The 56707-nt window shown below is 71.4% G+C and carries 48 protein-coding genes, 6 tRNA genes and 1 pseudogene (1 of these 55 cut by a window edge); 18 read left to right on the forward strand and 37 right to left on the reverse strand.

The window, feature by feature from the left end; all coding sequences use genetic code 11:
* Positions 1-1522 (reverse strand): alpha-galactosidase (locus tag Q4C85_RS06200; RefSeq protein ID WP_303140651.1); only part of this gene is annotated, 1522 nt, incomplete at its 3' end.
* Positions 1523-1708: 186 nt separating this feature from the next.
* Here Q4C85_RS06200 and Q4C85_RS06205 point away from each other — a divergent pair.
* Complete coding sequence (locus tag Q4C85_RS06205) at positions 1709-2812, forward strand: ROK family protein (RefSeq protein ID WP_368501422.1); 1104 nt, start codon at positions 1709-1711, stop codon at positions 2810-2812.
* Between the two features lie 27 nt (positions 2813-2839).
* On the opposite strand, the gene Q4C85_RS06210 is transcribed toward Q4C85_RS06205, so the two are convergent.
* Both Q4C85_RS06210 and Q4C85_RS06215 read right to left on the reverse strand, forming a co-directional pair.
* Positions 2840-4360, reverse strand: coding sequence for an NAD(P)/FAD-dependent oxidoreductase (locus Q4C85_RS06210; RefSeq protein WP_303140655.1), 1521 nt, complete (start codon positions 4358-4360; stop codon positions 2840-2842).
* 80 nt (positions 4361-4440) lie between these two features.
* Positions 4441-4821: a formate--tetrahydrofolate ligase gene (locus Q4C85_RS06215; RefSeq protein WP_303140656.1), complete on the reverse strand. Its 381-nt coding sequence runs from the start codon at positions 4819-4821 to the stop codon at positions 4441-4443.
* Positions 4822-4940: 119 nt separating this feature from the next.
* Between Q4C85_RS06215 and Q4C85_RS06220 the strand changes: the two genes are divergently transcribed.
* Positions 4941-6212, forward strand: coding sequence for a hypothetical protein (locus Q4C85_RS06220; protein ID WP_303140657.1), 1272 nt, complete (start codon positions 4941-4943; stop codon positions 6210-6212).
* A 52-nt stretch (positions 6213-6264) separates the two neighbouring features.
* Here Q4C85_RS06220 and Q4C85_RS06225 read toward each other — a convergent pair whose 3' ends face one another.
* From Q4C85_RS06225 to pgsA, 6 genes are all read right to left on the reverse strand, one after another.
* A complete protein-coding gene (locus tag Q4C85_RS06225) occupies positions 6265-6759 on the reverse strand; it encodes a regulatory protein RecX (protein WP_303140658.1) in 495 nt (164 codons plus the stop codon).
* Positions 6759-7979 (reverse strand): recombinase RecA, encoded by a 1221-nt coding sequence (recA, locus tag Q4C85_RS06230; RefSeq protein WP_303140660.1) that lies wholly within the window; start codon positions 7977-7979, stop codon positions 6759-6761. Before recA ends, Q4C85_RS06225 begins: the two co-directional genes overlap by 1 nt.
* Positions 7980-8226: 247 nt before the next feature.
* On the reverse strand, positions 8227-8475 hold the full coding sequence (locus Q4C85_RS06235; protein WP_303140661.1) for a DUF3046 domain-containing protein: 249 nt from the start codon (positions 8473-8475) through the stop codon (positions 8227-8229).
* A 78-nt stretch (positions 8476-8553) separates the two neighbouring features.
* Positions 8554-8973, reverse strand: a complete 420-nt coding sequence (locus Q4C85_RS06240) for a helix-turn-helix domain-containing protein (protein ID WP_368501421.1) — start codon at positions 8971-8973, stop codon at positions 8554-8556.
* A 112-nt stretch (positions 8974-9085) separates the two neighbouring features.
* Positions 9086-9676: a CinA family protein gene (locus tag Q4C85_RS06245; RefSeq protein ID WP_303140662.1), complete on the reverse strand. Its 591-nt coding sequence runs from the start codon at positions 9674-9676 to the stop codon at positions 9086-9088.
* Positions 9673-10287 carry a CDP-diacylglycerol--glycerol-3-phosphate 3-phosphatidyltransferase gene (gene pgsA / locus Q4C85_RS06250; protein ID WP_303140663.1) on the reverse strand — a complete coding sequence of 205 codons (615 nt, stop codon included), beginning with the start codon at positions 10285-10287 and terminating at the stop codon, positions 9673-9675. The genes Q4C85_RS06245 and pgsA overlap by 4 nt, the downstream gene beginning before the upstream one ends.
* A 181-nt stretch (positions 10288-10468) precedes the next feature.
* Here pgsA and Q4C85_RS06255 point away from each other — a divergent pair, with 181 nt between their 5' ends.
* Together Q4C85_RS06255 and Q4C85_RS06260 are read left to right on the forward strand one after the other, a co-directional pair.
* A complete protein-coding gene (locus Q4C85_RS06255; protein WP_303140665.1) occupies positions 10469-11776 on the forward strand; it encodes a hypothetical protein in 1308 nt (435 codons plus the stop codon).
* Positions 11777-11874: 98 nt separating this feature from the next.
* The gene (locus tag Q4C85_RS06260) at positions 11875-13182 is read left to right on the forward strand and encodes a CapA family protein (RefSeq protein WP_303140667.1); all 1308 of its coding nucleotides are present in this window, start codon (positions 11875-11877) and stop codon (positions 13180-13182) included.
* 25 nt (positions 13183-13207) lie between these two features.
* Here the strand turns inward: Q4C85_RS06260 and Q4C85_RS06265 are convergent, their stop codons facing one another.
* The 6 genes from Q4C85_RS06265 to Q4C85_RS06290 all read right to left on the reverse strand — a co-directional run bounded on the left by Q4C85_RS06265 (position 13208) and on the right by Q4C85_RS06290 (position 19078).
* Positions 13208-15949: a DNA translocase FtsK gene (locus tag Q4C85_RS06265; protein WP_303140668.1), complete on the reverse strand. Its 2742-nt coding sequence runs from the start codon at positions 15947-15949 to the stop codon at positions 13208-13210.
* 80 nt (positions 15950-16029) lie between these two features.
* Positions 16030-16959, reverse strand: a complete 930-nt coding sequence (locus Q4C85_RS06270; protein ID WP_303140669.1) for a PfkB family carbohydrate kinase — start codon at positions 16957-16959, stop codon at positions 16030-16032.
* Between the two features lie 19 nt (positions 16960-16978).
* Entirely contained in the window at positions 16979-18613 is a 1635-nt protein-coding gene (locus Q4C85_RS06275) for a ribonuclease J (RefSeq protein ID WP_303140731.1), read from the reverse strand.
* A gap of 145 nt (positions 18614-18758) precedes the next feature.
* Positions 18759-18834: transfer RNA gene (locus tag Q4C85_RS06280), tRNA-Glu, on the reverse strand.
* 33 nt (positions 18835-18867) lie between these two features.
* A tRNA-Glu gene (locus Q4C85_RS06285) sits at positions 18868-18940 on the reverse strand.
* A 66-nt stretch (positions 18941-19006) separates the two neighbouring features.
* Positions 19007-19078, reverse strand: a tRNA-Gln gene (locus Q4C85_RS06290).
* Between the two features lie 395 nt (positions 19079-19473).
* Here Q4C85_RS06290 and Q4C85_RS06295 point away from each other — a divergent pair.
* Entirely contained in the window at positions 19474-20103 is a 630-nt protein-coding gene (locus tag Q4C85_RS06295; protein ID WP_303140671.1) for a hypothetical protein, read from the forward strand.
* Positions 20104-20173: 70 nt separating this feature from the next.
* Here the strand turns inward: Q4C85_RS06295 and gltX are convergent, their stop codons facing one another.
* Entirely contained in the window at positions 20174-21781 is a 1608-nt protein-coding gene (gene gltX / locus Q4C85_RS06300; protein ID WP_303140672.1) for a glutamate--tRNA ligase, read from the reverse strand.
* Between the two features lie 378 nt (positions 21782-22159).
* Here gltX and Q4C85_RS06305 point away from each other — a divergent pair, with 378 nt between their 5' ends.
* Both Q4C85_RS06305 and Q4C85_RS06310 read left to right on the forward strand, forming a co-directional pair.
* Entirely contained in the window at positions 22160-22876 is a 717-nt protein-coding gene (locus tag Q4C85_RS06305; RefSeq protein WP_303140674.1) for a hypothetical protein, read from the forward strand.
* A 167-nt stretch (positions 22877-23043) separates the two neighbouring features.
* Positions 23044-24258, forward strand: coding sequence for a MalY/PatB family protein (locus tag Q4C85_RS06310; protein ID WP_303140675.1), 1215 nt, complete (start codon positions 23044-23046; stop codon positions 24256-24258).
* 33 nt (positions 24259-24291) lie between these two features.
* Here Q4C85_RS06310 and Q4C85_RS06315 read toward each other — a convergent pair whose 3' ends face one another.
* The 5 genes from Q4C85_RS06315 to Q4C85_RS06335 all read right to left on the reverse strand — a co-directional run bounded on the left by Q4C85_RS06315 (position 24292) and on the right by Q4C85_RS06335 (position 32009).
* Positions 24292-25116, reverse strand: a complete 825-nt coding sequence (locus Q4C85_RS06315; RefSeq protein ID WP_303140677.1) for a fumarylacetoacetate hydrolase family protein — start codon at positions 25114-25116, stop codon at positions 24292-24294.
* 587 nt (positions 25117-25703) lie between these two features.
* Positions 25704-27275 carry a sodium:alanine symporter family protein gene (locus Q4C85_RS06320; protein WP_303140678.1) on the reverse strand — a complete coding sequence of 524 codons (1572 nt, stop codon included), beginning with the start codon at positions 27273-27275 and terminating at the stop codon, positions 25704-25706.
* 153 nt (positions 27276-27428) lie between these two features.
* Positions 27429-28895: a sodium:alanine symporter family protein gene (locus Q4C85_RS06325; RefSeq protein WP_303140679.1), complete on the reverse strand. Its 1467-nt coding sequence runs from the start codon at positions 28893-28895 to the stop codon at positions 27429-27431.
* Entirely contained in the window at positions 28892-30394 is a 1503-nt protein-coding gene (locus Q4C85_RS06330; protein WP_303140732.1) for a sodium:alanine symporter family protein, read from the reverse strand. The genes Q4C85_RS06325 and Q4C85_RS06330 overlap by 4 nt, the downstream gene beginning before the upstream one ends.
* Before the next feature lie 70 nt (positions 30395-30464).
* Positions 30465-32009 carry a sodium:alanine symporter family protein gene (locus tag Q4C85_RS06335; protein WP_303140681.1) on the reverse strand — a complete coding sequence of 515 codons (1545 nt, stop codon included), beginning with the start codon at positions 32007-32009 and terminating at the stop codon, positions 30465-30467.
* 219 nt (positions 32010-32228) lie between these two features.
* Here Q4C85_RS06335 and Q4C85_RS06340 point away from each other — a divergent pair, with 219 nt between their 5' ends.
* Both Q4C85_RS06340 and Q4C85_RS06345 read left to right on the forward strand, forming a co-directional pair.
* Positions 32229-34937 carry an RNA helicase gene (locus Q4C85_RS06340; RefSeq protein ID WP_303140683.1) on the forward strand — a complete coding sequence of 903 codons (2709 nt, stop codon included), beginning with the start codon at positions 32229-32231 and terminating at the stop codon, positions 34935-34937.
* A 13-nt stretch (positions 34938-34950) separates the two neighbouring features.
* Positions 34951-35811 (forward strand): sulfite exporter TauE/SafE family protein, encoded by an 861-nt coding sequence (locus Q4C85_RS06345; protein ID WP_303140684.1) that lies wholly within the window; start codon positions 34951-34953, stop codon positions 35809-35811.
* A gap of 27 nt (positions 35812-35838) precedes the next feature.
* Here the strand turns inward: Q4C85_RS06345 and mmuM are convergent, their stop codons facing one another.
* The 3 genes from mmuM to Q4C85_RS06360 form a co-directional block, all read right to left on the reverse strand.
* Positions 35839-36798 carry a homocysteine S-methyltransferase gene (gene mmuM / locus Q4C85_RS06350; RefSeq protein ID WP_303140686.1) on the reverse strand — a complete coding sequence of 320 codons (960 nt, stop codon included), beginning with the start codon at positions 36796-36798 and terminating at the stop codon, positions 35839-35841.
* A gap of 80 nt (positions 36799-36878) precedes the next feature.
* The gene (locus Q4C85_RS06355; protein WP_303140688.1) at positions 36879-37262 is read right to left on the reverse strand and encodes a YccF domain-containing protein; all 384 of its coding nucleotides are present in this window, start codon (positions 37260-37262) and stop codon (positions 36879-36881) included.
* Positions 37263-37364: 102 nt separating this feature from the next.
* Positions 37365-38285 (reverse strand): RimK family alpha-L-glutamate ligase, encoded by a 921-nt coding sequence (locus tag Q4C85_RS06360; protein ID WP_303140689.1) that lies wholly within the window; start codon positions 38283-38285, stop codon positions 37365-37367.
* Positions 38286-38509: 224 nt separating this feature from the next.
* Between Q4C85_RS06360 and Q4C85_RS06365 the strand changes: the two genes are divergently transcribed.
* The 4 genes from Q4C85_RS06365 (at position 38510) to bcp (ending at position 39825) form a co-directional block, all read left to right on the forward strand.
* Positions 38510-38583, forward strand: a tRNA-Lys gene (locus tag Q4C85_RS06365).
* Positions 38584-38640: 57 nt separating this feature from the next.
* Positions 38641-38716, forward strand: a tRNA-Lys gene (locus tag Q4C85_RS06370).
* Positions 38717-39051: 335 nt separating this feature from the next.
* Positions 39052-39249 (forward strand): hypothetical protein, encoded by a 198-nt coding sequence (locus Q4C85_RS06375; RefSeq protein ID WP_303140690.1) that lies wholly within the window; start codon positions 39052-39054, stop codon positions 39247-39249.
* A gap of 99 nt (positions 39250-39348) precedes the next feature.
* Positions 39349-39825, forward strand: a complete 477-nt coding sequence (bcp, locus tag Q4C85_RS06380) for a thioredoxin-dependent thiol peroxidase (RefSeq protein ID WP_303140691.1) — start codon at positions 39349-39351, stop codon at positions 39823-39825.
* A gap of 45 nt (positions 39826-39870) precedes the next feature.
* On the opposite strand, the gene Q4C85_RS06385 is transcribed toward bcp, so the two are convergent.
* Entirely contained in the window at positions 39871-41004 is a 1134-nt protein-coding gene (locus tag Q4C85_RS06385; protein ID WP_303140692.1) for a Gfo/Idh/MocA family protein, read from the reverse strand.
* A gap of 60 nt (positions 41005-41064) precedes the next feature.
* Here Q4C85_RS06385 and Q4C85_RS06390 point away from each other — a divergent pair.
* A tRNA-Leu gene (locus tag Q4C85_RS06390) sits at positions 41065-41146 on the forward strand.
* Between the two features lie 415 nt (positions 41147-41561).
* Here Q4C85_RS06390 and Q4C85_RS06395 read toward each other — a convergent pair.
* Positions 41562-43016: a HEPN domain-containing protein gene (locus Q4C85_RS06395; protein WP_303140693.1), complete on the reverse strand. Its 1455-nt coding sequence runs from the start codon at positions 43014-43016 to the stop codon at positions 41562-41564.
* An 89-nt stretch (positions 43017-43105) separates the two neighbouring features.
* A pseudogene (locus Q4C85_RS06400) lies at positions 43106-43902 on the reverse strand (transposase family protein); the annotation flags it as partial.
* A gap of 64 nt (positions 43903-43966) precedes the next feature.
* On the opposite strand from Q4C85_RS06400, the gene Q4C85_RS06405 reads away from it, so the two are divergent.
* Positions 43967-45175 carry a GNAT family N-acetyltransferase gene (locus Q4C85_RS06405; protein WP_303140694.1) on the forward strand — a complete coding sequence of 403 codons (1209 nt, stop codon included), beginning with the start codon at positions 43967-43969 and terminating at the stop codon, positions 45173-45175.
* Positions 45176-45243: 68 nt separating this feature from the next.
* Here the strand turns inward: Q4C85_RS06405 and Q4C85_RS06410 are convergent, their stop codons facing one another.
* Positions 45244-45540 (reverse strand): antibiotic biosynthesis monooxygenase, encoded by a 297-nt coding sequence (locus Q4C85_RS06410; protein WP_303140696.1) that lies wholly within the window; start codon positions 45538-45540, stop codon positions 45244-45246.
* 176 nt (positions 45541-45716) lie between these two features.
* On the opposite strand from Q4C85_RS06410, the gene rph reads away from it, so the two are divergent.
* Both rph and rdgB read left to right on the forward strand, forming a co-directional pair.
* Positions 45717-46517 carry a ribonuclease PH gene (gene rph, locus Q4C85_RS06415; protein WP_303140697.1) on the forward strand — a complete coding sequence of 267 codons (801 nt, stop codon included), beginning with the start codon at positions 45717-45719 and terminating at the stop codon, positions 46515-46517.
* Entirely contained in the window at positions 46514-47179 is a 666-nt protein-coding gene (gene rdgB / locus Q4C85_RS06420; RefSeq protein WP_303140698.1) for an RdgB/HAM1 family non-canonical purine NTP pyrophosphatase, read from the forward strand. Before rph ends, rdgB begins: the two co-directional genes overlap by 4 nt.
* A 23-nt stretch (positions 47180-47202) precedes the next feature.
* Here the strand turns inward: rdgB and Q4C85_RS06425 are convergent, their stop codons facing one another.
* Genes Q4C85_RS06425 through clpS form a run of 5 tightly spaced genes read right to left on the reverse strand, consistent with a single transcriptional unit; the run spans position 47203 to position 50516 of the window.
* Entirely contained in the window at positions 47203-47739 is a 537-nt protein-coding gene (locus tag Q4C85_RS06425) for a DUF3054 family protein (protein ID WP_303140699.1), read from the reverse strand.
* Position 47740: 1 nt separating this feature from the next.
* Complete coding sequence (locus Q4C85_RS06430) at positions 47741-48553, reverse strand: MBL fold metallo-hydrolase (protein WP_303140701.1); 813 nt, start codon at positions 48551-48553, stop codon at positions 47741-47743.
* 22 nt (positions 48554-48575) lie between these two features.
* Positions 48576-49478, reverse strand: coding sequence for a glutamate racemase (gene murI, locus Q4C85_RS06435; RefSeq protein ID WP_303140733.1), 903 nt, complete (start codon positions 49476-49478; stop codon positions 48576-48578).
* Between the two features lie 31 nt (positions 49479-49509).
* Positions 49510-50196 (reverse strand): DUF2017 family protein, encoded by a 687-nt coding sequence (locus Q4C85_RS06440; RefSeq protein ID WP_303140702.1) that lies wholly within the window; start codon positions 50194-50196, stop codon positions 49510-49512.
* On the reverse strand, positions 50196-50516 hold the full coding sequence (clpS, locus tag Q4C85_RS06445) for an ATP-dependent Clp protease adapter ClpS (protein ID WP_303140703.1): 321 nt from the start codon (positions 50514-50516) through the stop codon (positions 50196-50198). The genes Q4C85_RS06440 and clpS overlap by 1 nt, the downstream gene beginning before the upstream one ends.
* Before the next feature lie 151 nt (positions 50517-50667).
* On the opposite strand from clpS, the gene Q4C85_RS06450 reads away from it, so the two are divergent.
* Positions 50668-52062 (forward strand): nicotinate phosphoribosyltransferase, encoded by a 1395-nt coding sequence (locus Q4C85_RS06450; RefSeq protein WP_303140704.1) that lies wholly within the window; start codon positions 50668-50670, stop codon positions 52060-52062.
* Between the two features lie 18 nt (positions 52063-52080).
* Here the strand turns inward: Q4C85_RS06450 and Q4C85_RS06455 are convergent, their stop codons facing one another.
* From Q4C85_RS06455 to Q4C85_RS06470, 4 genes are all read right to left on the reverse strand, one after another.
* On the reverse strand, positions 52081-53901 hold the full coding sequence (locus Q4C85_RS06455; protein WP_303140705.1) for a DEAD/DEAH box helicase: 1821 nt from the start codon (positions 53899-53901) through the stop codon (positions 52081-52083).
* Entirely contained in the window at positions 53898-54257 is a 360-nt protein-coding gene (locus Q4C85_RS06460) for a DUF3039 domain-containing protein (protein WP_303140706.1), read from the reverse strand. Before Q4C85_RS06460 ends, Q4C85_RS06455 begins: the two co-directional genes overlap by 4 nt.
* A gap of 101 nt (positions 54258-54358) precedes the next feature.
* A complete protein-coding gene (gene nagB, locus Q4C85_RS06465; RefSeq protein ID WP_303140707.1) occupies positions 54359-55093 on the reverse strand; it encodes a glucosamine-6-phosphate deaminase in 735 nt (244 codons plus the stop codon).
* 112 nt (positions 55094-55205) lie between these two features.
* A protein-coding gene (locus tag Q4C85_RS06470; RefSeq protein WP_303140709.1) for a transporter crosses the window boundary here: on the reverse strand, positions 55206-56707 show its 3' portion. Its footprint extends 208 nt past the window's final position; only the last 1502 of its 1710 coding nucleotides appear in the window; the start codon falls outside the window, past its right edge; it ends in the stop codon at positions 55206-55208.

The raw sequence follows: 56707 nt of genomic DNA on the forward strand, positions 1-56707 counted from the left end.
CGGCGCAGGACTCGATCTCCAGGGCGGGGAAGCGCTCGTGCAGGGCGTCCAGGAGGCGGTAGAGGGCCAGGGTCTGGTCGTGGACGGCGCCGGCCCCGGGGCGGCCGGCCACCGGCGCCTCGGTCATGTGGCCGGTGGCCAGGAGCGGGGAGTTGTGGTCCCACTTGAGGTAGGCGATGTCGTGGGCCGCCACGAGGGAGGAGATGGCCTCGAGCAGGTAGTCCCACGCTCCGGGGGCGGTCAGGTCGAGGACCCGTTGAGAGCGGTGCTCGGGGGCGCCCCCCGCGGCGTCGGACAGGACCCAGTCGGGGTGGGCGCGGGCGAGCTCGGAGTCGAGGTTGATCATCTCGGGCTCGAACCACAGGCCGAACTCCATGCCCAGGGAGTGGACGTGGTCGACGATCGGGCCCAGGCCCTGCGGCCACACCTCGGAGGAGACCTGCCAGTCGCCCAGGCCGGAGGTGTCGTCCCGGCGGGACCCGAACCAGCCGTCGTCGAGCACGAAGCGCTCGATGCCGACCTCGGCGGCGGCGTCGGCCAGCGCCTTGAGGGTCTCGAGGTCGTGGTTGAAGTAGACCGCCTCCCAGGTGTTGAGCAGCACCGGTCGGGGACGGGAGGGGTGGGAGGGCAGGGAGCGCAGCCACGCGTGACTGCGGTGGGCCAGGGCGTCCAGGCCATCGCCCCAGGAGAAGACGGCCCACGGCGAGGTGTAGGTCTGGCCGGCGGCGAGCACGACCTCCCCGGGCAGGAGCAGCTCGCCTGCCCCCAGGAGCTTGCGCCCCGAGGCGGTGTTGAGGGCCAGGTGGCGAGTGTTGCCCGACCAGGCCGGGTGGACGGCGTGGACGATGCCGCTGCGCCAGCCGAAGCCGCGGGCGCCGGCGGCCAGCCAGGTGGCGGCGTCGTGGCCGGGCCTGCCCTCCCAGGACTCGCGCAGGCGGGTGCCGGGGGTGAAGGCCGTGCGGTGGAGCCGGCGCTCCAGGCAGTGGTGCCCGCTCATGTCGACCAGCTCCTCGGCGGCCTCGGGCACGGGCAGCACGGGGGTGATCTCGCCGACGACGATGTCGGCCCCGCCCTGGCCCTGCGGGCGGTCGTCGCGCACCCAGGCGCGCAGCCGCACCAGCCCCGAGGGCTCCAGGCGCAGCTCGGTGCCCAGGGTGAGGCGGTTGGCGGCGTCCGTGCCGGTCGAGCGCACAATGTGGGCGGTGCCGCCCGGCCCCTGCTCGACCTCGGTGACGTGCTCGACCCGGCCCGGGTGCGGGGAGAAGGCCGTGGAGTCGGTGCGGGCGAGCTGGACCGCGGGGCGGGCGAGCCACCCCAGGTGGGCCAGGGGCAGCAGGGGCAGGTCGTTGGTGATCCAGTGGGCGTTCGTGCCCAGGCTCGTGGTCGCCGCGCGCCGGATGTCGGCCAGTGCCTGCCCGTCGACCTCGCCGAGGTCGGGCCCCCAGTGCCGCACGACGGGGAACCGGTCGGGCAGGAGGTCGACGACGACGGAGGTGTCCGCGGTGCGCAGGTGGGTGGTCATCATTGTCCTTCCAGGGGAGATCAGGCGGGCGCCTTTTCTTGTAAGATGAAAATAACCGAGGGATGGCACCTATGCAAGGCTTTTCCCGCAATCGGTCGGGCGCCCCGCAACGCGCCCGGCCCCAACGACGACAGCGGAAGGGGGTGGGCGCCTGTGCCGGGCAGCAGGCGGAGCCCGGGCTCCCAGGTGCTGGTCGCGCTCGTGGCGGCCGGACCGATGAGTCGTGCCGAGCTCGGGCAGAGGCTGGGGATGTCCCCGCCGACAGTCACCCGGGTCGTGCGACCGCTGCTCAAGGCCGGCGCCGTGGCCGAGCGCCCGCCCCAGGAGCGCACAGGGCCGGGCAGGCCGACGCGGACCCTGGCCATCGTCACCCGGCGGGCGGCCTTCCTGGGGGTCAAGCTGACCGAGGACCGCCTCTACGCGGTCCTGGCCGACCCCCTCGGCACAGTGCTCGCCCAGGAGAGCCCGCCGCTGATGCGCACCGACGTCGAGGCGGTGGTCGCGCTCATTGGCGCGGTCATGGGGCGTCTATCGGGGCAGGCGCGCCGCGGTGTCGACGGGATCGGGATCTCCCTGGGCGGGGCCGTGGTCAGCCACCGGCTGGTCAAGGTGGCCGCCTTCCTGGGATGGCGGGACGTGGCACTGGCCGATCTCGTCTCGGCCACCACCGGCGTGCCGTGCACGGTGGCCAACGACGTGCGCGCCTTCGCCTACGCCGAGGCCCTGTTCGGGGCGGGCCGGGACAAGGACCCCTTCGCCCTGGTCACCCTGGGCGCCGGCATCGGCTGCGGGATCGTCGTGGGCGGCGAGGTCGTCTCCGGGGCGCGCGGCGCCGCCGGAAGCGTGGGGCACCTGCCGGTCGCCACGGACGGGCCGGCCTGCGAGGCCGGGCACGTCGGCTGCGCCAGGGCGGTGGCCTCGACCTCGGGGATATCGGCCGCCCTCGCCCAGCGCCTGGGCCGCGAGGTGGACCTGGCCGAGGCCCTGGGGCCCGCGCTGGGCGCCCTGCCCGAGGTCAGGGACGTGCTGCGACGGGCGGCGGGCGCCACCGGGGTCCTGGTGGGCACGCTCATCGCCTTCCTCGAGCCCGAGCTGACGATCGTCTCCGGAGAGGGGGTGGCCGTGGTCGAGGCCCACCGCGACGCCTTCGACGAGCAGGTCGCCAGGCTCCGGCACTGGGCGGCCCGCCCCGCCCCCGTCGTCCTGCGCCCCTTCGAGTTCGACGAGTGGGCGCGTGGCGCCGCGGCCCTGGCCGTCACGCGGTGGACCGAGACTGTCGGCGAGCACTGAGCACGGCGCCACGGGGCGCCGCCCCGCTCAGCGCTGCCGGCGGCGCGAGGCGATACGGGCGTCGTTCTGCGCGGCACGGGCGAAGGCGGCGCCCGGCTGGGCCACGGAGCCGAAGGTCGCCAGGTCGCGGCGGAAGACGACGGCGGCGAACCAGTCCATCATGATCCGCACCTTGCGGTTGACGGTGGGCATTGCGTAGACGTGGTAGCCGCGGTGGGCGGTCCAGGCGGCGAAGCCGCGCAGGTTGTGCCCCATGATCCGCGCCACCCCCTTGCCGATGCCCAGGGAGGCCACCGTCCCCAGGTTCTCGTGCTCGTAGGAGCGCAGCTCCTCCCCCGGGATCGCGCCCGAGCCGGTGGCGGCGGTCAGGACGGTCACGAGGTTGTCGGCCAGGACCCGGGCCTGGCGGACCGCGTGCTGGGCGGTGGGCGCGCAGGTGGCGCCCGGGTCGGGGCTGGTCAGGTCGGGAACGGCCGCGCAGTCCCCGGCGGCCCAGGCGCCCTCGACGACGACGCCGTCGCGGGCGACCTGGAGGGTGGCCAGCGTCGTGACGCGCCCGCGCTCCTCGACCGGCAGGTCCGACTCGGCCAGGACCGGGGCCGCCTTGACGCCGGCGGTCCACACGATCGTGTCGGCATCGAGCTCGCTGCCGTCGGACAGCACGACGTGGCCGTCGACGCAGGAGGTGAGGAAGGTGTTGAGACGCACCTCGATGCCGCGCTCACGCAACTGCTCGAGGCCGTAGCCGGACAACTCCTCGGTCAGCTCGGGCAGGATCCGCCGCGAGCCCTCCACCAGGATGAAGCGCAGGTCATCCTGCTCGATGCTGGGAATGGGGGCCACGGCGGCGCGCGCCATGTCCTCGAGCTCGGCGATGGCCTCGACCCCGGCGAAGCCGCCGCCGACGAACACGAAGGTGAGCAGGCGCGTGCGGAGCTGGGCGTCCCAGGTCGAGGCGGCGTCCTCGATGCGCGACAGGACGCGGTTGTGCAGGGCCAGGGCCTCCTCCACCTGCTTAAAGCCCATGGCCTGCTCGGCCAGGCCGGGAATCGGCAGGGTGCGGGCCTCGGCGCCCAGGGCCAGGACGAGGTGGTCGTAGGTCAGTTCGTAGGGCTCGGCGGCCTCGCGGGTCGACTCCGGCACCGGCGGCGCGACGGTGACGGTGCGGTGGGCGTGGTCGATCGCCTGAATCGAGCCGGTCAGGATGGTCACGCCCCCCAGTGAGCGCCGGTGGGAGGCGATGACGTGACGGGGCTGGATGGATCCGGCCGCGACCTCGGGCAGAAAGGGCTGATAGGTCATGTAGGGCCGGGGGTCGACGACGGCGATCTCGACCTGGTCGGTGTCCAGGCGGGCCCGCAGCGCCCGTGCCGCGCAGAACCCGACGTACCCGCCTCCGGCGATGATGACGCGGGGCGGACGGCTCCGCCCGGCCTCGGCGCCCACCCGGGGCACGTCGCGACGAGGCCTGCGGGAGGCCAGGAGCAGTGCGGTGCCGACGGCCAGCAGTCCAGCGGTCGGCAGGGCGATGGCGGGCGAAGGTCTCATGCGCTCAATCTAAGGGCGACCTCACCTCGACAGGACCCGGGACGTAGGGCCCAGGCCATGGTTCGCGTCACAGGCCGGGCTCAGCGCAGTCCGGTGATCTCGCCGGTGGTGGGGTCGACGTCGATGCGCTCGGCCGCCGGGCGGCTCGGCAGGCCCGGCATAGTCGACACCGAACCGCAGATGGCGTAGACGTAGCCCGCGCCGGCGGCCAGGCGTACCTCGCGCACGGGCAGGCGCCACCCCGTCGGGGAGCCGGTCAGCGCCGGGTCGTGGGACAGCGACAGGGGCGTCTTGGCCACAACGACGGCCAGGTGGCCGAAGCCGGCGCGCGCGGCCAGCGCGGCGAGGTCGACCTCCGCGCTCCCCGGCCCGGTGGCCGTTGTGGCCGTTGTGGTCGGGGCGGCCGGGGTGATCGGGTTGGTCGGGGTCGGTCCTGCGGCCACGTGCGGGGCATCGGTCATGGGGGCGAGCCCACCGGGAGGGTGCCGGAGGCTGCGTCGGCCAGCCCGGACACTGTGCCTAGAATGCCGGTTGCGAGCGCGTGGCGCCCCGATTCCCCTTCCCTTCAAGGAGGACCACCGTGTCCCACATCCTTCGCAGTCGTGCCGCGTTGGCCATGGCGGCGGCCCTGGTGCTGACGGCCTGCTCCTCGGACACCAGCTCCGGCGCGGCAACGGCCTCGGCGACGGCGGAGCGCGACCTGTTCGGCACCGTGACCCCCATCGCCAACAACACGAGCATGGAGCAGGCCGGCCTGACCATGGCGACGATGAGCATCGAGGCCGAGCACCATGCCGTCGTCTTCGATGAGGAGGGCGTGACCTACGTCGAACCGCGCCGTTCCTGGGGGGCCGACCTCGTCGTGCACCGCATCCTGTGGGACGGCACCGAGGCGTGGACGGCCACGGTCCCCGTGGAGGTCGACACCACCGGTCTGTCCCTCGAGCTGAGCCAGGACCCGGGTCTGGGCGTCGTGGCCCTGTGGTTCTCCGCCCCCGACCCGGACACGCCGGGCTCGACGATCATCCTGCGTCCGACCAGCCTCATGGCCAGTGGACTGACCTGGTTCGACCTGGCCACCGGGGAGCAGGGCGCCCAGGACGTCAGGTCGGAGGCGATCGCGCTCCAGGCGACTGCCTCGCGCTCCCAGGGCCACCTCATCGGCGCCATGCACACCGACGCCCAGGGCGACTCGCCGGGACTGACCTACCTCAGCTCCGAGCGGACGATGGTGACGGTCTCCTGGCCGGAGCTGACCCCGGTGGCGGCGGACCCCCGGGAGGTCGGCCAGTGGGCGGGCTCACCCCTGTTCACCGTCAATGCCGCCGACGGCACCTCCTCGCTCCACCTGGGTGCCACCGAGGTCGTCTCCGGAATGACGTCGAACAGTCCCCAGACCGCCCTGGGCCCGGACCGGATCGCGGTCACCGACGCCACCAGGCTGTGGCTCGTGGACCGGCAGGGGGTGTCCACCGAGCTCGACGCGGGCGGGTGCAGCCTGGACAACACGTTGGCCGGAGCACCCCGGGCCGGGGCGACGGAGGCCTACCTGGGCCTGTCCCGGGTCAGTCTCCAGGACGGGACCGTCGAGTGCCTCGAGGCGCTGGCGCCCTCACCGAGCGCCAGCATCATGGGCGGGTTCTCCGATGGCAGCCTCCTGCTCCACGCCGCGCCCGAGGATGGTCCGGAGGTGGCCTGGCTCGTGCCCGCCGACCGCTCCGAGGCGCGCCCGCTGGGACGCTTCAAGCAGGTCCGGGTCCTATCCGACCGCATCATCGACACCACCTTGACCCAGGCCGGCACAACCGTCGTCAACGCCTTCGACTACCGCGACCTGCTCCCCCAGGACTGACCCGGGTCTCACCGGCCCGACCCATGCCCCGCTGACGGCGACTCACAGGGGCTCACGGCTCCTCGGCCAGGGCACGGTCGAAGGCCTGGGCCGCGACCTGCGCGTCGTAGCCCTTGCGGCCGAGGTGGGCCAGCGTCCGGCGGCGCCTGACCTCGAGGTCCATCCCCCGTGTCGCGGCGAGCCTCCGGCGCGCCAGGGCGAGGGCGGCATCCTGCTCGCCCGCGCCATCGATCTGGTCCAGGGCGGCGGTGATGTGCTCCTCCCCCACGCCCTTGAGCCGCAGCTCGGCGGCGATGGCCCGGCGGGCCGAGCCCTTGAGGGTGAAGCGGGTGCGTGCCAGGGCCGCCGCGTAGGAGGCGTCGTCGATGATGCCCACGGCCTCCAGCCGGTCAAGGACCTCCTGGGCGATCCGGGGGTCGACCTCCCGGCGCTCGAGGAGCTCGGCCAGGGCGGCCCGTGGCGCCGGGCAGCGGTCGAGGCGGCGCAGCACGATCTCACGGGCCGCCTCGACCTGCTCGGCGTGGGCGTCGGGGGTGAGCCAGGGCATCAGAAGCCGCCGGCGTCCTCGCCGAAGATGTCCTCGACGGGAGCCGTCTTCTTGGCCCGGCCCTTGGCCGACTTGACGGCGCCGGAGGCCGCCGCGTCGGTCCGGCTCCTGGCCGCCTTGCCCGACTTCGGCGCCGGAGTCTCCTGCGCGGCCCGGGCAGCGGCCTCCTGGGCGGCGGCCGCTTCCTGGGCCTCCTGCCTGGCCCGGCGTCCCGGCTCACCGATGCCCAGTGCGGCCAGGATCTTGTTCTCGATCTCGTCGGCCAGCTCGGGGTTGTCCTTGAGGAACTGACGGGCGTTCTCCTTGCCCTGCCCGAGCTGGTCCGAGCCGTAGGTGTACCAGGCCCCGGACTTGCGGATGACGTCGTTGTCGACACCGAGGTCGAGCAGGCCCCCCTCGCGGGAGATTCCCTGTCCGTAGAGGATGTCGAACTCGGCCTGCTTGAAGGGCGGGGCCATCTTGTTCTTGACGACCTTGGCCTTGGTCCGGTTGCCGACGGGCTGGTCACCGTCCTTGAGGGTCTGGATGCGGCGCACATCGATGCGCACCGAGGCGTAGAACTTCAGGGCCTTGCCGCCGGTGGTGGTCTCCGGGCTGCCGAAGAACACGCCGATCTTCTCACGCAGCTGGTTGATGAAGATGGCGGTCGTGCCGGTGGCCGACAGGGCTCCGGTGATCTTGCGCAGGGCCTGGCTCATGAGGCGGGCCTGGAGGCCGACATGGGAGTCGCCCATCTCCCCCTCGATCTCGGCCTTGGGCACGAGGGCGGCCACCGAGTCGATAACGATGATGTCCAGCCCTCCGGACCGGATGAGCATGTCCGCGATCTCGAGGGCCTGCTCGCCGGTGTCGGGCTGGGAGACGAGGAGGTTGTCGATGTCGACGCCCAGCGCCTTGGCGTAGACCGGGTCCAGGGCGTGCTCGGCGTCGATGAAGGCGGCGTTCCCGCCGGCCTTCTGGGCGTTGGCCACGGCGTGGAGCGCAACGGTGGTCTTGCCCGAGGACTCGGGGCCGTAGACCTCGACGATCCGGCCGCGGGGCAGGCCTCCGATACCCAGGGCGACGTCGAGGGCGGTCGAGCCGGTGGGGATGACCTCGACCGGCGGGCGGGTGTCATCTCCCAGGCGCATGACCGAGCCCTTGCCGAAGGACTTGTCGATCTGGGCGAGGGCGGTGGCCAGGGCCTTGGAACGGTCCTGGGTCTGGGTGGCGGCGGGCATCGTCTACCTCGTTTCTCGGGCGGCTCTCGGCCGCGGCGGGCATGGCTGGTCCTCGGGGGCGAGGTCCCCTCACCGGGGCTCGCAGACGACGCTATGCCTGACCACTGACACGTATCGCGGCACCGTGTCGAGCCCTGTGGGCGCGGGGTGCGCGAGCGTCGCCTGTGGAGCACAGTAGACGAACATGTGTTCGAAGAACAGTCGGGGGCGCGGCGTGTCGACCGGCCGCGCTGCGCGACCCGGGCGCTCACAACCCTGCGTCCCGCGCCCGCCGCGCCGGCCCGCGGCCGTCTGCGCGATGGACCCAACGGTCGGCGTCACCGACCTCGGTCTCATCGCACAGGGCGTGCCAGACCTCGCCGGGCGCCACCCCTGCCTCGAGCGCCTCGACGCATGTGGAGCCCAGAGCGGGCAGCACGAGGTCCTGTGTCAGGGAGCGCCCGTAGGCGGGGCCGAAGACCTCGTCGACGGCGTGCCAGAACTCCGAGTGCCTCATGGGGCAACTGTGGCACACGAAGGCCCCGGGCCCGCGACGGGGCCCAGGGCCTTTCGATTCGATGGTTGCGTCCGGGCCTCAGCGCAGCGCGGCTCCCTGCTGACGGATCAGCTCGTCGGGAACGGTGTCTGGGACGACGACGCCCTCGGTCAGGGCGATGCGGTCCGAGACCTCGCGCAGCACGGCCGACAGGGGCGCGTCCAGCGCCTGGCAGATCGAGGCCAGCAGCTCGGAGGAGGCCTCCTTCTGCCCGCGCTCGACCTCGGAGAGGTATCCAAGGGACACGCGGGCCTGGCTGGAGACCTCCCGCAGGGTCCGGCCCTGGTGCTGACGCACCGAGCGCAGGACCTCACCGATCTCACGGCGCAGAAGAACGGTCTCGTGCTTGCTGGTGGTTTCCACTGCGGCACCGGACCCTGCGACCGAGGCCGCACGCATGGGCGCCCGGCCGGCCGGGCGGGAGGAGCGGGTGGGGCGGGGGTGAGTCGCGTTGTTCATCGTGTGGCACAACCATTCACTGCTGAGTTTCATTCCCGCGACGGCACTCACCGCCGCGGCGTGGATCGATCCTGAACGCCGATCCTGAAAGAAGGCTGAGAGGGCAGTCAGTCTAGCCCAAGGACTGGCCCAAGGGTCCACCCTCGTCCTGCACGGGGTCTCCGCCGGCGGCGTCGATGAGGGCGACCGCCAGGGCCAGCACCGCCACCGTCGCCCCTCGGCGGACCTGCTCGCGGTCCCCGGGCAGGTGGAGCTCACGACCGATCATGCCCCACGGGGAGAAGACCGCGATATGCGCCGTCCCCGGCTTGTGCCCGTCGGCCGCGCCGGGACCCGCGACACCGGTGGTGGCCAAGCCGATGTCGGCCCCCATCAGGTGGGCGACGCCGCGCGCCATCTGGGAGGCGACCTCGGCGTCGACCGGCCCAACGGTCTCGAGCCGCTCGGGGTCGACTCCCAACAGCTCGCCCTTGATCCGGGTGGCGTAGGCGACCACGGCGCCGACCACGACGGCCGAGGCGCCGGGCACGCCGACAAGGGTCGATGCGACCTGACCGCCGGTCAGAGACTCGGCCACCGCGATGGTCAGCCCTCGCTCCTGAGCCGTTGACAGCAGGAAGCGCGCGGCCTGGGCCTGGGTGCCGACGCCGTCGTCCTGCCCGGCCCGCCCGTCCCGGGCGGCGCCCGTGCCCGCGGCGCTCATCGGGCCTCCTGCCCGTCGGCGCCCCGCCGGGAGATCAACAGCGCCTGGCGGACGTAATCGACCCCGGTGACCACGGTGACGACAAGGGCCGCCCCGACGGCCGCGTAGGCCAGGGCCGTCAGAGCGTCGCCCAGGACCCGGGGCAGAACCGTCGTCCAGGGCATGAGCAGGCCGATGAGTCCCGCCATCTGCAGGACGGTCTTGAGCTTGCCGCCGCGGGAGGCCGCCATGACCGCACGGCGCAACATGAAGAAGCGCATGACCGTGATCCCGAGCTCGCGCACGAGGATGACCACCGTCACCCACCACCACAGGCGCCCATCGGCGGAGAGCATGATGAATGCCGACAGGGTCAGCGCCTTGTCGGCGATCGGGTCGGCGATCTTGCCGAAGTCGGTGACCAGGTTGCGCGACCGGGCGAGCTGCCCATCGAGCCGGTCCGTCAGCGCGGCGAGCACGAAGACCGCGGTCGCCGCCAGCCGCGCGGGGTCCCCGGGCAGCACCATGAGCCAGATGAACACCGGCACGAGCACGAGCCGAAGCACGGTCAGGACGTTGGCAATGTTGAGCAACGGGGCCTGAGCCGGCGCATCGGGAGGAGAGTCGTTCATCGGGCCCAGCCTAGATGATGGACTCCCCGGGACGGGCCGGCGCAGCTCGGCCGGGCTCAACGACCTGGCCTCGCGCCACCGGAGCCTGTACCCGATCGCCTCGCGCTGCGGGGTCTTCGCCAAGTCCGACCTCCAGCCGCTCATCAACCAGGGGGCCGAGCCGGCCGACCTGGCGGCCTCCGTGCTCCAGGCGGTGGTCACCCAGACCATCGCCGGCCTGGCCTGTGGCCGCCCGATCCGCGGGCACGTCATGTTCCTGGGCGGCCCGCTGCACTTCCTGCCCGAGCTGCGGGCGGCCTTCGAACGCAGCCTGGCCGATCAGGTCGAGGCCTTCAGCTGCCCGTCCGACGCCCAGCTCTACGTGGCCATCGGGGCCGCCCTGCTGGCCACGGGTGACAGCGTGACCCTCGATGAGCTGGGCACCCGGTTGGCCACCCGCAAGTCCTTGGAGCTGGGCACCTCGCGGATGCGCCCCCTGTTCGCCGACGACGCCGAGCGCCGGGCCTTCACCGAGCGCCACGCGCGGGCCGCGGTCGCGCGCGCCCCGTGGCCAACGGCCCCCGAGGAGCGTCAGGACGAGGCCCAGGAGGGCGCGGCCGCCGCCCTGTACGAGCGGTGGAACGCCATCACCTGCGAGTTCTTCGAGCACGGCGGGCACTCGGCCACCTGGGGCGGGCGGATCGGTTACCGCAGGCTCGTGCGCGAGATGGTCCGCGAGTTCGACGCCCTGCCCCTGAGCGACGCTCCCCGCCGGCCCCGGGTCGGCGTGGTCGGCGAGATCCTCGTGAAGTTCCAGCCCGAGGCCAACAACCACGTCATCGACCTCACCGAGGCCGAGGGCTGTGAGGCCGCCGTCCCGGGTCTGACCGCCTTCCTGCTCAATGGCCTGGTCACCGCGCAGTGGAACCTCGAGACCTACGGGGTGGGCGCGCGCAGCGTGCGCATGAAGAAGGCGGCGGTCTGGCTCATCGAGCAGGTCCAGGCACCCGCGCTGGCGGCGCTGGCGGCCTGCGGCGGCAAGTTCGACGTCGAGTCCCCCATTGATGTCATGGCCGACAAGGCCTCCCAGGTCGTGTCCCTGGGCAACCAGGCCGGCGAGGGGTGGCTGCTCACCGCCGAGATGATCGAGCTGATCGAGCACGGGGTGCCCAACATCGTGTACTGCCAGCCCTTCGCCTGCCTGCCCCACCACGTGGTCGGCAAGGGCATGTTCCGCGAGATGCGCCGTCGATACCCGCAGGCCAACATCGTGGCGGTCGACTACGAGCCGGGCGCCAGCGAGGTCAACCAACTCAACCGCATCAAGCTGATGGTCTCCACCGCGCTCATGGCTCACGGGCACACGGAGGGCTCCGGGCCCGGGTCGGCCACCTTCGCCGAGCTGCTGGCCGACCTCGGCCCCGCCCCGGACGGCACACCGACCTCCCCCGACGGGGCGGCGGCCCCGCACGAGGCGCTTGCGGCCCTCGCCCTGCGCGGCCGGAGCTGAGGGCCCGGCCGACGGCGCGCCGTCGGCACCATGGGGATGGGCAGGACTCACCCCGGCAGGCGCGAGACGCCGGTGCCCTCGGCACCTAGCCTGAGCCCATGCACGCTCGCCACTGGCCACGGCACGGCCACGGACCGCACCACCGCCGGCCCGCGGGACGCACCCGGGCCATTGCCGTGGGGGCGGCGGCGATGGCCGTCGTCTGCGTGGTCGCCCTCGGACTGACCCTGGCCGACTCCCGACAGGCTGCGAGCCCCGCGCCCTCGCCGGGGAGCACCGCCTCGGCCGCCCAGCCGCAGCCCTCCCCGACCCAGGCCGCCGACATTCACCTGACCATCGGCTACGCCGGCGACGTGCTCATGCACATGCCCGTCATGGAGGACACCGCAGGCGGGCAGGGGGACATCGGCCCGCTCATCACCGGCGCACAGCCGTGGTTCTCCGGTGCGGACCTGGCCCTGTGCGGTATGGAGGTGCCCGTGTCCCCCGACGGCGTCGCCTCCGGCTACCCGGTCTTCGGCACCCTCCCGGGAGTCGTGACCGCGCTGGCCGCCACCGGCTGGGACGGGTGCGCCACGGCCTCCAACCACGCCTGGGACCAGGGGCTCGACGGGGTCCTCACGACCGCCGATACCCTGGAGGCCAACGGCCTGGGCTTCGCCGGCACCAGCCGCGATGAGCGGGAGGCGGCCACGCCCTACCAACTCTATGAGCTGACCCGCCAGGGGCGCACGGTGACGGTGGCCCAGCTCTCGACGACCTACAGCCTCAACGGCTTCGTCGACCACACCGGGTGGGCGGTCGCCCACAACGACGTCGCCTGGGTGGCCGAGCAGGCCCGGGCCGCCCGGGACGCAGGGGCGGACATCGTCGTGCTGCACTCCCAGCTGGGCCCGGAGTACTCCGTCGAGCCCGCGGCCGAGCAGCGCCAGTACGCCGCCGAGATCGCTGCCACCGGGGAGGTCGACGTGCTCTTCGGGGCCCACCCGCACGTGCCCCAGCCCAACGAGCTCGTCCCGGGCGGCCCCGGGGGCCGGGGCATGTGGGTGTCGTACTCGGCGGGCAACTTCATCTCCAACCAGTCGGCCGAGCAGGGCGCTGTCATGGCCGGGATCGGCACCTTCGTGTGGGTGGATGTGACCGTCTCGGACTCCCCCGACGGCACGCGGTCCGTCAGCGTCGACGCCCTGCACTGGCACCCCTTCACCATGGACCTCGACGGCGGGCACCAGGTCCTGGACCTGGCCGCCCTGGCCCGCGGCGAGGTGCCCGAGGGCGTGACGCTGTCCGCCGAGGAGATCGCCCTGCGCTGGGAGACGGTCACCGCGGCACTGCCGACCGAGACCTACTCCGAGCTGCCCCCGGTGCCCACCGGTGAGCCTCCGGTGGTCAGGCCGCGCCGCTGAGCGCCGCCCAACGCCCCGGCCGCTCTCACCAGGACTCGCCGCGGCCCGTCAGGCTCCAGGCGTCCTCGGAGTCGGGGCCCGCCGAGTCGTCCTCCCACGGGGCGGACGGTTCTGCGGAGGTGCGCACCGGGTCCTCGCTGTAGCGGTCGGCGGGCAGGACCGAGGTGGCCGTCACGCCGTCCGGGTCCTGGCCGTCGTCCTCGGGGGCCTCGTCGGCCGAGCCCGGGGCCGCCCCGTCCCCGCGGATCCAGGCCAGGGTCTCCTCGAGCTGCTCGGGGGCGACCAGGACATCGCGCGCCTTGGAGCCCTCGGAGGGGCCGACCACCTCGCGCGACTCCAGCAGGTCCATGAGGCGCCCGGCCTTGGCGAAGCCGACGCGCAGCTTGCGCTGGAGCATCGAGGTCGAGCCGAACTGGCTGGTGATGATGAGCTCGGCGGCCTGCAGGAGCAGGTCCATGTCGTCGCCGATCTCCTCATCGATCTGCTTCTTGACCTCCGGGACGACGACGTCCTCACGGTACTCCGGGGTCAGCTGGGCCTTGACGTGCGCGACGACGGCACGGATCTCGCTCTCGGTCACCCAGGAGCCCTGGACGCGCACCGGTGTCGAGGCGCCAGGCCCCAGGTAGAGGGCGTCTCCCTGGCCGGTGAGGGTCTCGGCCCCGTTCTGGTCGAGGATGACGCGCGAGTCGAGCTGGGAGGCGGTGGCGAAGGCCAGACGGGAGGGCACGTTGGACTTGATGAGCCCGGTGACGACCTGGGCAACCGGCCGCTGGGTGGCCAGGACGAGGTGGATGCCCGCGGCGCGGGCCAGCTGGGTGATCCGCTGGATCGAGGCCTCGACGTCCTTGGGGGCGGTCATCATGAGGTCGGCGAGCTCGTCGACGACGACCAGCAGGTAGGGGTAGGGCGCGATGACCCGCTGGGAGCCCGGCAGCGGCTCGACCGCACCCGCCCGCACCGCGGCGTTGAAGTCGTCGATGTGCTTGTAGCCGAAGGAGGCCAGGTCGTCGTAGCGGGCGTCCATCTCCCGCACGACCCACTCGAGTGCCTCGGCGGCCTTCTTGGGGCTGGTGATGATGGGGGTGATGAGGTGGGGGATGCCCTCGTAGATCGTCAGCTCGACCCGCTTGGGGTCGATGAGCACCATGCGAACGTCCTCGGGGGTGGCGCGCATCATGATCGAGGCGATCATCGAGTTGACGAAGGAGGACTTGCCGGAGCCGGTCTGACCGGCCACGAGCATGTGGGGGGTCTTGGCCAGGTTGGTCACGACGTAGTCGCCCTCGACGTTCTTGCCCAGTCCCACGACCAGGGGGTGCGCCTGCTTCTTGGCGGCCTGGGAGCGCAGGACGTCGCCGAGCTTGACCATCTCCCTGTCGGCGTTGGGGATCTCGACTCCGATGGCGCTCTTGCCGGGGATGGGGGTCAGGAGGCGGATCTCGTCGCTGCCCACCGCGTAGGCGATGTTCTTCTCCTGGCTGGTGACCCGTGAGACGTTGACGCCGCGTCCCAGGTGGACCTCGTAGCGGGTGACCTGCGGCCCCCGGGTGTAGCCGGTGACCGTGGCCTCGACGTTGAAGTCGGCGAAGACCCGCTGGAGGGTGGAGACGATCGTGTCATTGGCCTCCGTGCGGGTGGCGTGCCCCGGCCCGGGCTCGAGGAGGGAGTCCTCCGGCAGGGAGTAGGTCGTGCCGTCGGGCAGCGACATCGCCGACATGGCGATCTGGTCGGCCAGGTCGGGCTCGTCGAGCGAGGGCGTCTCCTCGGTGACCGCGTCGGGCTCGGTGGGCGGAACGGGCCGTGAGGCCGGCGGCCGCCCACCGCCCGGTCGCGGGCGCACGGAGGGGGGATCGTCCCGCTCGGGATCGACCGGCACCGACGCTACGGGGTCGGGTAGCACGGAGGTCTCCGAGACGTCGTCGCCCAGGGGCGCCGCGTCGTCCTGGACGGGCATGACCGAGGTGTCCGGCTTGGCCGTGCGACGGCGCCGGCCACTGCCGCGCGGTCGGCTCTCGGTGGCCAGGGCCGAGCGGAAGGGCTCGTCGCCGTCGTAGCCCTCCAGGACCGAGGTGTCGGTGACGTCCTCCTCCTGGCGTCCCCCCAGGCCCCGGCGCACCCGTGACAGGGTGCGCGTGGCCAGGGAGTCGCCCTCCCCGGCCTGCCCGTCCTGGTCGCCGCCACGGCGCTCGGCCAGCAGGTCGCGGATGTCGGTGACCGTCTTGCCCGAGATCACGAGGGAGGAGAAGGCGATGAGCAGGAGGAACAGGATGACGGCTGCCACGGGGCCGAACAGGACCGCCAGCGGGTACCCAACTACCCAGCCCAGCAGGCCGCCGGCCGCCTCGAGCGGGGCGATGCCGTAGGACAGGGAGGGGTTGCCGGAGGTGACCTGGATGATGCCGGTCACCCCGGTGAGCACCCCGAGGACCCCCACCGAGATCCGGGCGTGGATCCGCCCCAGGGAGCGCACCCGCAGCATCGCCACGCCCAGAGCCCCCAGGAGCAGGGGGACGACGAGCCCGAGCACCCCGACGGGCCCGGCGGCGATGTGGTGGAGGAAGCCGCCGGCGGCGCCGGAGACCCCGAACCACTCGCGCAGCCCGGTGACCACTGCGAGGGCGAGGATGACGAAGGCCCAGCCGGTGCGCCGGTAGCGACTTCCCGCGGCAGCGGGCTGGGCGGGCCGCTGCTGGGTCCTGGGCGCGCCGGATCGGCCTGCGCCGCGGGCGGAGGGTCCGGATGTCGAAGAGCTGGATCTGGCCATGGTGCTCACGACGCTAGCCGCAGGGGGCGTCGCGCCGCCACTGCCACGCCGCCGCCGGGGTGCGGTCGTGCGTCACGTCGTCACTGCGTCGCGTCGTGCTGGGCGATGAGCGCGTCGATCTCGTCGCGGCGCGGGGAACGGGCCGGACCGATCCGGGCCACCGCCTCACCGGCCGCCGCGTTGGCGCGCCTGGCCGCCGCGACGACGTCGAGCCCGTCCATGAGACCGGAGACGAGCACGCCGGTGTGGGTGTCCCCCGCACCCGTGGTGTCGACGACCTCGCGGGCGAAGCCCGGGACCTCGATCCGCTCGGAGCCGACCGGCCACAGCTCGCAGCCGTGGACGCCGGTGCGGCGCACGATGAGCGCGCGCGGACAGGCCTGGCGCAGTGCCCCGGGACTGCCCAGGCGCGCGACGAGCCGGGTCATTTCGAGATGGTTGCCGGTCAGCAGCGTCGTACGGGCCAGCAGGGGCACAAGGACCTCATCGGGAAGGTCGGGCTCGACGGGCCCCAGGTCGATGACGAGGCCCACGCCCTCAGGCAGCTCGAGCAGCCAGGACAGGAGCACCGCCGAGCTGGTCGGGTGGACCAGGTCGTAGCCGGTGGCGTAGACCCAGTCCCCCTCCTGCAGCTCGAGGCGGTTGAGGTCCTCGAGCTGCGGCTCGGCCTCGACGCCCTCGGTGGTGATGAAGGTGCGCCGTCCGCCGGTCTCGATCAGCGTCGTGCAGGTGCCGATGTCGCCGACGAGCTCCTCGACGAGCAGCTCGACGCCGTCGTGCATCATCGCGGCGCGCACGAGCGCCGAGTTGGGCCCGGTCCCCAGGGTAGCGGCCAGCGCCGCCGGCAGGCCCTGACGGGCGACGGCCGACACGACCGTGAAGCCGCCCCCGACGGCCGGGCCGGTGGAGGTGGCCGTCACCGCCCTGCCCGAGTGCGGCACGTGGCTGACGTGCAGGGGCAGGTCGATGAGGACCGAGCCGGTGGAGATGAAGCACGCTGGTCTGCGCATGACGGGACCCGGGGTGACCTCAGGCCTCGATGACCACGGGGACGATCATCGGGCGGCGGCGCAGCCTGCGCCCGATCCACCGGCCCACGGTGCGGCGCATGACCTGCTGGAGGGAGTGGGCGTCGGCCTTGCCGGTCGACATCGCCTCGGACAGCGCGGTGGTCACCTCAGGCAGGATCTCGTCGAAGACGGAGTCGTCCTCGGCCACTCCCCGGGCCTGGATGTCGGGGCCCGCCAGGATGGTCTCGGTCTTGGTCTCGACCACCGCGTAGATGGACACGAAGCCCTCCTCGGCCAAGATGCGCCGGTCCTTGAGCTCGGCCTCGTCGATCTCCCCGACCGAGGAGCCGTCGACGTAGACGTAGCCGCAGGGCACCGAGCCGGCGATGGAGGCCAGCCCGTCAAGGAGGTCGACGACGACGCCGTCCTCACACAGCACGACGCGCTTGGGGGCGATGCCGGTCTTGACCGCCAGGGCCCCGTTGGCCACGAGGTGCCGGATCTCGCCGTGGATGGGCATGACATTGGCCGGCTGGACGATGTTGTAGACGTGGAGGAGCTCCTCGGAGGAGGCGTGCCCCGAGACGTGGACCTTGGCGTTGCCCTGGTGGACCACGCGCGCGCCCAGGCGCATGAGCTGGTTGATGACGCGGAAGACGGAGTTCTCGTTGCCGGGGATGAGGGAGGAGGCGAAGATGACCGTGTCCCCCGGCTCGACGGTGACCGAGCGGTGCTCCCCGTGCGCCATGCGCGACAGGGCCGCCATCGGCTCGCCCTGGGAGCCGGTGACCATGAGGACGCGCTCGTCGACGGGCAGGGAGGTGATGTCCCGGGCGTCGATGAGGACGCCGTCGGGCACCTTGAGGTAGCCGCGCTCGGCCGCGATGCCCATGTTGCGCACCATCGACCGACCGATGAGGGCCACCCGTCGGCCATGGTAGGAGGCCGCGTCGAGGACCTGCTGGACACGGTGGACGTGGCTGGCGAAGGAGGCGACGATGATCTGCTGGTCGGACTCGGCGAAGACGGTGTCGAGGACCTGACCGATCTCGTTCTCGTGGCCCACCATCCCCGGGACCTCGGCGTTGGTGGAGTCCACGCAGAACAGGTCGACGCCCTCCTCCCCGAAGCGGGCGAAGGATCGCAGGTCGGTGATCCGCCCGTCGATGGGCAGGGAGTCCATCTTGAAGTCGCCGGTGGCCAAGACGTTGCCCGCCTGCGTGCGGACGAACACCGCCATGGCGTCGGGGATCGAGTGGTTGACGGCGACGAACTCCAGCTCGAAGGGGCCGTAGGCGACCTCCTCGTGCTCGGTCACGACCCGCAGGACCGGTCGGATCCGGTGCTCCTTGAGCTTGGCGTCGACGAAGGCCAGGGTCAGCTCGGAGCCCACGAGTGGGATGTCGGGCCGCAGACGCAGCAGGTAGGGCACGCCACCGATGTGGTCCTCATGGCCGTGGGTCAGGACCATGGCGACGACGTCGTCGAGCCGGTCCTCGATGTAGCTGAAGTCGGGCAGGATGAGGTCGACGCCGGGCTGGTCCTCCTCGGGGAACAGCACGCCGCAGTCGATGATGAGCAGCTTGCCGTCGACCTCGTAGACGGTCATGTTGCGACCGACCTCGCCCAGGCCGCCCAGCGGGACGATGCGCATCGCGCCGTCGGGGATCGGTCCGGGGGCCTTGAGCATGGGGAAGTTCGTCACGCCGATATTCTACCCAGCCTGTGCGGCTCACCGGTGGCGCGCCCGACCGGTGGCATGACAAGGGCCCGGTCGATCGACCGGGCCCGTGGCGCCGTGGTACCCCGTACCGGATTTGAACCGGTGCTGCCGCCGTGAGAGGGCGGTGTCCTGGGCCGCTAGACGAACGGGGCCCGTGAGCCAGGACCCGAGCAGGTCCTGATTCGTACCCCGTACCGGATTTGAACCGGTGCTGCCGCCGTGAGAGGGCGGTGTCCTGGGCCGCTAGACGAACGGGGCGAGTAATCCAGTTGTGGTCAAGGACCGCGGAACGCTCCCTATCGGACACACTTCCGCTGCTCCTCGCTGGGGTACCAGGACTCGAACCTAGAATGGATGAACCAGAATCACCTGTGTTGCCAATTACACCATACCCCAAATGCATGGCGGCTCCGGACGCTGGCGTCCGGGGCAGCGGGAGACAATCTACACGCGGCCCTACGGGCTGCCAACTCCGGTACGCGTGAGTGCAGCCACAGTACCAGCCACAGTGCCCAGGGAAGCTCGCGCGCCCCACCGCCCCCGGCGACCTGCGGCGCCCAGTAGACTTCCCGACAATCCCCGAGCAACCCGCCCTGGGCCCCCGGCGACCTGCGGAGGCGACGATGACTCCTGTCCCACCACGCACACCCCGGTCCCATGCACGCCGCCGCACCGCACGCGCACTGGCGGCCGGCCTGTGCCTGACCACCTCTGTGGCCCTGGCGGCATGCTCGGGCTCGACCGACTCCGCCTCGTCGTCCTCGGAGACGACGAGCACGAGGAGGTCGGGGTTGAACACCCGGACCGCTGCGCCGACGATGGAGCCGAAGACCACCCCCACCCGGAGCTCGGCGGTGACCACGCGCACGGCCGCGCCGCCGTCACCCTCCGCGCGCCCGGCCTGGACTCCCCCGTCACTCAAGTTCTACAACGAGGACTACTCGGTGTGGTACCAGGACGACTCGGTCATCAACACCGGCGCCGTCAGCGAGCACGGCAACATCGAGGGATACCGCACCCACTCGGGCAACTGCGTCGGCTATGAGACCCGGGACATCTCCGCGGTCATCTACAACCTCCAGCTCGACGACGACACGATGAGCTCGACCCTGGTGACCGTCGATGAGTCGGGCATCTCCGACTTCACCGAGTGGAGCCGCGAGAAGCTCGACCTCGTGCGTGACGACGGCGGCACGATGGAGGGCTACTCCATCACATGGAGCGGCGTCTACACCTACGCCGACGGCACGACCGAGACGGTCGAGGGCTACAACTTCGCCCGCGCCGTGGGTGCGGCCGGACTGGAGTTCTCGGTGATGGCCATGTGCCGGGTGGGGCACAACATCACTCCCGAGCAGTGGCAGACCATCCTCAGGGGCATCCGCATCGAGGGGCTGACGGCAGGCAAGATGTCTGAGTAGCCCGGGCGGCCCGGGCATCCCGACGCCGGCAGTACCCGCCCTCCGGGTCCTGCCGGCCCCACCGGCAGGCTCAGGTCAGGCGGTCGCGCAGGGCGCGCAGGCGGCCCAGGCTCGCGTCGCGCCCCAGGATCTCGATGGACTCGAACAGCGGCGGGGAGACCTGCCGGCCGGTCACCGCCACGCGCACGGGCACGAAGGCCAGGCGCGGCTTCATCCCCAGGCCCTCGACGATGGCCTCGCGCAGTGCCTCCTCGAGCCTCGCGGCGTCCCACCCCTCGGCCGGCAGCGCCTCGAGGGCGCTGATCGCCGCGTCAAGGACCTCGGGGGCCGAGTCCTTCAGCTTGGCCACGGCGAGCTCCTCGACCGCGAAGGCGTCCTCGTCCACGAGCAGGAACCCGAGCATCTGGCGCGCCTCGCCCAGGAGCTGGACGCGGGTCTGGATAAGCGGGGCGGCGGCGGTCAGCACCTCCTGCTCACGCGTGCTCAGGGAGTCGAACTCGGCCGCGGACACCAGCGGCGAGGGCTCCCACTGCGGGTCCGCCGGGTCGGGGTAGACGTCGGCGAGGTAGGGCACGAGCCGGTCGCGGAAGTCGGTCGGCTCGAGCCTGCGGATGTGCTCGGCGTTGATGGCCTCGCACTTCTTGGGGTCGAAGCGGGCGGGGTTGGGGTTGACCTCGTGGACGTCGAAGGCGTCCACCATCTCCTCGACGGTGAACACGTCCCTGTCCTTGGCCAGCGACCAGCCGAGCAGCGCCAGGTAGTTGAGCAGCCCCTCGGGAACCATCCCGCGACGCCGGTGGATGAGGAGGTTGGACTGCGGGTCCCGCTTGGACAGCTTCCTGTTGCCCTCCCCCATGACATAGGGCAAGTGGCCGAACTCGGGCACCGCCTCGGCGCGCCCGATGGCCACCAGCGCCCGGTACAGGACGATCTGGCGGGGCGTGGAGGACAGCAGGTCCTCGCCGCGCAGGACGTGGGTGATACCCATGGCGGCGTCATCAACGGGGTTGACCAGCGTGTAGAGAGGCTCGCCGCCGGCCCTGACGACGACGTAGTCGGGCACCGAGCCGGCCTTGAAGGTGATCGGGCCGCGCACGAGGTCGGTGAAGGTGATGTCCTCCTCGGGCATGCGCATGCGCAGCACGGGCCTGCGCCCCTGCGCACGGAGCTCTGCCTTCTGCTCATCGGACAGGTGCCGGTCGAACCCGTCGTAGCCGAGCTTGGGGTCCCGGCCGCGGGCCCGGTGGCGCTCCTCGATCTCCTCGGGGGTCGAGTAGGACTCGTAGAGGTAGCCGGCCTCGAGGAGCTCGACGGCGACCTGCCGGTAGAGGGCCATGCGCTGGGACTGCCGGTAGGGCTCGTGCGGGCCGCCCTTGTCCAGCCCCTCGTCCCAGTCCAGGCCCAGCCAGGACAGGGAGTCGACGATGTCGCGCAGGGAGTCCTCGGAGTCCCGGGCGGCGTCGGTGTCCTCGATCCGGAAGACGAAGGTCCCGCCGGTGTGCCGGGCGTAGGCCCAGTTGAACAGGCAGGTGCGTACCAGGCCCACGTGCGGGGCGCCGGTGGGCGAGGGGCAGAAGCGCACCCGGATGGGGCTCGAGCCCGGGGGCGGCACGGCAGCCCGACCCGCGGGGGTGGCGGGGGACGAGAATGGCGAGGTTGCTGAGGAGGTCGCTGTCATGGTGGGCCCAGCCTAGATGAGTACGTCCCAGGGGTGGGCTGGGCGACACGGGCCGGGAGGCACGAGTCCGGGGGCGACCTCACGACTCCGAGGCCTTCCCCCTCGCCGAGATCGGGACATATGGCACCTCGAGATCGGTAGATATGACACCTCGAGATCGGGACATATGGCACCTCGAGATTGGGACCCACCGAAACCCTTGGACGTATTCATCTAGAGGATCGGCTCCCTGGAGCGCGCCGTCGTCCGGCTGGGGCTGTCCTCCCCATGGCCGCCCGGCACCACGCCTCCTTAACGTTGCCTTGTCGGCCACCACTGCCGATGCCGGCAGCGTCCCCGCGTTCTTTCTTGTTCGTTCTTCGTTGATTGGAGTCCATCATGGGATCGTCAGCATCTGCGGCCGCCTCCCGTCCCGCCCGCCTGCGCCGGATCGCGGCGCTGGCAGCCCTCGCGGTCGGGCTTCCCGCTCTGGCCGCCTGCGGCGATCAGGTTCCCGTGCCCGGTCCGACATCCCCGAGCACCGTCGCCGAGCAGACGCCGGACGTCCAGGAGACGACCGCACCCACGGAGGATGCGCCGACCGAGTCCGGCGGCGAGGAGTACTCCCGTGAGGCAGCGGTCTGGAGCATCCCGGTCACGGCTGAGGGCTGGTACCTGACGACCTGGGACACCGATGGGGTCAACCAGCTCGACAATGACGCGGGCTGCTCCTTCACCACCCACCAGAACTACTACACGGGCGGCCTGACCGACGACCGCGAGGCCACCGAGTCGATGGTGGAGCCTGCCATGGCGGCCTGGGACAACTCCGGCAGCTCGGGCCTGGTCTATGACACCAGCGACGACGTCGACACGATCCGTGACATGGACGGGATCCGGCTGGAGTCGATCCGCATGGACTTCAGCTACACGAGCGGCGACGGCACCATGTTCACCGGTGTGGAGTGGGTGCGGGTGTTCACCGACAAGGACACGCCCGTCGAGCTGAGGGTCAGCTACGTGTGCCCGACCGACGCCTACTCGGACCTCGACCTGGCCGAGCTCGTGGAGGACACGACGGTCATCAACCCGGGCACGCCCGACATGGAGGCGTAACCGGCCGCATCACCAGCAGCCAGGCGGCCGCCGGTGCCATGCGCGTGACCAGCCGCACGGCACCGGCCCCTGGCACCGGCCCTGCCTCCCCGGCCCGTGCGCTGCCCGGGAGGCGGGGCCGGCTCATGGCCTCACCCGCCGTCCGGGCCTCGCCTAGACTTCGGCCCATGACGGTCCCCTTCGATGCTGGAAGCACGCTCGCCGAGTTCGACGCCCTGACCCCGCAGGTCCTGCGGAGCCGCGGATCCGTCAAGTGGACGCAGTACCCCGGTGACGTCATCGCGGCCTGGGTCGCCGAGATGGACCTGGGCACCGCCCCGGCCGTCAGGATCGCCCTGGAGGGCGCGGTCCGCGACACCCTGCTGGGTTACATGCCGGCGGGCCTTGCCCTGGCCGCACGCACGGCCGTGTCGCGCTTCCACGAGGAGGCCTTCGGCTGGCCCGTCCCCGTCGAGGACGTCAGCCTTCTGCCGGATGTGCTCTCTGCCCTGGCGGCGCTGATCGAGCACCACACGCGGCCCGGCTCGGCGGTGATCGTGCCCACGCCCGCCTACATGCCGTTCCTGTCGATCCCCGGTCACCGCGGACGCCGTTGCATCGAGGTCCCGGCGCTGCGCGGGATGGGAGACGACCCCTCCTGGGCGCTGGACCTCGAGGCGATCGAGGCGGCGATGGCGCAGGGGGCGGGTCTGCTCGTGCTGTGCAACCCGTGGAACCCCGTGGGCCGGGTCCTGTCCCCCGCCGAGCTCGACGCCGTGGCCGCCCTGTCCACCCGCTACGGCGTCATCGTCTTCGCCGACGAGATCCACTCCCCCCTTGTCCTCGACCCAACGGCCTCCCACACGCCCTATGCCTCGCGTCCGACGGCGGACCCTGCCCTGACCTTCACCGCGACCGCCGTCTCGAAGGGCTGGAACGTCCCGGGCCTGCGGTGCGCCCAGCTGATCGCCTCGGGACCGGGGCGTCGGGCCTGGCAGTCCTGCCCGTTGTCCGCCGGGCTCGATGACCAGGCCTCGGTGCTCGGGGCCACGGCGGCCGTGGCGGCCCTCAGCCCCGAGGGACTGGCCTGGAACGCCGTCGTGCGCGACTACGTGCGGGCCAATGCCGAGCTCCTCGCCCGGGCGCTGGCACCGGTCGAGGGGGTCGAGGTCACGGTCCCGCAGGGCACCTATCTGGCGTGGCTCGACTGCACCGGGCTGGGCCTGCCCGACGGATTGAGCCCCGCAGCCTTCTTCCGCCGGGAGCCAGGGGTGGTCATGAACGCGGGGAGGGCCTTCGGGGCCGGGTACGAGGACTTCTGCCGGCTCAACCTGGCCACGGGCCGAGCCATTGAGGAGCAGACTGTCTCCCGCCTTCTCGGGGCCGTCGCCGGCCTGTCCTGAGGCACCGTGCACGCCGCTGCCCGGCGCTGGGCCTCAGCGGCGCAGGACGGGGTTGGTCATCGAGCCGATCCCCTCGACGGCGACCTCGACGCGCTGCCCGGCACGGATCTCCCCGACCCCGGCGGGGGTACCGGTGAGCAGGACGTCTCCGGGCAGGAGGGTGAAGAGCCGCGAGGCGTAGGCGATGAGCTCGGGGACCGAGCGGATGAGGTCGGCCGTGCTGCCCTCCTGGACGAGCTTGCCATCGACCCGGGTGCGCACGACGGCCTCGGCGGGGTCGAAGGCGGAGTGGGCCCCGGGGTCGGGGACCTCGATCCAGGGGCCCAGCGGGCAGGAGGTGTCGAAGGCCTTGGCCCGCGCCCACGTGGTGTCCTGGCGCTGGCGGTCGCGGGCGGTGACATCGTTGGCCACGGTGTAGCCCAGGATGACGCGGTGGGCGTCGTCGGGGTCGATGTCCTTGGCGACCGTGCGGATGACGACGGCGAGCTCGGCCTCGTAGTGGACCTCGTCGGACCACTCCGGCAGGATGATCGGGACGTCGGGGCCAATGACCGCGGTGTTGGGCTTGAGGAAGACGACCGGCTCGGCCGGAGGCTCGGTGCCCATCTCAGCGGCATGCGCCGCGTAGTTCTTGCCGATGCCCACGACCTTGGAGCGTGGGATGACCGGCGAGACGAGGCGTGCCTCGCTCAGGGGCACGACCTGCCCGGTGGCCTCGGGCAGGGTGTAGAGGGGGTCGCCCTTGAGGACGATGAGGTGTCCCGTGGACTCTCCCGAGGGGGTGGCATCCTGGGGGTCCAGCCCCTCGACGATGCCGTAGCGGAGCTCATCACCGGTGGCGAAGCGTGCGATCTTCATGGCACCAGCCTAGGGGAACCCTCCGGGGCGACGGCGACGGTCGGCCAGGACGAACAGGAGCGTGCAACCATGACGATGACGTATCCCTCTCCATGCCAGGAAGCGGTAGGATCCCCAAGGGAAGGGCTGGCTTCGATGGTGGCTCGATCCGGCAGCCTGCCGCCGGCGATGACGGCTGAGGCGATCAACCGAGCGATGACCGCTCTCGGGTTCAACGAGATGGCCACGGACGGCCGACGCCTCTGCACGCGAGGCAGGCGGTCTGTTCGACATTCTTGTCGTTGACCGGTTGGTCATCTGTACCCTGCGTCCCGCCAGGCTCGTCTATCCGGGCACCGAGAATTGCGCCGGGTGGGGCGACTACAGATTTCATGTGACGGAGCAGCTGCGTCCCCGCGCGTTGGTTGCACTCCTGGCGTCGAGCGCTGTCATCGGACTGGTGGTCTGGTGGCTGACATGACCGAACATCTCAACTTACGAGGTCGTGACGTTGTTGACGCAGGGAGACCGGCATACTTCCGCCGTTCTCCGCCGGGGCGCCGCACTCACCACGCCACTATGGGGACGCGTCGGAGGTCGCGCCGTGCTCAGGCCTCGTTGGACTCCCAGGGGACCGAGTCCCCGGTGCCGGCCACCGGGCGGCCGGCGTTGCGCGCCGACCACACGTCTCCGGGCAGGTCGCCCGGCAGGTGGGGGTTGTCCTCGCCCACGAAGCGGATCTCCTCGATCTCCCCGGCCTTGAGGCGCCTGGTCTGGTCCTCCCAGTCGGCCAGCGCGCCGAAGGCCCACTTGCCCAACAGGACGATCGCCACGATGTTGATGATCGCCATGAGGCCCATGACGACATCGGACAGGTTCCACACGAAGGTCAATGAGGCGACCGAGCCGACGACGGTGGCTACAACGATCATCGCGCACAGCCCGTAGTGCTTGTGGCCGGTCCCGCGCAGGAAGTCCATGTTGACCTGCGCGTAGGTGTAGTTGCCCAGCAGGGAGGAGTAGGCGAACACGAAGATGACGACCGCCATGAGGTACTCGGCCCAGCCTCCCAGGACCGCACCGATGGACACCGAGGTCAGTGTCGAGGCGGCGTCCTTGGCCGCCTGGGGGTCGACCTCGGCCAGAGCCATCGTGCCCTCCGGGGTGTAGACGCCCGAGAGCAGGACGATGAGGGCGGTGGCCGTGCACACGATGATCGTGTCGACGAAGACGCCCAGGGACTGGATGAGGCCCTGCTGGACGGGGTGGGCCACGGTCGCCGTCGCCGCGGCGTTGGGCACCGACCCCTCACCGGCCTCATTGGAGAACAGGCCGCGCTTGATGCCGTTGAGGGCCGCCGCCGTGACTCCCCCGGCGATGCCGGCCACCGCCTCGTTGAGACCGAAGGCGCCTTCGAAGATGCTCCACAGGGCGGCGGGGATGGCACCGATGTTGAGCACGAGGACGACCAGCGCCATGAGGGCGTATACCCCGGCCATGATCGGCGCCATCCACTCGGCCACCCTGGCCACCCCGGTGATGCCGGAGAAGATGACCGGTGCGGTGATGAGCACCAGGCCGATGGCCGTCACCCACGGCTCGACACCGAAGGTCCCCTCCATGACCCCCGCGATCGCGTTGGCCTGGGTGGCCTCGTAGGCGAAGCCGAAGACGAAGGTGATGACCACGGCGAACACGCTCGCCCAGCGCCGCGACCCCAGTCCACGGGTGATGTAGTAGGCGGGTCCGCCCCGGAAGGTCCCCTCGGGGTGGCGGATCTTGTACATCTGGGCCAGGGTCGACTCGATGAAACCGGTGGCCATGCCGACCAGGGCCACCACCCACATCCAGAACACCGCGCCCGGGCCGCCCAGGGTGATGGCCAGGGCCACCCCGACGATGTTGCCGGTCCCCACCCGCGAGGCAAGGCCAATGGTGAAGGCTTGGAAGGAGGAGATGCCCCCGTCGGCCTGCCCGCGTGAGCCGGTGATCGCCGAGATCATCGCCCGGAAGTGGCGGAACTGGAGACCACGGGTGCGCACGGTGAACCAGATGCCCGCGATGATGAGCAGCCAGGCGAGCAGCTGGCCGTACAGGTATCCCGAGACGGTGTCCAGGACGGCGGCGGGCCCGTCGAAGAAGCCCGTGGTGGGCATCGCGGTGGACGCGGTGGGATGCATGGGACCTCCAGTGTCGAGGAGCGTCAAGGGCGGGAAGCCGCGGACGGGCGAGGGCCTGCGAGAGCGGGCAGGGATGGCGCGAGGCCGTCGAGCAGGCTAGGACGGCCGTGTTTCGGTCCGGTATCGCCTCAGGCGCCGGCCCCGGAGCCCCGGTCACTCGGGCCAGGCGTCGGCGTCCAGTGCCCCGGGAAGGTGCGGGTTGCCCGCCGAGATGAAGCGCACCGCCTCGGGCGCCCTGCTGCCGGCGGCGACCTGGGCCCGCTGCTCCTCCCAGTCGGTCAGCGCCCCGCGCACCCAGCCGATGAGCGCGACCAGGGCGATGAGGTTGAGGATCGCTCCGATCCCCAGCATGACGTCGGCCAGGGTCCACACCGTGCTCAGGGCCAGGCCGCCACCGACCAGGGTGCAGGCCACACCCGCCACCCGCAGGGCCGTGGTCGCCCACGGCCGGCGGGTGAGGTAGTCCAGGCAGACCTCGGCGTAGGAGAAGGCGCCCAGGATCGTGGAGTAGGCGAGGACGAGGATGAGCACGGTCATCGGCCAGGTCGTCCAGGACCCCAGGGTCGCCGAGACGGCGGACTGGGTGAGCGTCCCGGACACCCCGGAGTCCCCGGCCCCGGTCAGACCCGGGGTGTACAGCTCCGGGGACCGGGCCCCGGCGATGAGGATCGCCAGCGCCGTGGCCGTGCACACGAGGATGGTGTCGACGAAGACCCCGAAGGCCTGGATGAACCCCTGCTGGACGGGGTGGGCCACGGTGGCCGAGCCCGCGGCGCAGGCGGCACCGCCCAGCCCGGCCTCGTTGGAGAACAGACCGCGGCGCACACCGTTGAGCATGGCGGCGGTCACTCCCCCGGCCAGTCCGGCCAGCCCTTCCCGCAGACCGATGGCGCCGGAGATGATCTGCTCGACGGCGTGGTAGGCCTCGGTGGGGTGGAGGACGATGATGGCCACCACGAGCAGGAGGTAGAAACCCGCCATGATGGGGGCCATCCACTCGGTGACCCGCGCGATGGAGCGCAGGCCGCCCAGAAGCACCGGTGCGACCGCCACGGCGACGAGCGCGGCGCCCGTCCACGGGGACAGGCCCGTTGAGGAGCCCAGGGCGGCGGTCATCGCGTTGGCCTGGACCATCGGCATGGCCAGGCCGTTGGCGATCATGAACACGACGGCGAAGACAGCACCCAGGGCGGGGGCGCGCATGCCGCGGGCGATGTAGTAGGCGGGTCCGCCCCGGAAGGTGCCGTCGCCTCGGCGCACCTTGAACAGCTGGCCCAGGGTCGCCTCGGCGAAGGCCGTGCACATGCCCACGAGGGCCACCACCCACATCCAGAACACGGCCCCCGGGCCGCCGAGGACGAGGGCCAGGGCCACCCCCACGATGTTGCCCGTCCCCACCCGGCAGGCCAGGCCGATGGCGAAGGCCTGGAAGGAGGAGACCCCTCCCTGGGCGCCCCGGCGCGAGCCGGCCACGGCGCCCAGAACCGCGTCGGCGTGCCGCAGCTGGACCGCCCGGGTCCTCAACGTGCACCACACCCCGGCGCCGAGCAGCAGCCAGATGAGGATGGTCCCGAACAACCAGTTCGACGCCGTGGTCAGGATCTGGTCGACGGCACTCATGCCGGCCTCCCTTCGCCAGCGGGGGCGGTATGGGCGCCGTCGGCGGGTTCCTCCCAGATGCCGTCGAGCACGTCCCCGGGCAGGTGGGGGTTGGAGTGCCCGACGAAGACCGGCTCCTGACCGGCCCGCAGCTGGGCCTCGAAGTCGCGCAACGCACCGATGGCCCAGGGGGCCAGACGCACGATGACGACGAGGTTGAGCAGGCCGAGCAGGCCCAGGGCGATGTCGGTCAGAGCCCACACGATCGGCAGCGACAGGACGGTGCCGGCGAAGGCCGCGGCGGTGAGCAGGACCCCGAAGGCCTGCTCGGCGCGCAGCTGCCCACCCAGGTAGTTGACGTTGACCTGGGAGTAGGAGTAGCAGCCCAGCACCGTGGAAAAGACGAGCACGAAGATGAGCACGACCATGGGCCAGGTCGTCCAGGCCCCCAGGTGCTCGACGACCGCCTGCTGGGTGAGCACCGCTCCGACGAGGTCCTCGCGCCCGGGCTGGTAGGTGTCGGTGGCCAGGAGGATGAGCAGGCCCGTGGCCGTGCACACGAGGATCGTGTCGATGAAGACGCCGAAGGCCTGGATGAGCCCCTGGCGCACGGGGTGGGCCACGGTGGCCGTTCCCGCGGCATTGGGCACGGTGCCCAGGCCCGCCTCGTTGGAGAACAGGCCGCGGCGCACACCGTTGAGGATTGCGGCCAGGGCGCCGCCCATCGTTCCGAACAGCGCCTCGTCCACGCCGAAGGCGCCGCGCAGGACCTGCCACAGCACCTCGGGCACCTGCCCGATGTTGAGCACGAGGACGACGACGGTGACCAGGACGTAGATCAGCGCCATGATCGGGGCCATCCACTCGGTGACCCGCGCCACCGACCGCAGGCCCCCCAGGACGACGGGGGCGGTGAGCAGGACGAGGGCCACGCCCACCATCCAGGGGGCGACCTCCGGCACGGTGGCGTTGATGACCCCGGCCAGGGCGTTGGTCTGCACCATGACGACCGTCACCCCGACGCTGGCAATGCACAGGACGGCGAAGACCGCCCCCCAGGCCCGCGAGCCCAGCCCGTTCTTGATGTAGTAGGCCGGCCCGCCCCGGAAGGTGAAGTCACGGCCGCGCTCCTTGAACACCTGGGCCAGGGTCGACTCGATGAAGCTCGTGGCCATACCGATGAGCGCGACCACCCACATCCAGAACAGGGCGCCGGGACCGCCGGCGACGACTGCCAGGGCCACCCCGGCGACGTTGCCGATGCCCACCCGCGCGGCCAGGCCGACGGCAAAGGCCTGGAAGGAGGAGATGCCGCCCTGCGCCCCGGTGCGCGATCCGACCACAGAGTGCAGCATCGTGCCGAAGTGACGCAGCTGGATGCCTCGGGTTCGCACGGTTAGGTAGATGCCCACCGCCACGAGGAGGGCGGCCAGCACATAGGTGTAGAAGACGTCGTCGATGGTGTTGAGGGTCTCCTCGACCTCGGCCATCGTCGTCGTCGGGGTCAGGGTCTGAATCATCATCGTGCTCCGGGTGGGGGACGCGGTCCCGGGAGGTCCCGGGGTGGGGCGGACGGATCGTGCCGGACGGTTATGACGGCTCAGGCGGCAAGGACGACGACGAGGCCTGCCCGGTGGCAGGCCCGGCCGGCTCGGCAGTGGGCTCGGCGGGGCGGGGGGCCCACACGTCCCCGGGGACGTCCCCGGGCAGGTGCGGGTTGCCGGTGCCGACGAAGACGGGCGAGTCGACCCCGGCACGGCGCTGGGCCTCGTAGTCGCGCAGGGCGCCCAGGCCCCACCGCGACAGCGTCAGGAGGGCCACGAGGTTGGTCACCGTCATCACCGCCATGGCGATGTCGACGGTGTTCCACACGAGGGCCAAGGAGGCCAGGGCACCGACCACCACCGAGGCCACCGACAGGACGCGCACCGCCCAGGTCGCCCACGCGGCGCCGGTGAGGAAGGCCATGTTGGTCGCCGAGTAGACGTAGGCGGCGATGATCGAGGAGTAGGCCAGGACGAAGATGAGCACCGCCATCGGCATGATCGTCCACCCGCCCAGCTCCCTGGCCACGGCCAGGGTCGTCAGGTTCGCGGGGCTGACCCCCGGGGCGCCCCAGACCTCGGGACCGGCGATGAGGATGACGAAGGCGGTGGCGGTACACACGATGATCGTGTCGATGAACACGCCCAGGGACTGGATGAGCCCCTGCTTGACCGGGTGGTCGACGGTGGCCGTCGCCGCGGCGTTGGGGGCGGTGCCCTGACCCGCCTCGTTGGAGAACAGGCCGCGCTTCGTGCCGTTGACCACGGCGGCGAGCATGCCCCCGCCCAGGCCGCCCACGAGCGGCTCAGGGGCGAAGGCGCCCTTGACGATCTGGACGATGACCTCGTCGAACTGACTGAGGTTGAGACCGACGATGACCGCCACCATGGCGACGTAGATGAGCGCCATGATCGGCGCCATCCACTCGGTGACCCTGGCCACCGAGCGGATGCCCCCGAAGATGACCATTGAGGAGAAGACAAACAGGAGCGCGGCGATGACCAGCTGGGCCGGGCTCAGGCCGCCCAGGCCCTCCAGGGGCGAGGCCCCGGTGTCGCCCAGGGCGGACAGGAGGGTGCCTGCGATCGCGTTGGCCTGCACGGAGGTGATGACGAAGGCGCAGGTGATGACGGTGATGGCCGCGAAGACCGAGGCCAGGGCGCGGCTGCGCATGCCCCGGGCCATGTAGTAGGCCGGGCCGCCGCGGAAGGTGCCGTCGGCGGCGCGGACCTTGAACACCTGGGCCAAGGTGGCCTCGAAGAAGGCGGTGGACATGCCCACGAGGGCCACCACCCACATCCAGAAGATGGCGCCCGGGCCGCCCAGAAGCAGCGCCGCCGCCACGCCGAAGACGTTGCCCACGCCCACGCGCGCGGCCAGTGAGATCGTGAAGGCCTGGAAGGAGGAGATTCCACCCCCGGCGCCCTGGCGGGAGCCCAGGACCGTGCGCACCATCGCGGGGAACAGGCGCACCTGCATGCCGCGCGAGGCGATGGTGAGCACCACACCCGTGCCCACGAGCACCCACATCGTGATGTGTGCGGTGATCCAGTCGGCGATCGACAACAGCGATGCGGACAGAGCTTCCATGGAGGGAACCTTCGCGCAGGACGTAGAGAACAGTGGACGACAGTAGAACACTGTAGAGGACAGTAGAGGACTGTAGAGGACAACAGCAGGCATCGTCTCACACCCGGAGGCGCCCGGGGTTCCAGCGGACCGCTCAGCGGCCGGAGTCCACCCGGATGACGAAGCCGCCGCCGGGGGCGAGCCGGACGCGCGCGGCCGGGCCCGTGAGACGATGGCCGCATGGCTCCCTCCTCGGCGGTTCCCTCGCTCAACGCGATGCTCGACTCCCTCATCCCCGCCGACGACCCCGAGCGCGTCCCTGAGCCGGAGGACCTCTACATCGCCTTCAGCCAGTGGGCCGAGTCCACCGGCCGCCCCCTCTACCCCCACCAGGACGAGGCCCTGTCCCAGATCCTCGACGGTCGCCACCTCATCGCGGCCACGCCCACGGGCTCGGGCAAGTCGATGATCGCCCTGGCGGCCCACACCGCCTCCCTGGCCCGGGGCGGGCGCTCCTACTACACCGCCCCCCTCAAGGCCCTCGTGTCGGAGAAGTTCTTCGAGCTCGTCGGCCTGTTCGGCGCCGAGAACGTCGGGATGGTCACCGGCGACACCTCCATCAACCCCGCCGCCCCGGTCGTGTGCTGCACCGCCGAGATCCTGGCCAACCAGTCCCTGCGCGAGGGCGAGGCAATGGATGTCGACACCGTCGTCATGGACGAGTTCCACTACTACGCCGACCCGCAGCGCGGCTGGGCCTGGCAGGTCCCCTTGCTCGAGCTCCCGCAGGCCCAGATGGTCCTGCTCTCGGCGACGCTGGGGGACGTGTCCTTCTTCGTGCGTGACATGCGTGAGCGCACGGGGCGCGAGGTCGGGGTCGTCGACGACGCGGTGCGCCCGGTGCCCCTGGAGATGGAGTACGTCGTCGAGCCCATCGGCGAGCTGCTCGAGCGCCTGGTCGGCCAGGGCCGGGCACCGGTCTACGTCGTCCACTTCTCCCAGAAGGAGGCGATCGAGCGGGCCACCTCCCTGCTGAGCGTTGACCTGGGCGCGAAGGCCCGCAAGGCCGAGATCGCCTCGGCGCTGGGGGACTTCCGTTTCGGCGGCGGTTTCGGGGCGACACTCTCGCGCCTGCTGCGCGCGGGGATCGGCGTCCACCACGCCGGAATGCTGCCCCGCTACCGCCGGCTAGTCGAGCGCCTGGCCCGCCGGGGAGTCCTGTCGGTCATCTGCGGCACCGACACCCTGGGGGTGGGCATCAACGTGCCGATCCGCTCGGTGGTGCTCACCAGCCTCGTCAAGTTCGACGGCGCCAAGGAGCGCCACCTCACCGCCCGGGAGTTCCACCAGATCGCCGGACGCGCCGGCCGGGCGGGCTTCGACACCCGCGGCTACGTCGTCGTCCAGGCGCCCGAGCATGTCATCGACAACGCCAAGGCCCTGGCCAAGGCCGGGGACGACCCGCGCAAGATCCGCAAGATCGTGCGCAAGAAGGCCCCCGAGGGGCGGGTCAACTGGACGGACAAGACCTTCGAGCGGCTGCGCGACGCCGCGCCCGAGACCCTGACCAGCCAGTTCCAGGTCACCACGACGATGGTCCTCAACCTTCTGGAGCGCGACGGCGACCCGGTGCGGGCGATGGCCCAGCTGCTCGATCGCGTCCACGAGCCGGGGGCGGACCGGCGCCGCCACGTGCGGCGCGCCGTGACGATCTACCAGTCGCTGCGCACCGCCGGAGTGGTCGAGCACGTCTCGAGCGCCCGGGCCGCGGCCGATGGCAGGCCCCGGCTGCGCCTGGCGGTCGACCTGCCCGAGGACTTCGCCCTCAACCAGCCCCTGGCGCCCTTCGGCCTGGCGGCCATGGACCTGCTCAACATCGACTCCCCCGAGCACACCCTTGATGTCGTCTCGGTGGTCGAGGCGACCCTGGACGACCCCCGCCCCCTGCTCTACGCCCAGCAGCGGACCGCCCGCGGGGAGGCCGTCGCAGCGATGAAGGCCGAGGGCCTCGACTACGACGAGCGCATGGCCGCCCTGGAGGAGATCACCTGGCCCCGTCCACTGGCCGAGCTGCTGGCCCCCGCCCTGGAGATGTACAAGCGGTCCAACCCCTGGGTGGCCGAGGAGGAGCTGTCGCCCAAGTCGGTGGTCCGCGAGATGGTCGAGAACGCCATGACCTTTTCCGACCTCGTCTCCCGCTACGAGCTCGGCCGCTCCGAGGGGGTGGTGCTGCGGTACCTGTCCGACGCCTACCGGGCGCTGCGTCAGGTGGTGCCCGAGGAGCACCGCACTGAGGAGGTCGGCGAGCTCATCGACTGGCTCGGCGCCCTGGTCCGCGCGGTGGACTCCTCTCTGCTCGACGAGTGGGAGGCACTGGGGGCCGCCCAGGCCGGCCGGGCGGAGGCGGGAGCCGCCCTTCTGACGGACGGCTCCGACCGGCCCGGCCACGACGACTCGATGGGTGTCGAGCGGGCCTTCGGGGCCGACGCCGAGGGGCGCGTGGCCCTGACCCGCAACCTTCACGCCTTCCGCGCGGCGGTGCGCCGGGACATGTTCCGCCGGGTCGAGCTGATGGCGCGCGACGACGTGGCGGGCCTGGCCGCGCTGGACGCCTCGGCGGGCTGGGGCGAGGAGCGTTGGGATGCGGCCCTGGGCCGCTACTGGGAGGAGTACGACTGGATCGGCACCGGCAACGCTGCCCGCTCGGTGGCCCTGGCCCCCCTCGATGAGGAGCCCGGGGAGGCCGACCTGGCCGCCGCCGGGGTCTCCGAGCGGCTGCGTGAGGCCCTGGACCGTGCGGGACGCCGGGTCTGGCTGGCCACGCAGATCCTGGAGGACCCCGAGGGCGACCACGACTGGCGGCTCACCGCGCTGGTCGACCTGGCCGAGTGCGACGCCGCGGGGCGGGCCGTCGTCCACCTGCTGGGCGTGGGTCCGCAGGAGGGGTGAGGACGGGCCCGGTATGACCGACCTCCTGGCCGCACTGTCGGTGCCGGGGCTCACGGCCTCGCTGCTCGCCCTGCTTATGTGCGCCGCCCTCCTGGCAGGCTGGGTGGACGCGGTGGTCGGCGGCGGCGGCCTGGTCCAGGTCCCCGCGCTTATGCTCGTGCCGGGCCTGCCGGCCACCCACGCCCTGGGCACGAACAAGGTCTCCTCGGTCATGGGCACGACCGCGGCCGCAGGCACCTACCGGCGGCAGGTCGGTTTCCCCGCCCATGTACTGAGCACCTCCCTCCTGGCCTTGGGCACAGCCGGTTGTGGCGCGCTGGCGGCGACCCGGATGCCCACCGAGGTCCTTCGGCCGGTGATCGCGGCCGCCCTCCTGGCCGTGCTGGCAGTCACGGTCCTCAAGCCCGACTCCTTCACCGGCGGCGGGAGGCGCCCCGGCACCGGGGCGCCGCAGGACACCCTGGAGCCGGGGCCGGGTGGCGCGGCGGCCCCGGCGGCTGTGCCGCGGCGCTCGGTGCTCATGCGGTGCCTGGCCCTGGGGGCTGCGATCGGTGTCTACGACGGCATGCTCGGCCCGGGCACCGGCTCCTTCCTCCTCATCGGGTTCATCCTGCTGGTCGGTCTGGACACGCTCACCGCCGTGGCGATGTCCAAGGCGGTCAACCTCGCCACCAACGCCGGCGCCCTGGCGGTGTTCGCGCTGCTCGGGGCGGTGCAGTGGCGGCTGGGCCTGCTCATGGGCGTGGCGAACATGGTCGGCGGCTGGCTCGGGGCACGCACCGCCTCCCGGTTCGGCCCGCGCTTCGTGCGCGTCGTGCTCGTGGTCGTTGTGCTCGCGCTCCTGGTCAGGCTCCTCAGCCAGTCGCTGGGATGAGTGGGCCCGGGGTGGCCCAGGCCCGTCTCAGTCCAGGCCGGCCACAGCGCGCGCCAGCACGGCGGTGTCCGCGGGGCCGGTGCGGCAGCAGCCGCCGACCAGGCGCAGGCCGGCGTCGATCCATGCCGGGACGCCGGCGGTGAAGCGCCCAGCGGCCTGCGCCGTCTGCCAGGACTTGGTGGCCGGGTCGTAGACGTCCCCGGAGTTGGGGTAGGCGACCAGCGGCTTGCGCGTGGCCGCACCGAGCACTGGCAGCGCCCGTGCCACGGTCGGCGGGGGCACGCAGTTGAGACCGACCGCGCTGACCGCCGGGCACCGGTCGGCCCAGGCGGCGGCCGCGGCCAGCGGTGTGCCGTCGGCCAGGGTCCGGCCATCGGCCCGCACCTGGAAGGAGACCCAGCACTCGGCATCGGGGACGGTCTGGGTGAGGATGTCGAGGACCGCGCGGGCCTCGTCGAGGCGGGGGATGGTCTCCAGGGCGAACAGCCGCAGGCCCTGGGAGGCGAGGGCCTCGATGCACGGGCGGTGGACCTGCTCGAAGTCGGGGACGTGCACCGAGTAGGCGCCGATGTACTCCGACCCGTCCGCCAGGTAGGCGCCGTAGGGGCCCAGTCCCCCGGCGACAAGCACCGGCGCCGCCGAGCCAGCTGCCTCGGCGGCCGCCTCCTGGGCCAGGCGCGCGGAGGTCTCCAGCGCCTGGAGCGCCGCGGCCCGCCCCAGCCCGGCCCGTTCGAAGGCCGGCACGGTGGCCTGGTAGGAGTTGGTCGTCAGCACCCGGGCGCCGGCCGCGACGTAGTCGGCGTGGACGGCGGCGACGGCCTCGGGGTCCTCAACCAGGGCCCGGGCGGACCACAGGGCGTGGCGGGTGTCGACGCCGCGGGCGTCGAGCTCGGTGCCCATCGCCCCGTCGAGGACGAGGACCTCCCGGCTGAGCAGCTCGGCCAGGCCGGGGGCGTGGGACCCGTCGTCGGGTATCACGGTTCGCATACTGGCACGGTAGCCGGGGCGGCCGGCGCGTCACCGCCTGATCCGCCGGGGGCGCTCCGAGCGGGCCGCCCTGCGCCGGCTCACAGGATGCCGCGGCCGGGCACGACCTGCTTGCCGAAGGGGAAACAGGTCACGGGGATCATCTTGATGTTGGCGATGGCCAGGGGGATCCCGATGACGGTCACCGCCTGCGCCACGGCGGTCATGACGTGCCCGATGGCCAGCCACAGCCCCGCCACGAGGAACCAGATGACGTTACCCAGCGCGCTCATGGCCCCCGCGTCGGGCTGGGGTACGACCTCGCGCCCGAAGGGCCACAGGGCGTAGCCGGCGATGCGGAATGAGGCGATCCCCGCGGGGATCGTCACGATGAACACGCAGGCGATGAGCCCCACGACGACGTACTCGACGAAGAGCCAGAAGCCCCCCAGGACTACCCAGATGACGTTGAGAACGGTACGCATGGGGCGATTAAAACCGGCGGGACGGCTCACCGCATCGACCGTCAGGACGAGCTCGCCATGTTCCGCATCCACCTCCGGGAGCACCCGTGGGACGGGCGCGGCTCACCAGAAGACGCGCTGCTCGATGGCGTCGGCGAAGCTCTCCAGCGCCTCGGGGGTCGAGCCGAGGTAGAGCCCGGCGTCGATGAGGGAGACCTCCATGAGGTAGAAGCCGCCCTGCCCGTCCTCGACGACGTCGACCCGGTTGAACAGCAGCTGGCTGTGGCGCCCGGCGCGCTCCTTGATGACGCGGTGGATGGCCTTGCGGACCTTCTCCCCCCAGAGCCACTCCTGCTCGCTGGGCTCGCGGGCGGTGACGATCTCCTCGTGCACCTCGTCGGTGGAGCGGAAGGAGGGGTGGAGCATCGGGGCCTTCTCCACGGCGTGGGACAGCACTCCGTTGAAGTAGACCAGGGACAGCTCGCCCTTGCGGTCGACCTCCTCGAGGTAGCGCTGGACCATGACGGAGCGGGAGCGACGCAGGTGGTGCATCGTGTCGTTGATGGCGTCCGAGCGGCTGCGCGCGTCGGTGGCGGTGTAGCGGCCGGTGCCCCGGCCCCCCGAGGAGATGGCCGGCTTGACGACGAAGTCGCCGTGGGCGGGGAAGCGGGTGTGGACCTGATGCTTGGACAAGCCGTCGGTGGGCTCGATCCAGGTCGTGGGGATCGTCGGCACACCCAGCTCGGCCAGGCGCGTGAGGTAGTGCTTGTCGGCGTTCCAGGCCACGACCTCGGCCGGGTTGGCCAGGCGCGGCAGGGAGCGGGTCCAGGCGAGGAAGTCGGCGTAGTTGCGCTCCAGGGCGTAGTCACGCACGGAGCGCAGCACGACCGTGCCCGCCTCGCCCCAGTCGACGGCGGGGTCGTTCCACACGGCGATCCGCGGCTCGATGCCGCGCTGACGCAGCGCGTCGGGCAGGCCGAGGTCGTCGTCGTCCAGGTCGGGGTAGTCGGAAGATGTCGCCAGGGTCACGATCGGAGTGCTCACGGGCCCCACGCTACCGTTCCCGAGGGCTTTCGGGGTGGGTCCGCCGTCCCCGGCTTGCCGCGGTAGCGGGCCTCCAGCGGCCGGTGGTCACCACCTGCCCGCGGCCCCACCGCGACACCCTGAGACATCCCGCACATGAGGGGGCGGAGGCGGCCTCCGGAGTGGACACCTCGGTGCGGAGGACGTAAAGTCAGCCTCCGTCGCCCGGGCCATCCGGATGACCTGCCTCCTTAGCTCAGTTGGTTAGAGCACCTGACTCTTAATCAGGGTGTCCAGGGTTCGAGTCCCTGAGGGGGTACCGCCTCCCCCGTACACCAGTGCTTCAAGGGGGCGCACCCAGCCATATCGTGGCTGAGCACCGTTAGCTCAATCGGTAGAGCAGCTGACTCTTAATCAGCGGGTTCAGGGTTCGAGTCCCTGGCGGTGTACCACGCATGGACCGTGCCATGACGCCCACGCCGGGGGAGGATCCCGAGGCGGGCGGTGGCACCTCGATCCCGCCGGACCAGAGGCGCTGAGCGCCTCTACGCCCCCGCGCCCCACCGGATACCCGTGACGCACCGGTTCCGGGGTGCGCGGCGGCCGGGACGATCCGTGCGTGGGCCGACGCCGCCGCGCCCCGCGCCCCGTCGTCGGCCACCGGGTGCCGGCCGTGACGCGGCCGAGCACCCAGCAGACCACAGCCCGCCGGGCCGCAGGAGCCGCCTGCACTCCGCCCGGCACCGAGGGGCCCGCACGCGGGCCATGATGAAGGAGTAAGAGCGTGATGACGTACTCGACCCCAACGACGACGACCATAGGGGCCCTGCGCCCCGCCGACACGGTGCGGGAGGCGGCCGAGCGCGAGCTGCGCGCGGCGCGCACCGAGCTCGCCTCCCTGGGGGCCTCGGCCTCCCCCTCCCGCCTGGAGCGGGCCCTTGAGCGGGTGACCGCCGCGCGCGACGCCCTGGCGCCGGCGGCCTGAGGGCGGGAGAATCCGGGTCACGACCCGGATAAGACACCGGGCGCGTCCTGGCCCCGTGCGGGGGCCGGGACGCGCCTCGTCCCAGATGAGGAGGCTCTGATGCCCCAGCTCTCCGTGGGTGAGACCGCCCCCGACTTCTCCCTGCCCGGCGCCGATGGCGCACTCGTGTCCCTGACGGACCTGCGCGGGCGCGCCGAGCGGGGGGTCGTCGTCTACTTCTATCCCAAGGCCTCGACGCCCGCCTGCACCCGCCAGGCATGCGACTTTCGCGACTCCCTGGCCGCCTGGCGGGCGGCGGGCTATGAGGTCGTGGGGGTCTCGCCGGACTCCCCCCGGACGCTGACGACCTTCGCCTCGCGCGAGGCGCTGCCCTTCCCACTGCTGTCCGACGCCGACCACGCGGTCATGGAGGCCTGGGGCGCGTGGGGGGTCAAGAAGAACTACGGTCGGACCTACACCGGGGTCATCCGCTCCACGGTGGTCGTCGACACCGGGGGCACGGTGGTGCTGGCCGCCTACAACGTCAAGGCCACCGGGCACGTCGACCGGCTGCGCCGCGACCTGGGCGTGGACTGACCACTCCCCCGCCCCCGGTCACTCCCCCGCCCCCGGGTCCGGGGCTCAGCGGCCCTCCCCGGGGTAGACGACTCCCAGCTGGCGGCGCACCTCGTCGAGCATGGTCATGACCTCGAGAGTCACCCGCCACGGCATGACCTCGGACTGCGTGCGCCCGCCGGCCAGGCAGCGCGCCACCTCGGCGGCCTCGAACTGGAACCCGCCGGGCACCCGGGCATCCCAGGTCACGGCGGACCGCGACCGGTCGCGCCAGGTCAGCTCGAGGACCGAGGGCGCGAAGAACACGCCGCCCAGCCGCAGGCGGGCCTCCGTACCCACGACCTCGGCCGTCTTGGAGGACAGGCCGTCCATGCCCGCGGTGGCCACGGCGGTCGCCTGCGGGTAGGCCAAGGTGACCACCTCGTCGAGGTCAACGCCTTGCTCACTCAATCGTCCCGCGGCGGTCAGGCGCGGCGGGACGCCGAGGATGGAGTGGATAAGGCCCACGGGGTAGACGCCCAGGTCGAGCAGCGCCCCGCCGGCGAGCTCGGGGCGCACGAGGCGCGGGACGTCGAGCAGCGGCTCGTGGAAGTCGGCGCGCGCATGCCGCACCTGGCCCAGGACGCCGGCTGCCACCATGGCACGGGTCAGGACGTGACCGGGTAGGAAACGGCTCCACATCGCCTCCATGGCGAACAGGCCGCGCCGGGAGGCCTCCTCGAGCACCGTGCGCGCCTGGTCGGCGTCGCGGGTGAATGCCTTCTCAACCAGGACGGGCTTGCCCGCCTCAAGGGCGAGCAGGGCGTGCTCGGCGTGGAAGGCGTGCGGTGTGGCGACGTAGACCGCCTCGACCTCGGGGTCGGCGACGAGCTTCTCGTAGGAGGAGTGGGCGCGGACCTCCTGCCCCTTGCCCGCGGCGGGGTGGGCCTCGACGAAGGCCCGGGCGCGCTGCGGGTCACGGCTGCCGACGGCCACGACCCGCCCCGAGGAGTAGGCCGGGACGTCGGTGGCGAAGGTCGAGGCTATTCCGCCGGGGCCCAGGACGCCCCAGCCGAGCTCGGGCGCGTCCTGCGGCTCGGGCACGGCCTCGGTGAGGTCGAAGGCGGCGCCCGCCTCCTCCATCGCGGCCAGGAGCGGCTCGGGGACTGGGGGCAGGAGCTCGGTGGTGCGGGCGCCGGCGGGAGCGTCGTTGCGTGTCATGTGGTCAGGGTAGGCCCGGCGCGGCCCGCCGGCCGACCTGGGCGGGTAGGCTGCCGCCGAGCGCGAGTGGCGGAACTGGTAGACGCCCCAGGTTTAGGTCCTGGTGCCTTCGGGCGTGAGGGTTCGAGTCCCTTCTCGCGCACGGGTTCCCGGAGGGCTGCCGCCCGCCGGGCCGCCTGCCCGCCGCGTTCGTACCTTCTGCGTCGAGGGCGTGGCTTGATCGTGCGGCCTCAGTGCATAAGGTACGAACGCGGCGAGGCACGCACCAGGGCGAGGCCGGCCATGACGCGAGCAACGGACACAACCAACCCGGTGCCGATCCACCGCGAAACGGTGCGGGAGATAACGGACGGGACGTTGACAGTGGCACGATAGGACAGCACGAGTCACCCCTCCCAAAGCCTGAATTCTTTGAACAAACCCATGCTGACGGACGGACCCGCATGCACCCGTCTACGAAACACCCATATTCCCCCACTATCCCGATGATCCGCACCCTGCAACCCTCACCCCAGCGAGAAAGGCCCAATGAAATTGATACAGAACTCCCAGTCGAATCACGATTCGAGCATCCGTTGTCTCACAACCTCAGGAAGGTCCAGCACTCGAAGTATCTCTGCTCTGACTATCTTGTCGAGGACACTGCAGATCTCCTCCAGATCCTTAGGGTCATATGCCGATGAACCATGAGAGAGCCTATTGCGCACAGTTGTTAGGGCTTCTGCCGAAGATATCTGTTTCTTCGCGCAACTGTTGCGAGTTTGGAGGACAATCTTGCTATTATCTATTTGGCTCCGAATAGTCTCAGGAAGCGCTTTGTAAATGGTCGACAGTGCGCCCATTAGGCCACTAGGTGGCTTGCGAAGTAAATTTCTCTTCAAAAACTTGAAGTCTTCTTGATTGACGGTAGATCCGACTCTCTCTAATAGCGCTTCTCGTTTCTCCGCATACTGTTCACACTGCCGCTGGTACACCTCCTTATGCTCGTGGCCATATAGTCCTTCCAGTGCCTGGATCAAGAGAAGATAGCGTGAACGTGGGTGCTGGTCGTCGGATACTGCGTTGCAGCGATATGTTTCAATAAGTGGGTGTCGCAAAGCCTCAAGCTCGCGGTGCCTGATAGTGAGTTTGAGGAGATCCACCTCATCTTCCTTGAGGTTGACAATTGGACGAGCGCGATTAAACCTCTTCTCATCGATTTTGATACAGCCTTGCATAATGTCATAGCGAAAGACTTGGTCGCCCCGCCGTTTTGGGTGCGTCGCATTTTTGTTCTCAAAAGCGAGCAGATACATGACGTCGAGTGGCCTACCGTTAATTACTTCGAGAATGTAGCACAACGGAACAACCCACTGAAGCCACCAGTCGACGAGGCTGATTGGCTGGTCGAGGTCGATCCGCAGGTAGGGTGCAAATGATGCACGGAAGTCGAATCTGTCTAGACAGAGACGGCCAGTATAGCTGATGCACATCTGCGCTTCTTGGCTTTTCCAATCCAATGAGCTCCGTGCTGGTATGCTGATTTTGTATGATTCATCACGTTCGTCTGTGCGTCTTACGAACTCCAAAGAGGTGGGAGGCACATCAAATACCCTGTCTAGGTCGTCGATCTGCAGTTCGATACTCTGGTACTTTCGATACTCGTTGTGCACAAAAGGCCTGTTTGACAATACAGCAAAAGCCCCATTGGCCCCTCCGCCATTATGCAACCAGTAATGGGTTTGGCCGTTCAGTAGTCCGACATGAATCCCGGACGACAGAGTGCCAGTCAGACAATCAAAGTCGTTGTATTGAGGAAACTCTGCTACTCTATCGGCTGACATATAGGGGAGGGTTCCTTGAAATAAGGCAGTGGGGTTATGGCGTACGTCAAGGTCGATCATTCCCAGCACGTCGACAAGCCGATCTTCGCCGGCATCCTGCGCCGCTTTGGGAAGATGCCAGGTACACATGTATTCTCGCGGCTCATGCGGCAAGTTCACGGCCATCATGCCATTGGAAGTCTGGTTCATCGTGTCATCCTAAAACGAGTCTTGGATTAAAATCGTGCGTATGCTTCGTCGTATGGCGCTATGGCCGAGTCTACTATGATCCTTTCTCTCCAGGCGTCTTTGTTGAGGATGATGATGAACAGGGCTGTGGCGGTGATAGTGATGGTCAATGGGTCGAGACTGACACGGCGCAGGGCCTTGAAGTGCTTGAGCATGGCGTTGGCTCTGGCGGCCGGGGCGCGCAGGGCGGTGTGGAGGTGGTTGAAGGTGGCGTCATCGGGACAGGGCCTGGTGCCCTTGACCGGGGTCAGCACACCGGCCCCAGAACCGGTGTAGCCCGTGTCTGCCAAGGTGGGCATCCCGTCAGCAGCGGCCTTGTACAGGGCAGGCAGCACATGGGCCCTGGCCGCAGTGATGTCATGGGTCGAGCCGGGCGCCACCGGCCAGACCCACACCGGGAGGCCGGTGTGATCGGTCAGGACCTGGACGTTGCCCCCGAAGGCCTTGTGCAAGACGTGCGTACCACAGGTGGTAGACGGTCTCGGGGTCGCGGACGGCGACCCTGTTGGTACGGATCAGCGTCCCGTCCAGACACACAAAAGGCTCGCCCTGCTCGCGGAGCCGTTGGAGGGTCTGGGGCAGGTCCGGGGCCCGGTGGGCGACCACGTCCAGGGCCTCGCGGGTGGTAGCGGTAGGCGGTGGCCGGCGAGACGCCCGCGTTGCGGGCAAGGCTGGCGATGCCGGTGGCCTCGATGAGCCAGCGCAGCAGCATCACGGCCTGGACCCACTCGGTGGCGGCCCGCTGCCAGGGGCGGGCGTCATAGGCCCGGCGGCGGTGGGCAGCGATCCACCGCGAGACGGTGCGGGCGGTAGCGGACGGGACGTCGACAGTGGCACGACAGGACACCCGCGCGGAGCCTCCTTGCGAGCATGTTTTCTTAGTCGAAACCCATGCTGGCGCAACGCTCCGCGTGCACCCGTCTACGACACACCCACCTTCCCGCACCACCCCAACGACCCCCAGGCCCTGGCGAGAAAAATCCAATAAAAGCCAGACGAAAAAGGCTTTTTATGTTAGGTTGGTAGCATGCTGGACGTCGCCACCCTGCCGATCACCTTTGAGAACACTCGCCTGCGCCCCCCTGTCCGAGCTGGACGCGGAAGTATATGCGGCCGGGACCCGGTATAATTCTGTGTGGCACTTCGGCCATCTCCCCGAGTCGGACTGCACCCCAGAGTCCGTACGGCGGATGATCCGTGACGAGGTTGTGGCAGGTCTGTCGTCGAACGGGTTGGCAGTCCTTGCGCTTGCGGATGCTGAGACGGACAGGTTTGTGGGCTCCTTGGCGCTCTTTGACGTCAGCTCTGACTCTGCCGAGGTCCGGTTCTGGATTCATCCTGATGCGCGTGGAGACGGGCACGCTCCTCGCGGGTTGGAGCTGGCATCGCGCTTCGCGCGCAGCCGTGTCCTTCGAACTCTGACGGCACGCACGCTTCCAGAGAACCAGGCCTCACAACGTTGCTTGACGACCGCGGGTTTCCATGAGGTCGAGCGGCGCGTCGGGACCACGCCTGCGGGCCACTCGGAGGAGTTGATCCATTACCGGCGCGATCTCGTGTCCACCGTCCAGTTGCCGTTGGCGACGGAGCGACTGCGGCTCCGCCTGCACCAGGCAGGAGATGCCCAATGGCTTCACGAGCTGTACTCACAACCCAACGTTGCCCGCTACCTTCTGGATGAGCCGTGGACGGCAGACGTTACCCGCGAAAAACTTACCGAACGCCTGTCCAAGACCGGTATCGATGGCGAGAGTGGTGCGCTTGCACTGGTCATCGAACATGAGGGCGTCGCGATCGGAGATGTAGCCCTGTGGCTCACCGATCACGAGCATCGCCAAGGCGAGATCGGGTGGGTTCTCGACCCGGCACACGGTGGTCGAGGTTTCGCAAGCGAGGCAGTTCAGGCCGTGCTCGCCCTCGGGTTCGACCTCTACAAGCTCCACCGGATCACCGCGCAGATGGACGCTCGCAACAGCGCCTCCGCAGCGCTCGCACGCCGCGTCGGCCTCCGACTCGAAGCACACCACCTTCAGGACTGGTTCAGCAAAGGCGAATGGACCGACACCCTCGTCTATGCGCGACTCGCCTCCGAGCATATGCGCCCATCATCGGGAGCCTAACTGTCGAGCCGCATGCTTGCGGTCCCCGAATCTGGCGTTCTGGTGAGGATCGGTCCTCCACCAGGGGCTTAGGGCTCCTCGTGCTGGACGACTTCGAAGCCCATCGGAGCGACGCTCATCCCCCGGCGCACGTCGTCCTCGTGCCCGCCGTCGGCGCGCGAGGCCCGCCAGGCCTCGTAGTGCTCCCGCGTGGACCAGCGGGTCACGACGAAGTACCGGTCCTCCCCTGCCACCGGCCGCAGGAGCTCGAAGCCCTCGAAGCCCTCGAACCCGTCCACCCTCCTGGCACGCGCGGCGAAGCGTCGCTCGATCTCCGCCTGGGCGCCGTCGGGGAAGGTCAGTGCGGTGATGTTGACGAAGGTCATGTCGGTCTCCTCCTGCTGCAACGGCCGGTCACCGCCTCGACACGGCGACGACCTGCTTAGGCCACACTAACCGACGATGCCGCGGCCCGCACCCGGCCTCCCAGGCCGCCGGCACGGGTAGCGGCGCTCACCGAGACGGCTCTACCGCCGCAGCCGTCCTTGGTTACCCTGGCCCGGTGACACCATCTCCAGCCCTCCGCAAGGACGGGCGCGCGGCCGATGAGCTGCGCCCCGTGACCATCACCCGTAACTGGCTCGACCACGGCGAGGGCTCGGTCCTCATCGAGTTCGGGCGCACGCGCGTGCTGTGCGTCGCCTCCTTCACCGAGGGTGTGCCGCGCTGGCGCAAGGGCGGCGGCCAGGGGTGGGTGACCGCCGAGTACGCGATGCTGCCGCGCGCCGGCTCCGAGCGCAGCGGCCGGGAGTCGGTGCGCGGCAAGGTCGGCGGCCGCACCCATGAGATCTCCCGCCTCATCGGCCGGGCGCTGCGCGGCGTGGTCGACGTCGCCGCCCTGGGCGAGCACACGATCGCCCTGGACTGCGACGTCCTCCAGGCCGACGGCGGCACCCGCACCGCCGCGATCACCGGCGCCTACGTCGCCCTGGCCGACGCCGTCGCCTGGGGCACCGACCGCGGCCTGGTCAAGGCGCGGCCGGGCTCCCCGGTGCTGGCCGACTCCCTGGCGGCGATCAGCGTCGGGATCATCGACGGCGTGCCCTGCCTCGACCTGCCCTACGAGGAGGACGTGCGCGCCCACACCGACATGAACGTCGTGCAGACGGGCGCGGGCAAGTTCATCGAGGTCCAGGGCACCGCCGAGATGGCGCCGTTCAACCGTGACGAGCTGGCCGCCCTGCTCGACCTGGCCTCCAAGGGGACCGCCGAGTTGACTGCCTTGCAGGCCAGGGCGCTGGCAGGCCCCTCGGACACCACCTTCGTGGTCTCAACGCACCCCGACCGGGAGACGGCGGCATGAGCGCCTCGGCACCGGTCGTCCCCACGGGCGCCCGCCTCGTGCTGGCCACCCGCAACCCCGGCAAGCTCGCCGAGCTGCGGGCGATCCTGACCCCCCTCGTCCCGGGCCTGGAGGACCACCACGTCATCTCGGCGGCACAGCTCGACGTGCCCGAGCCGGTGGAGGACGGCCTGAGCTTCGTGGACAACGCCGTCATCAAGGCGCGCGCCCTGTCGGCAGCCACGGGACTGCCCGCGGTGGCCGACGACTCGGGCCTGTGCGTCGACGTGCTGGGCGGGTCCCCCGGGATCTTCTCAGCCCGCTGGTCCGGGCGGCACGGTGACGACGTCGCCAACCTGCGCCTGCTGCTCGACCAGCTCAGTGATGTCGCCGACCCCCACCGCACGGCCCGCTTCACCTGTGCCGCGGTGCTCATGGTCCCCGGATCCCCCGAGCCGGTCGTCATCGAGCGCTCCATGGAGGGCCGGCTGCTCCACGAGCCGACGGGCGAGGGCGGCTTCGGCTACGACCCGGTCTTCGTGCCCACCACCGAGGACGCCGCCGGCACCGGACGCACGACCGCGCAGATGACCCCCGCGGAAAAGAACGCGATCTCCCACAGGGGCCAGGCCTTCCGCGACCTCCTGCCCACCCTGGCCGAGCTGCTGGCACCGGGGCGCTGAGGCCACGAGCCCACCAGTGCTGCTCAGTCCTCCCGGCCGCGCCCGGCCTGGGCGTCGAGGCGGCGTTGGACGGGCTTGGGGACCATCGAGTCGTGGGCCTTGGCGTAGCCGTAGAGGACGCGCCACCCCAGCAGCGCGACCGCCAGAAGGACGAGGCTCATCACCGCCCAGTCCACATCGACCACCCGCCCTGCCCAGGCGCGGGAGGCCGACCACCCCGCCCAGGCGGACACGGTGACAAGCGCCCCGGGTCCGGCGACCTCGAGGTGATCGTCCCCGCGGGCGATGACCAGCGCGAGCAGCCAGCCCAGGGCCAGCCCGGCCAGCGGCCCCCACAGCTGGGACCACCAGCCCGCCGGCGTGCCCGCCAGGGTCTTGGACGAGGCGGCCGCCAGAGCCACCGCCACGGTCACCGCCACCAGGTCGGCGGGCACGACCAGCCACCAGCGCGTCCGGCGCCCCCGCGTCCAGGGCCGGTCCGGCCCATCGGGCACCGCCGGGACGTAGACGAGGCGGGGCGCCTGCCCATCGGGCAGTCCGGGATCAGGCGGTCCGGACACCTCAGATCTCCCAGGTGGCGTCACTGGTCGCGGCGTGGAGGGGGCCGCTGTAGACGGCGGCAGCCTCCCTCAGGGTGTCCGCCGGGTCAGTCCACGGCTGGATGTGGGTGAGCACGAGACGGCGCGCGGGTCGGCGCCCGCCTGCGCCACTGGTCCCGGCGGCCAGCTCACCGGCGCGCCGACCGGTCAGGTGCATCCCGCGGAAGGTGTCGCGTCCCTCAAGGAAGGCCGCCTCGGCCAGCAGCAGGTCCACCCCGTCGGACAGGGCCTCGATGCCTCCGCACAGGTCGGTGTCGCCGGTGAAGGCCATCGCCACCGTGCCCGGCCCGTGCTCACTGGGCCCCTCGATGCGGTAGCCGTAGGACTCCACAGGGTGCAGCGCCGCGAAGGGGGTGATCATCATCGGCCCCACCCGCACCCCCTGGCCGGGCACGGCCGTCACGAAGGCGAACTCGGTGGAGTAGTCCTCCTGCGGCCCGGTGCCGTCGACACCGCGCAGACGGTCGAGCAGCTCGGAGGGCCCCAGTGTCAGGACCGGCCCTAGCGCGCCACCGGGGTGCCAGCGGCGATAGACGTGCATGCCCACGAGGTCGACCATGTGGTCGGCGTGGCAGTGGGAGATGGCCACCGCGTCGATGGCCGCCGGGTCGACGTGCCGCAGCAGCCGTCCCATGGAGCCCGGCCCCAGGTCGAGCAGGACGGAGAAGATCCTCTCCCCCTGCGGGCCCGGCCCCCGGGCCTGAAGGAGGTAGGACGACGCCGATGAGCGCGGTCCCGACATGCTCCCGGTGCAGCCAATGATCGTGAGCTTCATACGCTGTCCTCTTGCGGCGCGGTCAGGGACTGGTGCGGGACCCGCCCACGGGACCCACGGGGTCAGGGCTGGCGGTGGTGCCGGCGGCCCCCGGCTCGGGCCCCCCGCCGGCCGAGGGCTCCGTACGGACCTCAGCGCCGGCGTCGGTGCGGGTGACCCGCCTGACCTCCGGGCCCAGGAAGCGGCGCGCCAGGATGGTGAAGGCGTGCGGGTCGCCGGTCGAGCGGAACTCGTGCTCAGGGGGCCCGGCGTGCTCGTCGCGCAGGAGCTCACGGCGGGCGAGCTCGCGGTAGACGTCCTTGGCCGTCTCCTCACTGGAGGTCACGAGCGTGACCTCCTCCCCCATGACGTAGGAGATGGGGCCGGCCAGCAGCGGGTAGTGGGTGCATCCCAGGATGAGGGTGTCGACGCCGGCGCGCTTGATCGGGGCGAGGTAGCCCTCGGCGGTCGACATGACCTCCGGCCCCGTGGTCACGCCGCGCTCGGCGAGCTCGACGAAACGGGGGCAGGGCACCTGGAGCAGCTCGACGCCGGGGACCGCCGCCAGCGCGTCGGCGTAGGCGCGCGAGTCGACGGTTCCCTGGGTGGCGATAAGACCGACCCGGCCGTTGCGGGTCACGCGCGCCGCGGCGCGGGCGGCGGGGTGGATGACCTCGACCACCGGCACGCCCCGGCCCAGGGTGTAGCGGCTGCGGGCGTCATGCAGGACGGCCGCCGAGGCCGTGTTGCAGGCGATGACGAGCATCTTGACCCCGGAGTCGACCAGCTCGTCCATGATCCCCAGCGCGAGCTCGCGCACCTCGGCAATGGGCCGGGGCCCGTAGGGGGTATTGGCCGTGTCCCCGATGTAGAGGATCTGCTCACCGGGGAGCTGGTTCATCACCGCACGGGCCACGGTCAGACCACCGACTCCCGAGTCGAAGATCCCGATGGCCGCGTCATTCACGCCTGTGAGACTATGCGGCGTCCTCGCCGTCGAGCACAACGGTGACCAGTGATTCGTGCCACCAGGTCAGCATGTCGTAGGAAAGAGCGATCGCTCGGCGCCACCTGGCCTGGTCGTCCTCGTCGGCGGGCGGGTCCTGCCACGCCGTGGCGTGGGCGGCGTGCGCGGCCTCCGCCGAGTCGATGCCCAGGCGCTCGGCCAGCACGAGCCGGACGTCGTTGAGGGCACCGAGCCAGGTCGCCTCCTGGCCGCGGCGCACCAGGACCGCGCCGTCGGCGCCGCTGGGCTCCCGCAGCTGGGCGGCGACCTCGAGCAGGCGCCCCCGCTTGTCGTGGCGCAGCTGGTCGCGCACCATGCCCGCGATCTCGACGGCGACCCCCGGGTCCTCGCAGGCGTCGGGCAGCAGGACGTCGAGCACCGAGGCCAGCGCCGCCTCGACCGCGGGCCGCCGCCCGTGGCCCTCCTCCTCGATGGCGGCCTCGAAGTCGAGGGCGGCCAAGACATCGGCGTCGTGCTGGGACTCCCCGGCCCTCGGGGCGCCCGGTGGCCTCGGGACTCCCGTCCCATCCCCGTGCGGCCCGTGGCCGGGCTCGGCCAGGATGTCGGCGACCTGCTCGAGCAGACCCGCCAGATACTCCCGCTCCCAGGTCTCCAGGGCCGAGGTGTACCCCTGCTCGCCGGCGCTGAAGGCGTGCATCAGCCCTCCCCCTGCCCGGAGCCCGGCCAGGCCAGGGGCTCGATCGTGGCGCGCAGCCCGTAGGAGTGCATCGAGGTGACGTCGACCTCCATCCTCTCGCGCGTCCCGCGCGAGAGGATGGCGCGGCCGTGGGTGTGGACCTCCATCATGCGGCGCCGGGCCAGTGGCACCGAGAAGCCGAAGTAGGAGTGGAACACCCAGGTGACGTAGTCCATCGTGTTGACCGGGTCGTCGTGGACGACGGTGCACCACAGGCGCTGGGGCTCGACACGGGCGTCATCCATGACCTCGGGGTCGGCTGCCGGAGCTGTGCGGGACATACGGCCAGGGTAGCTGGGCCTCCCCCGCCCGCGTCCCAGGCGGGCCGTGCCCGGCGACGGCGGCGCGCGCCTGGGACGCGGCACCCCGGCGCGGGCGGTGCCGGGTGAGACCGGTCCGCACCCGCCGGGGCGAACGAGTAGGTTGACGGTCATGGCACCTTCGCAGCCGGCGGCCCTCGACCCGACCTCGCCCAGCACCTCCTTGCTCACCGACATGTACGAGCTGACGATGCTCCAGGCCTCCCTGCGGGCCGGCACCGCCGAGCGCGCCAGTGTCTTCGAGCTGTTCGGGCGGCGCCTGCCCTCCTCGCGGCGCTTCGGTGTCGTGGCCGGCACGGGGCGCCTCCTGGACGCTATCGAGGCCTTCACCTTCACCCCCGCCCAGATCGACTTCCTCCACCGCACAGGGGTGGTCGACGACACGACACTGGACTACCTGCGCGGCTACCGCTTCACCGGGTCGGTGCGCGGCTACGCCGAGGGCGAGTGCTACTTCTCGGGCTCGCCGCTGCTGACCGTCGAGGGGACCTTCGCCGAGGCCTGCATCCTGGAGACCGTGGCACTGTCGATCTACAACTACGACTGTGCCGTCGCCTCGGCCGCCTCGCGGATGACGATCGCCGCCCACGGCAGGCCCTGCGTCGACTTCGGCGCGCGCCGCGCCCACGAGCAGGCGGCCGTGGCCGCCGCCCGGGCCGCCGTCGTCGGGGGCTTCATCGCCACCAGCTGCCTGGAGGCCGGTATGCGCTATGGCATCCCGACCGTGGGCACCTCGGCGCACTCCTTCACCCTCCTGCACGACTCCGAGGAGGAGGCCTTCGCCGCTCAGGTGGCCAGCCTCGGCCCGGGCACGACGATCCTCGTCGACACCTACGACATCGCCCGGGGGGTCGAGCGGGCGGTCGCCGCGGCCCGGGCCGCGGGCGGAGAGCTGGGGGCGGTGCGCCTCGACTCCGGGGACCTCGTGGCCGAGGCCTTCAAGGTCCGTGCCCAGCTCGACGCGCTGGGCGCCACGACGACGAGGATCACCGTGACCAACGACCTCGACGAGCACGCCATCGCCGCCCTGGGCGCCGCACCGGTCGACTCCTACGGGGTGGGCACCAAGCTGGTCACCGGTTCGGGGCGCCCGACGGCGGCGCTCGTCTACAAGCTCGTCGAGCGCGCCGACGCCCAGGGCGTGATGCAGGAGGTCGCCAAGTTCTCCGAGGGGGGCAAGGCAACGGTCGGAGGGCGCAAGTGGGCCGGCCGCGTCGTCGACGCCTCGGGCTCGGCCTCCGAGGAGCTCGTCGTGTCGGCCCGCTCGCAGGACGAGGCCCTGGAGGCCCTGGCGGAGGCGGGCGCCCGCCCGCTGGAGGTCGAGCTGGTCAAGGACGGCCGGATCGTCGAGGAGCACCGGGGCACCGGGGCGCTGACGGCCGCCGCCGAGCGGCACCGGGTCTCGCGCGCCGAGCTGCCCTACCCGGCCTGGCGGCTGAGCGAGGGCGAGCCCGCGGTGCCCACCCGCCACCTCGACCTCGACGGGCGCAGCGCGCAGCGCCGCTGACCGGCCGGGCCGTGCGCCTCAGCGTCTGCCGACGAACCAGCGGCGCAGGGTCTCGACACGCTTGACGATCTCCTCGGTCGAGGCCTGGGCCACCTCGGGGCCACCGCACACCCGGCGCAGGTCGGTGTGGACCACGCCGTGGGGCTGGCCGGAGCGACGCGACCAGGCCGCGACGAGCTGGGACAGCTCCTTGCGGGCCGCGGCCCGCTTGCGCGCGTCGTCGACCCCCGAGTTGTCCCGCCGCCGCTGGGCGGCGGCCGCCTGCCTCTTCTGGGCCGAGATCTGCCTGTCCTGACGCTGGCGCAACAGCGCCGTGACCTGCTCGGGCTCGAGCAGGCCGGGCAGCCCCAGGTACTCCTGCTCCTCGACGCTTCCCACCATCGCGCCGGTGCCGAACTCACCGCCGTCGAACAGGACGCGGTCGAACTCTGCGGTGGCCTCCATCGCCTCGAAGGCGCCGAACAGGTCGTCCGAGGCCCGCTCCTGCCGGTTGGCCTCGGCGATGAGCCGGTCCTCGGGGGCGAACAGCGCGTCCTCGTCGACCGCCCGCGGCCCGCCTAGCACGTGGTCGCGCGCCACCTCCATCTCTCCGGCCAGGCCCAGCAGCGGGCTGACCGAGGGCAGGAAGACGCTGGCTGTCTCCCCGCGCGCCCGCGAGCGCACGAAGCGGCCCACCGCCTGGGCGAAGAACAGCGAGGTCGAGGTCGAGGTGGCGTAGACCCCGACCGCGAGTCGGGGCACGTCGACTCCCTCGGAGACCATGCGCACCGCGATCATCCACCGGTCGGTCGAGGCCGAGAACGCCTCGATGCGGCTCGAGGCGCCCGAGTCGTCGGACAGGACGACCGTGGGCTGCTCGCCGGTGACCGCACGCAGCTGTGCGGCATAGGCCCGCGCCGCGGCCTGGTCGGTGGCGATGACCAGCCCGCCGGCGTCGGGAACCTGGCGGCGGACCTCGGTCAGGCGCTGGTCGGCGGCGGCCAGCACCGCGGGGATCCACTCGCCCCCGGGGTCCAGGGCGGTGCGCCAGGCCTGGGACTCCAGGTCCTTGGTCAGCGGCTCGCCCAGGCGGGCGGCGACCTCGTCGCCCGCCTTGGTGCGCCAGCGCATCTCACCGGAGTAACTCATGAACATGACCGGGCGCACGACCCCGTCGCGCAGCGCCTCGGCATAACCGTAGGTGAAGTCCGCCCGGGACCTGCTGGCTCCCCCCTCCTCCGTGATGTAGCGGACGAAGGGGATGGCGGCCTCGTCGGAGCGGAAGGGCGTGCCGGTCAGGGCCAGGCGGCGCCGGGCGGGCGTGAAGGCCTCGCGGATCGCGTCCCCCCAGGAGCGGGCGTCCCCGCCGTGGTGGATCTCATCGAGGATGACCAGGGTGCGCGCGGCGTCGGTCCGGGCGCGGTGGAGGTTGGGGTTGGCGGCGACCTGTGCGTAGGTGAGGGCCACGCCGTCGAAGCGCGAGCCCAGGGCGCCCTGGCTGTTGGTGTAGCTGGGGTCAATGTGGATGCCCACGCGCGCCGCCGCCTCGGCCCACTGGTACTTGAGGTGCTCGGTGGGGCACACGACGGTTACCTTGTGGACCTCCCCGCGCGAGAGCAGCTCGGCGGCCACCCGCAGGGCGAAGGTGGTTTTGCCCGCCCCGGGGGTGGCCACGGCCAGGAAGTCCTCGGGCAGGTCTCGCAGGTAGGCCTCCAGGGCCGCCGCCTGCCAGGCGCGCAGCGGCCGCGTCGTGCCCCAGGCGGCACGCTGCGGGTAGGCCGGGGGCAGGTGCTCCGCGGCGAAGATGGAGGGCTGGGTCGGGAGGTGGCGCTGTGCCTGGGAGCCGCGCGCCGAGCTCACCGACCGCCTCGCCCGAAGGGGAAGCGGGGGCCGCGCAGGCCGCGCCCTCCCGATCCCTCCGAGTGCAGCTCGTCGTAGATCTGCTTGCAGGTGGGGCACACCGGGTACTTCGACGGGTCGCGCCCCGGGGTCCAGACCTTGCCGCACAGGGCGACGACGGGACGCCCGGTGGCGGTCGAGGCCTCGATGCGGTCCTTGCGCACGTAGTGCGCGAAACGGTCGGCGTCGCCGTCGTCGGTCGACTGGAGCTCCTCACGCTCCAGGACCGCCGTGCCCACCGACTGGCCGGGGTCGGCGCCCGGGTCGGCGGGCGAACCGGGGTCGGCGGGGTCGGCGCTGGAGCTGAACTGACGCATGGCCCCAGTGTAGGCCGCCGGCCCCCGCCGACCATGGCCGCCCCCTGTGGCGGCGCTTACCCCGGCCGTGCCGGCGCCCGGCCACCGCGGGGCGCCGTGGCTCAGTGCCGGAGCAGGCTCGCTGCCTCGGGGTCGACCAGCACGAGGGCGTCGGGGTGGTTCTGCATGACGGTGGCGGGCCACTGGGGGCTCAACTCGCCCTCGACCAGCTGGGCGATGGCCTGCGCCTTGTTCCGACCGGTGGCGATGAGCAGGAGCTTGCGCGCCCTCATGATCGTGCTCAGGCCCTGGGTGAGGCAGTGGGTGGGGACCGCCGCCACGTCGCCGTCGAAGAAGCGGGCGTTGTCCCGCCTGGTCTGCTCGGCCAGGACACCGACATGGGTCACCGAGTCCAGCGCGCCCCCGGGCTCGTTGAAGCCGATGTGCCCGTCGGTGCCGATGCCCAGGATCTGCAGGTCGCAGTAGCCCGCCCGGGCCATCTGCGCCTCGTAGTCCTCACAGGCGGCCTGGAGGTCCTTGCTCAGGGCGTCGGGGCCGTGCAGCGCGCCCGGGGCCATGTCGATCCGGGAGCGCAGGTTGGTCTCCATGAAGGTCGAGTAGCGCTCGGGGTGGTCGGCGGGCAGGCCCACGTACTCGTCGAGCATGAAGCCGGTGACGTCCTTGAAGGAGATCCTGCCGACCTCGTAGCGGCGGACGAGCTCGTCGTACAGCGGCAGCGGGCTGGATCCGGTCGCGGTGCCCAGGACGGCGTCCGGCTTGGCGAGCAGCAGCTCCTCGACCACGTCGGCGGCGCGCTGGGCGATGAGCTGGGCACTGTCCAGGATGATGAGCTCCACGGCGGCTTCCCTTCGTTGGGTGGGGCTGTGTCGTCCCCGGGGCGGGTGCGGGCGCGACGCAGCGCCCGCACCCAACGGTAGGTCACCTTCCGGGGTGGTGCACTGCAGCGGCTCAGCGCGCGTCCCCGTGGCCCGGCCAGGAGCGGATGGTGGTCAGCACGGGCACGTAGCGCCGGTCGAGCAGTCCGCCCGCCCACACGATCCCGGCCCAGGCCAGGCCTGCTCCCCAGGAGGCGCCCAGGACCAGGAGGACCGGCGACCAGGCCCACGCGCCGTGCGCGAGGACGAGGACAAGGCCGACCAGCACGGGGGCCGCCATCACCATGATGATGAGCAGCCCGATCGTCTGGAGGAGTCCTGCGATCATCGTCATGCCCGATCCGCGCGACTTCATCGGGTTCTCCCCCGGGGCGTGGGTCAGGTAGGGCATGAGGACGCATGTGCCGCAGGACCATGCCAGCGCCGCCCCGTAGGCGCCCAAGGACGCGCCCAGGACGGCGGGGGCCGCAGGCCACCGTCCCGTCCACGCCGCGCAGACGACCGTCAGGACGAGGACCACGGGCATCTGCCAGGTCGCCATGGCCAGCGCGCGCCCGGCCAGGTCGTCACGTCCGCGCAGCCCGGCCGACACGTGGGTCCACAGGGCGGTGGAGTCGTAGGCGAGGTCGTCGTGCACCGCCCAGGCGCACATCAGCGCCAGGAAGGGCGGCAGGCCCAGGAGCGGGACCGGCGCCTGGCCCAGGCCCCAGGACAGGGCCCAGGCGCCGTCGCCCATGTCGACCTGGACGCTGCCCGAGGCCAACCCCATGACACCGACCGCCAGGATCAGCACCGGGATGACCAGGACGCTGAGGATGACGACGAAGTAGCGCGGGTCGGTCCGCCAGTAGCGCAGGCACCTGGCGGCAACGGCGGCGGCCGGGCCGGGGGCGATGCGGGCCAGGCGCCGCTGCCAGGGCAGTGCGCCGCCGGAGGCCGCCGCGCCGGCGGGCATCCGCTCCGAGGCGCGGCGGCCGGCCGAGCGGGCCGGCCCGGTCATGACGCGGGCGACGACCCGGCCCCACAGGGGAACGAGGGCCAGCGGCAGCACGACGGCGCCCACGGCCATGGCCACCGCCGGCCCGGTGCGGCCCTGGGCCAACAGGCCCGGCGCGTTGGTCGCCCAGCCCATGGGGGTCAGCCCCAGGGCCCGGCCCGCCGCATCGAGCCGGCTGAGATCAAGGTTGCCGCTGGCCTCCAGGGCGTTGATCACCGAGGGAATGAAGGCCGCCGCCAGGACGACGACGCCGCCGACCAGCGCCACGAGGTCGCGTCCGCGCCGGGAGGTCGAGACCCCAACGCCCACGACGATGATCTGCGAGGCCAGGACGCAGGTGCCCAGTGCCGCGGGGGCCAGGGCCAGGGCCAGCAGGGCGCTGGCCCCGTGCCCCGCCATCGCCCACACGAGCGCGGGCAGGCACAGGACGACCGCGGTGCTCAGCCCGGGGACCCCGCAGGCCGAGGCCACGGCCAGACCGGCCGCCAGGCCGCGTGAAGGGGCAATCCACGGGGCCAGGGCACGGGGGTCGATCATCGAGTCGGCCCCGGTCATGAGCAGCGGCACGACCACCCACC

It is taken from the genome of Actinomyces sp., assembly GCF_030524025.1.
Taxonomy (GTDB): domain Bacteria; phylum Actinomycetota; class Actinomycetes; order Actinomycetales; family Actinomycetaceae; genus Actinomyces.

Excerpts from the sequence above, each read along its gene's own strand:
- Q4C85_RS06210 (WP_303140655.1), bottom strand. The coding sequence starts at position 4,360 with ATGAGACCTTCGCCCGCCATCGCCCTGCCGACCGCTGGACTGCTGGCC.
- Q4C85_RS06215 (WP_303140656.1), bottom strand. The coding sequence starts at position 4,821 with ATGACCGATGCCCCGCACGTGGCCGCAGGACCGACCCCGACCAACCCG.
- Q4C85_RS06225 (WP_303140658.1), bottom strand. The coding sequence starts at position 6,759 with ATGCCCTGGCTCACCCCCGACGCCCACGCCGAGCAGGTCGAGGCGGCC.
- recA (WP_303140660.1), bottom strand. The coding sequence starts at position 7,979 with ATGCCCGCCGCCACCCAGACCCAGGACCGTTCCAAGGCCCTGGCCACC.
- Q4C85_RS06235 (WP_303140661.1), bottom strand. The coding sequence starts at position 8,475 with ATGAGGCACTCGGAGTTCTGGCACGCCGTCGACGAGGTCTTCGGCCCC.
- Q4C85_RS06240 (WP_368501421.1), bottom strand. The coding sequence starts at position 8,973 with ATGAACAACGCGACTCACCCCCGCCCCACCCGCTCCTCCCGCCCGGCC.
- Q4C85_RS06245 (WP_303140662.1), bottom strand. The coding sequence starts at position 9,676 with ATGAGCGCCGCGGGCACGGGCGCCGCCCGGGACGGGCGGGCCGGGCAG.
- pgsA (WP_303140663.1), bottom strand. The coding sequence starts at position 10,287 with ATGAACGACTCTCCTCCCGATGCGCCGGCTCAGGCCCCGTTGCTCAAC.
- Q4C85_RS06260 (WP_303140667.1), top strand. The coding sequence starts at position 11,875 with ATGCACGCTCGCCACTGGCCACGGCACGGCCACGGACCGCACCACCGC.
- Q4C85_RS06265 (WP_303140668.1), bottom strand. The coding sequence starts at position 15,949 with ATGGCCAGATCCAGCTCTTCGACATCCGGACCCTCCGCCCGCGGCGCA.
- Q4C85_RS06270 (WP_303140669.1), bottom strand. The coding sequence starts at position 16,959 with ATGCGCAGACCAGCGTGCTTCATCTCCACCGGCTCGGTCCTCATCGAC.
- Q4C85_RS06275 (WP_303140731.1), bottom strand. The coding sequence starts at position 18,613 with ATGCGCATCGTCCCGCTGGGCGGCCTGGGCGAGGTCGGTCGCAACATG.
- gltX (WP_303140672.1), bottom strand. The coding sequence starts at position 21,781 with ATGACAGCGACCTCCTCAGCAACCTCGCCATTCTCGTCCCCCGCCACC.
- Q4C85_RS06305 (WP_303140674.1), top strand. The coding sequence starts at position 22,160 with ATGGGATCGTCAGCATCTGCGGCCGCCTCCCGTCCCGCCCGCCTGCGC.
- Q4C85_RS06310 (WP_303140675.1), top strand. The coding sequence starts at position 23,044 with ATGACGGTCCCCTTCGATGCTGGAAGCACGCTCGCCGAGTTCGACGCC.
- Q4C85_RS06315 (WP_303140677.1), bottom strand. The coding sequence starts at position 25,116 with ATGAAGATCGCACGCTTCGCCACCGGTGATGAGCTCCGCTACGGCATC.
- Q4C85_RS06320 (WP_303140678.1), bottom strand. The coding sequence starts at position 27,275 with ATGCATCCCACCGCGTCCACCGCGATGCCCACCACGGGCTTCTTCGAC.
- Q4C85_RS06325 (WP_303140679.1), bottom strand. The coding sequence starts at position 28,895 with ATGAGTGCCGTCGACCAGATCCTGACCACGGCGTCGAACTGGTTGTTC.
- Q4C85_RS06330 (WP_303140732.1), bottom strand. The coding sequence starts at position 30,394 with ATGATTCAGACCCTGACCCCGACGACGACGATGGCCGAGGTCGAGGAG.
- Q4C85_RS06335 (WP_303140681.1), bottom strand. The coding sequence starts at position 32,009 with ATGGAAGCTCTGTCCGCATCGCTGTTGTCGATCGCCGACTGGATCACC.
- Q4C85_RS06340 (WP_303140683.1), top strand. The coding sequence starts at position 32,229 with ATGGCTCCCTCCTCGGCGGTTCCCTCGCTCAACGCGATGCTCGACTCC.
- Q4C85_RS06345 (WP_303140684.1), top strand. The coding sequence starts at position 34,951 with ATGACCGACCTCCTGGCCGCACTGTCGGTGCCGGGGCTCACGGCCTCG.
- mmuM (WP_303140686.1), bottom strand. The coding sequence starts at position 36,798 with ATGCGAACCGTGATACCCGACGACGGGTCCCACGCCCCCGGCCTGGCC.
- Q4C85_RS06355 (WP_303140688.1), bottom strand. The coding sequence starts at position 37,262 with ATGCGTACCGTTCTCAACGTCATCTGGGTAGTCCTGGGGGGCTTCTGG.
- Q4C85_RS06375 (WP_303140690.1), top strand. The coding sequence starts at position 39,052 with ATGACGTACTCGACCCCAACGACGACGACCATAGGGGCCCTGCGCCCC.
- bcp (WP_303140691.1), top strand. The coding sequence starts at position 39,349 with ATGCCCCAGCTCTCCGTGGGTGAGACCGCCCCCGACTTCTCCCTGCCC.
- Q4C85_RS06385 (WP_303140692.1), bottom strand. The coding sequence starts at position 41,004 with ATGACACGCAACGACGCTCCCGCCGGCGCCCGCACCACCGAGCTCCTG.
- Q4C85_RS06395 (WP_303140693.1), bottom strand. The coding sequence starts at position 43,016 with ATGAACCAGACTTCCAATGGCATGATGGCCGTGAACTTGCCGCATGAG.
- Q4C85_RS06410 (WP_303140696.1), bottom strand. The coding sequence starts at position 45,540 with ATGACCTTCGTCAACATCACCGCACTGACCTTCCCCGACGGCGCCCAG.
- rdgB (WP_303140698.1), top strand. The coding sequence starts at position 46,514 with ATGAGCGCCTCGGCACCGGTCGTCCCCACGGGCGCCCGCCTCGTGCTG.
- Q4C85_RS06430 (WP_303140701.1), bottom strand. The coding sequence starts at position 48,553 with ATGAAGCTCACGATCATTGGCTGCACCGGGAGCATGTCGGGACCGCGC.
- Q4C85_RS06440 (WP_303140702.1), bottom strand. The coding sequence starts at position 50,196 with ATGCACGCCTTCAGCGCCGGCGAGCAGGGGTACACCTCGGCCCTGGAG.
- clpS (WP_303140703.1), bottom strand. The coding sequence starts at position 50,516 with ATGTCCCGCACAGCTCCGGCAGCCGACCCCGAGGTCATGGATGACGCC.
- Q4C85_RS06450 (WP_303140704.1), top strand. The coding sequence starts at position 50,668 with ATGGCACCTTCGCAGCCGGCGGCCCTCGACCCGACCTCGCCCAGCACC.
- Q4C85_RS06460 (WP_303140706.1), bottom strand. The coding sequence starts at position 54,257 with ATGCGTCAGTTCAGCTCCAGCGCCGACCCCGCCGACCCCGGTTCGCCC.